The sequence below is a fragment of the Clostridium puniceum genome (genome assembly GCF_002006345.1).
In the GTDB taxonomy this organism is placed as follows: Bacteria; Bacillota; Clostridia; order Clostridiales; family Clostridiaceae; genus Clostridium; species Clostridium puniceum.
Window position 1 is genome coordinate 1 of the sequence record NZ_LZZM01000119.1, and the last position, 57,671, is coordinate 57,671.

42 protein-coding genes, 1 pseudogene and 1 other annotated feature (1 of these 44 running past the window's edge) are annotated in these 57,671 nt (G+C 28.8%); of the genes and pseudogenes, 39 read left to right on the top strand and 4 right to left on the bottom strand.

Annotated features, from left to right (window positions below):
- Nucleotides 1-128: 128 nt before the first annotated feature.
- The 4 genes and pseudogenes from CLPUN_RS08985 to CLPUN_RS09000 all read left to right on the top strand — a co-directional run.
- A pseudogene (locus tag CLPUN_RS08985) lies at nt 129-530 on the top strand (ATP-binding protein); the annotation flags it as partial.
- A 219-nt stretch (nt 531-749) separates the two neighbouring features.
- On the top strand, nt 750-830 hold the full coding sequence (locus CLPUN_RS29580) for a CPCC family cysteine-rich protein (RefSeq protein ID WP_077847010.1): 81 nt from the start codon (nt 750-752) through the stop codon (nt 828-830).
- 199 nt (nt 831-1,029) lie between these two features.
- Nucleotides 1,030-2,808 carry a sensor domain-containing diguanylate cyclase/phosphohydrolase gene (locus tag CLPUN_RS08995; RefSeq protein WP_077846958.1) on the top strand — a complete coding sequence of 593 codons (1,779 nt, stop codon included), beginning with the start codon at nt 1,030-1,032 and terminating at the stop codon, nt 2,806-2,808.
- A 93-nt stretch (nt 2,809-2,901) separates the two neighbouring features.
- Complete coding sequence (locus tag CLPUN_RS09000) at nt 2,902-3,714, top strand: purine-nucleoside phosphorylase (protein WP_077846959.1); 813 nt, start codon at nt 2,902-2,904, stop codon at nt 3,712-3,714.
- 185 nt (nt 3,715-3,899) lie between these two features.
- Here CLPUN_RS09000 and CLPUN_RS09005 read toward each other — a convergent pair whose 3' ends face one another.
- Nucleotides 3,900-4,661 (bottom strand): MerR family transcriptional regulator, encoded by a 762-nt coding sequence (locus CLPUN_RS09005; RefSeq protein WP_077846960.1) that lies wholly within the window; start codon nt 4,659-4,661, stop codon nt 3,900-3,902.
- 186 nt (nt 4,662-4,847) lie between these two features.
- On the opposite strand from CLPUN_RS09005, the gene CLPUN_RS09010 reads away from it, so the two are divergent.
- The 22 genes from CLPUN_RS09010 (at nt 4,848) to deoD (ending at nt 33,896) form a co-directional block, all read left to right on the top strand.
- Complete coding sequence (locus tag CLPUN_RS09010) at nt 4,848-6,560, top strand: methyl-accepting chemotaxis protein (RefSeq protein ID WP_077846961.1); 1,713 nt, start codon at nt 4,848-4,850, stop codon at nt 6,558-6,560.
- A 270-nt stretch (nt 6,561-6,830) separates the two neighbouring features.
- Nucleotides 6,831-8,768 (top strand): molecular chaperone HtpG, encoded by a 1,938-nt coding sequence (gene htpG, locus CLPUN_RS09015; protein WP_077846962.1) that lies wholly within the window; start codon nt 6,831-6,833, stop codon nt 8,766-8,768.
- Between the two features lie 356 nt (nt 8,769-9,124).
- The gene (locus CLPUN_RS09020; RefSeq protein WP_077846963.1) at nt 9,125-11,593 is read left to right on the top strand and encodes a helix-turn-helix transcriptional regulator; all 2,469 of its coding nucleotides are present in this window, start codon (nt 9,125-9,127) and stop codon (nt 11,591-11,593) included.
- A 642-nt stretch (nt 11,594-12,235) separates the two neighbouring features.
- The gene (gene scfA / locus CLPUN_RS09025) at nt 12,236-12,373 is read left to right on the top strand and encodes a six-cysteine ranthipeptide SCIFF (protein WP_009172015.1); all 138 of its coding nucleotides are present in this window, start codon (nt 12,236-12,238) and stop codon (nt 12,371-12,373) included.
- A 127-nt stretch (nt 12,374-12,500) separates the two neighbouring features.
- Entirely contained in the window at nt 12,501-13,862 is a 1,362-nt protein-coding gene (gene scfB, locus CLPUN_RS09030; RefSeq protein WP_077846964.1) for a thioether cross-link-forming SCIFF peptide maturase, read from the top strand.
- A gap of 332 nt (nt 13,863-14,194) precedes the next feature.
- The gene (locus CLPUN_RS09035; RefSeq protein WP_077846965.1) at nt 14,195-15,430 is read left to right on the top strand and encodes a M16 family metallopeptidase; all 1,236 of its coding nucleotides are present in this window, start codon (nt 14,195-14,197) and stop codon (nt 15,428-15,430) included.
- Between the two features lie 98 nt (nt 15,431-15,528).
- The gene (locus CLPUN_RS09040; RefSeq protein ID WP_077846966.1) at nt 15,529-16,551 is read left to right on the top strand and encodes a threonine aldolase family protein; all 1,023 of its coding nucleotides are present in this window, start codon (nt 15,529-15,531) and stop codon (nt 16,549-16,551) included.
- Between the two features lie 246 nt (nt 16,552-16,797).
- The gene (locus CLPUN_RS09045) at nt 16,798-18,249 is read left to right on the top strand and encodes an aminotransferase class I/II-fold pyridoxal phosphate-dependent enzyme (protein ID WP_077846967.1); all 1,452 of its coding nucleotides are present in this window, start codon (nt 16,798-16,800) and stop codon (nt 18,247-18,249) included.
- Between the two features lie 192 nt (nt 18,250-18,441).
- Nucleotides 18,442-18,741: an ATP-dependent Clp protease adaptor ClpS gene (locus CLPUN_RS09050; RefSeq protein WP_077846968.1), complete on the top strand. Its 300-nt coding sequence runs from the start codon at nt 18,442-18,444 to the stop codon at nt 18,739-18,741.
- Nucleotides 18,742-18,744: 3 nt separating this feature from the next.
- Nucleotides 18,745-21,015, top strand: coding sequence for an ATP-dependent Clp protease ATP-binding subunit ClpA (gene clpA, locus CLPUN_RS09055; protein WP_077846969.1), 2,271 nt, complete (start codon nt 18,745-18,747; stop codon nt 21,013-21,015).
- A 303-nt stretch (nt 21,016-21,318) separates the two neighbouring features.
- Nucleotides 21,319-21,474, top strand: coding sequence for a zinc-ribbon domain-containing protein (locus CLPUN_RS09060; RefSeq protein ID WP_077846970.1), 156 nt, complete (start codon nt 21,319-21,321; stop codon nt 21,472-21,474).
- A 477-nt stretch (nt 21,475-21,951) separates the two neighbouring features.
- Nucleotides 21,952-22,247 (top strand) — a binding site (T-box leader).
- A 47-nt stretch (nt 22,248-22,294) separates the two neighbouring features.
- On the top strand, nt 22,295-22,774 hold the full coding sequence (locus CLPUN_RS09065; RefSeq protein WP_077846971.1) for an Lrp/AsnC family transcriptional regulator: 480 nt from the start codon (nt 22,295-22,297) through the stop codon (nt 22,772-22,774).
- On the top strand, nt 22,771-23,943 hold the full coding sequence (locus tag CLPUN_RS09070; protein WP_077846972.1) for an aminotransferase class I/II-fold pyridoxal phosphate-dependent enzyme: 1,173 nt from the start codon (nt 22,771-22,773) through the stop codon (nt 23,941-23,943). Before CLPUN_RS09065 ends, CLPUN_RS09070 begins: the two co-directional genes overlap by 4 nt.
- Before the next feature lie 343 nt (nt 23,944-24,286).
- Nucleotides 24,287-25,306 carry a LacI family DNA-binding transcriptional regulator gene (locus CLPUN_RS09075; RefSeq protein WP_077846973.1) on the top strand — a complete coding sequence of 340 codons (1,020 nt, stop codon included), beginning with the start codon at nt 24,287-24,289 and terminating at the stop codon, nt 25,304-25,306.
- 126 nt (nt 25,307-25,432) lie between these two features.
- Nucleotides 25,433-26,554 (top strand): BMP family lipoprotein, encoded by a 1,122-nt coding sequence (locus tag CLPUN_RS09080; protein ID WP_077846974.1) that lies wholly within the window; start codon nt 25,433-25,435, stop codon nt 26,552-26,554.
- A 177-nt stretch (nt 26,555-26,731) separates the two neighbouring features.
- The gene (locus tag CLPUN_RS09085) at nt 26,732-28,261 is read left to right on the top strand and encodes an ABC transporter ATP-binding protein (protein ID WP_077846975.1); all 1,530 of its coding nucleotides are present in this window, start codon (nt 26,732-26,734) and stop codon (nt 28,259-28,261) included.
- Nucleotides 28,254-29,411 (top strand): ABC transporter permease, encoded by a 1,158-nt coding sequence (locus CLPUN_RS09090; protein WP_077846976.1) that lies wholly within the window; start codon nt 28,254-28,256, stop codon nt 29,409-29,411. The genes CLPUN_RS09085 and CLPUN_RS09090 overlap by 8 nt, the downstream gene beginning before the upstream one ends.
- Nucleotide 29,412: 1 nt before the next feature.
- The gene (locus tag CLPUN_RS09095) at nt 29,413-30,369 is read left to right on the top strand and encodes an ABC transporter permease (RefSeq protein ID WP_077846977.1); all 957 of its coding nucleotides are present in this window, start codon (nt 29,413-29,415) and stop codon (nt 30,367-30,369) included.
- Nucleotides 30,370-30,478: 109 nt separating this feature from the next.
- Nucleotides 30,479-31,129 carry a deoxyribose-phosphate aldolase gene (gene deoC / locus CLPUN_RS09100; RefSeq protein ID WP_077846978.1) on the top strand — a complete coding sequence of 217 codons (651 nt, stop codon included), beginning with the start codon at nt 30,479-30,481 and terminating at the stop codon, nt 31,127-31,129.
- 334 nt (nt 31,130-31,463) lie between these two features.
- A complete protein-coding gene (locus CLPUN_RS09105; protein ID WP_077846979.1) occupies nt 31,464-32,636 on the top strand; it encodes a phosphopentomutase in 1,173 nt (390 codons plus the stop codon).
- Between the two features lie 103 nt (nt 32,637-32,739).
- Complete coding sequence (locus CLPUN_RS09110; RefSeq protein WP_077846980.1) at nt 32,740-33,138, top strand: cytidine deaminase; 399 nt, start codon at nt 32,740-32,742, stop codon at nt 33,136-33,138.
- 50 nt (nt 33,139-33,188) lie between these two features.
- Nucleotides 33,189-33,896: a purine-nucleoside phosphorylase gene (deoD, locus tag CLPUN_RS09115; protein ID WP_077846981.1), complete on the top strand. Its 708-nt coding sequence runs from the start codon at nt 33,189-33,191 to the stop codon at nt 33,894-33,896.
- 269 nt (nt 33,897-34,165) lie between these two features.
- On the opposite strand, the gene CLPUN_RS09120 is transcribed toward deoD, so the two are convergent.
- A complete protein-coding gene (locus CLPUN_RS09120) occupies nt 34,166-35,269 on the bottom strand; it encodes a Gfo/Idh/MocA family protein (protein ID WP_077846982.1) in 1,104 nt (367 codons plus the stop codon).
- 40 nt (nt 35,270-35,309) lie between these two features.
- A complete protein-coding gene (locus tag CLPUN_RS09125) occupies nt 35,310-35,969 on the bottom strand; it encodes a ThuA domain-containing protein (RefSeq protein WP_198944308.1) in 660 nt (219 codons plus the stop codon).
- A gap of 164 nt (nt 35,970-36,133) precedes the next feature.
- Between CLPUN_RS09125 and CLPUN_RS09130 the strand changes: the two genes are divergently transcribed.
- Nucleotides 36,134-36,931 (top strand): AraC family transcriptional regulator, encoded by a 798-nt coding sequence (locus CLPUN_RS09130; protein ID WP_077846983.1) that lies wholly within the window; start codon nt 36,134-36,136, stop codon nt 36,929-36,931.
- Between the two features lie 230 nt (nt 36,932-37,161).
- Here CLPUN_RS09130 and CLPUN_RS09135 read toward each other — a convergent pair whose 3' ends face one another.
- Complete coding sequence (locus tag CLPUN_RS09135; RefSeq protein ID WP_077846984.1) at nt 37,162-37,932, bottom strand: AraC family transcriptional regulator; 771 nt, start codon at nt 37,930-37,932, stop codon at nt 37,162-37,164.
- 128 nt (nt 37,933-38,060) lie between these two features.
- On the opposite strand from CLPUN_RS09135, the gene CLPUN_RS09140 reads away from it, so the two are divergent.
- From CLPUN_RS09140 to CLPUN_RS09195, 12 genes are all read left to right on the top strand, one after another.
- The gene (locus CLPUN_RS09140; protein ID WP_077846985.1) at nt 38,061-40,196 is read left to right on the top strand and encodes a glycoside hydrolase family 3 C-terminal domain-containing protein; all 2,136 of its coding nucleotides are present in this window, start codon (nt 38,061-38,063) and stop codon (nt 40,194-40,196) included.
- Between the two features lie 899 nt (nt 40,197-41,095).
- Entirely contained in the window at nt 41,096-42,163 is a 1,068-nt protein-coding gene (gene uxuA, locus CLPUN_RS09145) for a mannonate dehydratase (RefSeq protein WP_077846986.1), read from the top strand.
- Between the two features lie 103 nt (nt 42,164-42,266).
- Nucleotides 42,267-43,889 (top strand): mannitol dehydrogenase family protein, encoded by a 1,623-nt coding sequence (locus CLPUN_RS09150; RefSeq protein ID WP_341424708.1) that lies wholly within the window; start codon nt 42,267-42,269, stop codon nt 43,887-43,889.
- A 122-nt stretch (nt 43,890-44,011) separates the two neighbouring features.
- Nucleotides 44,012-46,171 (top strand): alpha-glucuronidase family glycosyl hydrolase, encoded by a 2,160-nt coding sequence (locus CLPUN_RS09155; RefSeq protein WP_077846987.1) that lies wholly within the window; start codon nt 44,012-44,014, stop codon nt 46,169-46,171.
- Between the two features lie 162 nt (nt 46,172-46,333).
- Nucleotides 46,334-48,007, top strand: a complete 1,674-nt coding sequence (locus tag CLPUN_RS09160; RefSeq protein ID WP_077846988.1) for a type 2 periplasmic-binding domain-containing protein — start codon at nt 46,334-46,336, stop codon at nt 48,005-48,007.
- 82 nt (nt 48,008-48,089) lie between these two features.
- Nucleotides 48,090-49,055 (top strand): ABC transporter permease, encoded by a 966-nt coding sequence (locus CLPUN_RS09165; RefSeq protein WP_077846989.1) that lies wholly within the window; start codon nt 48,090-48,092, stop codon nt 49,053-49,055.
- A gap of 14 nt (nt 49,056-49,069) precedes the next feature.
- The gene (locus CLPUN_RS09170) at nt 49,070-49,966 is read left to right on the top strand and encodes a carbohydrate ABC transporter permease (RefSeq protein WP_077846990.1); all 897 of its coding nucleotides are present in this window, start codon (nt 49,070-49,072) and stop codon (nt 49,964-49,966) included.
- Nucleotides 49,966-51,090, top strand: coding sequence for a family 8 glycosyl hydrolase (locus CLPUN_RS09175; RefSeq protein WP_077846991.1), 1,125 nt, complete (start codon nt 49,966-49,968; stop codon nt 51,088-51,090). Before CLPUN_RS09170 ends, CLPUN_RS09175 begins: the two co-directional genes overlap by 1 nt.
- A gap of 282 nt (nt 51,091-51,372) precedes the next feature.
- On the top strand, nt 51,373-53,259 hold the full coding sequence (locus CLPUN_RS09180) for a sialate O-acetylesterase (RefSeq protein WP_077846992.1): 1,887 nt from the start codon (nt 51,373-51,375) through the stop codon (nt 53,257-53,259).
- Nucleotides 53,260-53,436: 177 nt separating this feature from the next.
- Nucleotides 53,437-55,245: a histidine kinase gene (locus tag CLPUN_RS09185; RefSeq protein ID WP_077846993.1), complete on the top strand. Its 1,809-nt coding sequence runs from the start codon at nt 53,437-53,439 to the stop codon at nt 55,243-55,245.
- A gap of 17 nt (nt 55,246-55,262) precedes the next feature.
- The gene (locus CLPUN_RS09190; protein ID WP_077846994.1) at nt 55,263-56,855 is read left to right on the top strand and encodes a response regulator transcription factor; all 1,593 of its coding nucleotides are present in this window, start codon (nt 55,263-55,265) and stop codon (nt 56,853-56,855) included.
- Nucleotides 56,856-56,947: 92 nt separating this feature from the next.
- A protein-coding gene (locus CLPUN_RS09195; RefSeq protein WP_077847013.1) for a glycoside hydrolase family 2 crosses the window boundary here: on the top strand, nt 56,948-57,671 show its 5' end (the start). It continues 2,717 nt past the right edge of the window; 724 of the gene's 3,441 nt are visible here — the first part of the coding sequence; the start codon lies at nt 56,948-56,950; its stop codon lies beyond the right edge, outside the window.

Genomic DNA, 57,671 nt, shown 5'->3' on the forward strand with positions numbered 1-57,671 from the left:
AATGTCTAAATAAATAATAATCTAACTGATGGAACGCCGTATGAGGTGAAAGTCTCACGTACGGTGTGAAAGAGGGGAAAAGAGAGGCTTAACGTAAAGACGAAGTCTGCTCTTACCTATTCTTATTTGCGACTTCTATAGGAATCGCGGCTGCAAAGCGCCGTTGCAGTACATATTTCATTAAATGTAATGATTTGTTGCAACAATTAAAGCGAGCAAATCTAGAAAATAGATTAGATGCTAGGCTTAAGCACTTTAGTAAATATAAGCTCCTTATTATTGATGAATTGGGTTATTTACCTATCGATAAAGAAGATTCAAAACTATTTTTCCAATTAATTGATAAGAGATACGAGAAAAAAAGCACAATCTTAACTACCAACATAAATTTTAATTCTTGGGATGATGTTTTTTATGATGCTGTTATCGCTAATGCTATCTTAGATAGAGTTTTACAACATGCTCATGTTGTTACAATTAACGGAAAATCGTATAGACTGAAAGATCATTTTAAGCAAGAAGAAGATTAAAAAACTACATTCTTAAATGATCGAAAAATTACATTTCTAGGTTGACATTTATAGTAAAATAAAGTTAGTTGAAACTACGTCCTTGCGACCAAACTTAGTTGTATAAATGGTTTTATGACCTAAATACAACTTAAAAACAAAAAATCAAGACCTAACATTGGATAATTATGTCCTTTGTTAGTCTTTTCCTTTGTATAAAAATAACAATGAAAAGAAGAAATTTTATTTGCTTGCTCATGTTGTTCATATCAAACAATAAAAAAACGTGGTCATTATGAAATTTGCCCCGTATGTTTTTGAAAAGATGATGGAGGTAATGATCTTAATCGCTATAGTTCTGTAAACCATATGGCTCTTAAAATAAAATAGATTAAATGTAATATGAATTTTGCAGAGTTTATTGTTTTGAACAGAAGATATCTGTCAGTAGACATTTTAAGTATTGGATGGTAAAATTCAATATAAACAGAAGATGAAAATAAACGAGGATTGTTGAATTATGGAAGCATTGAATTTAGAAGAAATACATAAATCATTTCTAAGTAATTTTCCTTACCCAGTTTGGATTGTAGGAATTGATCTAAAAGTAATATTTTTAAATAAAAGTTATGAAGAGAAGTATAATGTAAAATTAAAAGATGCCATGGGTAGATCTATAGAAGAAATTTTTCCAGTAGAAAAGTCTGAAATATTTAATGAAAAACTATATAAGCATTTAAAAGAATCTAATGAATACGTTGCGGAAGCATTAGTTTTTGGTTCCTTTGTTCGATGTAATATATTCCCTGTATCGTGTAATGTGGGAAGTTTTAAAGCTATGGCAGGTGTTGTAATAGATATAAATAATAGAAAATTAAGAGAAGCTGATATGGAAAAACAAAAGAATATATTAAGAACAATAATAGATGCAGTACCAGAATCTATCTTCTATAAAGATAAAGAAAGTAAATTTATAGGATATAATAAAAAGTTTCAAGAGTTTTATAATAAATTAGGAGTAGTCGAAATATTAGGAAAAACAGATTTGGAAATATACACTGATAAAACAGTAGCCAAAAGTTTTATTGAGCAAGATCAAAAAATTATGTATACAAAGGAAGCTACCTATTATGAACAAAGAATAAAAAGTGAAGATGGAAAAGATGTAATAGAGGAAATTGTTAAAATACCTGTATTTGATGAAAAGGATGAGGTATGGGGATTAGTTGGATTAGCGAGAGATATAACAGAAAGAAAAGTTATGGAAGAAAAATTACGATATTTGAGTGAAATAGATATGCTTACAGGTTTATATAATAGATATAGTTTTGAAGAAAAGATTAAGGAATTAAACTATGAAAAATATCTTTCATTAGGAATTATTATGGGGGATGTTAATGGTCTTAAATTGATTAATGATACTTTTGGACATTTAGAAGGGGATAATTTATTAAAAAGCATAGCTAAAATATTAAAAGAAGTATGCTATCCCGAAGGATATGTGTTTAGATGGGGAGGAGATGAATTTATAATTCTTATACCTAATTGCAATGAATCACAATGCGAGCAGATAATTAAAGATATTACCAAAAAATGTGAAGAAGTAGAATATAGATATATGAAATTAAGTATTGCTTTAGGTATAGGGATGAAGCATGAGTTGGATGAAGAGATATATGACTGTATTACCAAAGTGGAAGAAAAATTATATCGTCAAAAATTATTGGAAAAGAAAAGCGTCAAAAGTTCAATTATGGATTCCTTGAAAAAAAGCTTGGAAGAAAAGAACATGGAAACCAATGAACATACTGAAAGAGTCGCTAAATATGCATTAACAATAGGAAAGAAGATGAAATTAAAAATTTCTGAGTTAGATGAATTGAATTTAGCAGCTAAATTGCATGATATAGGGAAAATAGCTATTAATGAAGACATACTTTTAAAGCCAGGAAAATTAACTAAAGAAGAATTTGAAATAATGAAAACACATACAGAAAAAGGATATAGAATTATAAATGCATCAAGCGAGCTAGGAAGTGTTGCCAGATGTGTATTGACACATCATGAAAAATGGGATGGTAGTGGTTATCCTTTAGGCTTAAAGGGAGAAGAAATACCTTTAATGGCAAGAATAATAAACGTAGTAGATTCTTATGATGTTATGACTAATGATAGGATTTATAAGAAGGCTATACGTGCAGAAGATGCAATAAGAGAATTAGAACGATGTTCAGGCACACAATTTGACCCTAAGATAGTCAAAGGTTTTATAGAGTATATTTACGAAAACATGGGATGAAATTTATTTGCTTAAAAAATAGAAAATAGCTTAGAATATAAATAAAACATAAACTATTAAAATAACTAAAGTGAAATTTTGGGAGGAATTATTATGTACGATAAAATAATGGAATCAGTAGATTATATAAAAGGAAAGGTTAGTATAAAGCCTAAAATAGCAATTATACTTGGATCAGGGTTAGGTGATTTAGTTAACTCCGTTAAAAATGCGCAAGACATACCTTATGAGAACATTCCTAATTTCCCAATTTCTACGGTTAAAGGGCATGAAGGTAAATTAGTTTTTGGTAATATTAATGGAGTAGAAGTACTATTAATGCAAGGCAGATTTCATTATTATGAAGGTTATACAATGAAGGAGGTTACATATCCTATATATGTAATGAAACAATTAGGTGTTGAAAAGATTATTGTAACTAATGCATGTGGTGGAATTAATAAAAGCTTTGAACCAGGCACTCTAATGCTTATTAATGATTTTATAAATTTATTTGGAGATAATCCTTTAATTGGTGTAAATGATGAAAGGTTAGGAACGAGATTTCCTGATATGTCAGAACCATATAAGATAGAACTTATTAATAAAGCTAAAAAAATTGCAGATAAATTAGAAATTAAATATGGAGAAGGTGTTTACGCAGGATTTATGGGGCCATATTATGAGACGGCTGCTGAAATTGTAATGATCGGGAAGCATGGAGCTGATGCTGTTGGAATGTCAACTGTACCAGAAACAATAGTAGCCAATTACCTAGGTATGGATGTACTGGGGATAGCATGTATCACTAATATGGCAACAGGTATACAAAAGGTCAAACATTCCCATGAGAGAGTTGTAGAAACCGCTAAAAAAGCATCTGCTGATCTTTGCAGATGGGTAGTAAGAATTATAGAAGAAATATAGTTATGCTTGAATTAAATTTTCGTTTGGGTTTGTTTTGCATGTAATTATGATAGTTGAAGATATAAGGTTAAATTATTATAGCATATGAGAATAGTTTACCATTTCTGTGGTGAGAAAAAGACAAAAATAAATGGAAACAATAGAAGGAGAGAGAATTAAATAATTCTCTCTATTCTTTTATTATATTATTTTGTATCTGTATAAATTAAAACAGCATCTCTTAAAAAAGCAGCAAGTCCAGGTTGTTCTTTATCGTAATATTCAGTAAATCTTTCATCAGCTACATACATTTGGACAAGTCCTGCGTGTGTTTTTTTTGAGTAATTGTTCCAAGAATAGCTAAGCCAAGTGCGGTGTAAATCAGCAGCTTTCTGTGCAAGGTCACTTGCTGGATCTTTGATTAAAAATGCTTCTTTAAGTGTTTCTATCAAATTTTGACCTAATTTTTCAAATTCATCATATTGTCCTTTAGTCATGTTTTTAAATTTTTCATTTGATGCATTAATCATATTATTGCCATATTTTTTGCGTATTTCAGAGCCATATTTTTTTTCATTCTCTTCAATAAGTTTTTCTTTAAATCCTTCGAATTTTTCTTTATCGCTCATTATAATTCTCCCTTCACATTCAGCTATTGTATTATCAACATTAGCTATTAGCATATCCAATTGATTTCGTTTTGCAAGAAGCTTTTCACGATGTTCTTTCAGTGCAGTTGCACTATCAAAGGTTGGTAATGTGAGTATATCTTTTATATCTTCTAATCTTACACCTAATTCCCTATAGAATAATATTTGCTGCAATTTGTTGACTTCTTTAGAACCATAAATTCGATAACCTGATGAATTAATTCTTGCCGGCTTAAGAATTCCTATTTCATCATAATATCTAAGTGTTCTAGTGCTGACACTTGCTAATTTTCCGAGTTTTTGCACTGTATATTCCATGTGCTCACCTCCTCACAATATTACTTTACACCTTTACGCTACGTTAAAGTCAATAGTGTTTTTGAAAAAAATAATTACTATTTTGGAGTATATTATAAATATAAAATAATATGTGCATAAATAGTTATAATATGTTATCATGATAATGATTATTAAATAATAACATATGAAAGCGGTGAAATTTTTATGAAATGGTTCGGTGACTTAAAGATAAAATTTAAGCTAATATTCAGTTTTAGTATTATAGCGTTATTTATAGCTGCAGTTGGGAGTCTTGCTATATTAAATATAAATAAGGTAAGTTCTAATTCAAACATATTGTATGAAGAAGGATTTCAAGAACTAGAAAATCTTCAGCAATTTAATTCCAATACTTTACATACGAGGATTGAAATCTTAAATATTATTAATAATAAAGACGTGACTAAAATCAATGAAATAAAATCAAAAATAGATAATTTTAGAAAAGAAAATGATGAAATTATAAAAAATTATGATAAAGCTAATCTGAGTGATAATGAAAATAAAATTTATTCTGATATAAAGAATATTTTAGCTGAATACAGAGCAGAATCAGATAAAGTTATAGTACTAGCTTCTCAGAATAATTATGATGAAGCTATTAAGTTAAGTAATGAAAGTTCAAAAGTAAGAGAAAAATTAACAAATAATATTGATAAATTGGTACAATGCATTGAAACAAACGCATCAGAGATAAATGCTTCTAACAATAATATAAAATTTAAATTTATTAAATACATGTTAGTGGATATTATTTTAGGATTTGCTATTGCAATAACATTGGGAATTATTGTAGCTACAATTATTTCAGCTAAATTGAAAAAAGTATTAGTGTATGCAAAATTTCTAGAAAATGGAGATTTAACAAGTAGAATAGAAATAAAATCTAAAGATGAAATTGGTGTATTAGCAGATGCATTAAATAATGCAAATGATAATGTGAAAAATTTAATAGGAGAGATAATAAATGGTGCTAATCTGATAAATTCTTCGGGGGAGGAATTATCAGCCACAACACAAGAGGTTTCTTCAAAAATGCAGGAAATAAACGAATTAACTGAACAAATTTCAAAAGGAGCTCAGGATTTAAGTGCTTCAACAGAAGAAGTAAGTGCATCAGCTGAAGAAATTGGAGCAACAACAAGTGAAATTGCAAACAGAGCCATTGATTCAGCAACTTCAGTAAATGAAATAAAGAAACGTTCTTTAGAAATAAAGAAAAAAGCAGCGGAAAATATAGAAGAAGGAAAATTGATTTATGAAGAAAAGAAATCAAATATTTTAAAAGCTATAGAAGATGGAAAAGTAGTTGATGAAGTAAAATTAATGGCTAATGCTATTGGTGACATAGCATCGCAAACAAATCTGCTTGCACTTAATGCAGCAATAGAAGCAGCTAGAGCAGGTGAAAATGGAAAAGGTTTTGCTGTAGTTGCAGATGAGGTGAAAAAACTTGCGGAAGAATCAGCAAAAGCAGTTTCAAGTATTCAAGATATGGTATTACAAGTACAAACTGCCTTTGATAATTTATCTCAAAGTGGAGAAGAGATACTTAATTATATGGCGGATCATGTAAATCCAAGCTATGAATTGCTAATGAATACAGGAATTCAGTATGAAAAGGATGCGGAATTTGTTGATAATACAACACAAGAATTTGCTAATTCCTCTAATCAAATTAGTGAGGTTATTAATCAAATAAATAAAGCTATGCAAAACATATCAACAACAGCGGAAGAGTCAGAATCTGGTTCAGAAGATGTATTAAATAGTATTAATCGAATGACAGTGGCTATTAGTGATATTGCAGAATCTGCACAAAGTCAAGCTGAACTTTCAGAAAAACTTAGTGGAATGGTACAAAAGTTTAAAATATAACGGCAAGTAATTAAAAATAAAATAATATTTAGTTGAAAGAATAATATTTTGTTGTTTAAACTGCTATAGAAAATAGATATGGATTTATATAACAAAAAGTTATATCTACCCCCATATATCTGGAAAAAAGTTTTTAAATATATAGGAACAGAATTACTTTTTTATGAGAAAATAATACAAATTATAATTAATTAACAAGAATGGTTTGACAATAAATGCTATTTGGTCTAAAATGTTTTTTAGAAAAAAAATTGAGGAGTGGTTATAAAAATGATAAAAGAAAACGGTAATATTTCAATTGATACTGAGAACATCTTTCCTATTATTAAGAAATGGCTATACTCTGACAAAGATATATTTATAAGAGAAGTTATAAGTAATGCATGCGATGCAATAACCAAATTCCAAAGATTAGCATCATTTGGAGAAGCTATTGCTGGAGCTGATGAAGAGTATAAGGTTATAGTGTCTGTAAATAAAGAAAATAAAACTCTTAAATTTATAGATAATGGTATAGGAATGACTGAAGAAGAGGTTAAGAAGTATATTACTCAAGTAGCTTTTTCAGGTGCAACAGATTTTGTTGAAAAATATAAAGATAAGATGGATGAAGGTAAAGATATAATAGGTCATTTTGGTCTTGGTTTTTACTCAACATTTATGGTGTCTGATAAGGTTCAAATAGATACATTATCACATAAAGAAGATGCAGAACCAATAAAATGGATTTGTGATGAAGGTGGTACTGAATATGAAATGGCTCTTTCAGAAGAAAGAACTACAAGAGGTACAACAGTAACCTTATATATTAATGATGAAAGTGCAGAATTTTTAGAGGAATATAAAGTTAGAGAAATAATAAAGAAGTATTGTGCATTCTTACCTACAGAAATATATTTAGAAGATGAAAATAAACCAAAAGAGGAACCTAAATATGAAACAAAAAAGAAGGAAGATGGAACTGAATACCAAGAGTTAGTAGAACCAGAAGCACCAAAGCCTTTAAATGATACTAATCCATTATGGGTAAAAGCGCCTAAGGATTGTACCGATGAAGAATATAAAGATTTCTACAGAAAAGTATTTATGGATTTTAATGAACCATTATTTTGGATTCATTTAAATGTTGATTATCCATTTAACTTAAAGGGAATACTTTACTTCCCTAAATTTAAACATGAATTTGAAGCAACAGAAGGACAAGTAAAGCTATATAATAATCAAGTTTTTGTTGCAGATAATATTAAAGAAGTAATTCCAGAATTCTTACTATTATTAAAGGGTACTATAGATTGTCCAGATCTACCTTTAAATGTATCAAGAAGTTTTCTTCAAAATGATAAGGAAGTTTCAAAGATTTCTAATCATATAATCAAGAAGGTGGCAGATAAATTAGTAGATTTATTTAAAAATAGTAGAGAAGAATTTAATAAGTTCTGGCCAGATATACAAATATTTATTAAGTATGGATGTTTAAGAGATGAGAAGTTCTATGAAAAGATTAAGGATATAATAATCTTTAAAAATTTAAAAGAAGAATTAATAACCTTAAAAGATTATCTTGAAGCGAATAAAGAAAAACATGAAAATAAAGTATTCTATGCGAATAATGAAAAACAACAATCTCAATATATTAAAATGTTCAAAGAATATGATTTAGATGCTGTAATTTTAGATTGTAGTTTGGATGATCATTTTATTTCGTTTTTAGAAATGCATGAACCAGGAGTTAAATTTAATAGAATTGACTCCGATATTTCAGAGACATTAGGAAGTAAAACTGATGAAAATGATGAAACTCAAAAAGCACTAAATAAAGAAATAGAAGCTGTATTTAAAGATGCTCTTGGAGAGAAAATTACTAAATTATCAGTTGAAGGTTTAAAAAATGAAGATACTCCAGCTCTTATTTTAGTTTCAGAAGAATCTAGAAGAATGGCTCAAATGAGTAAGATGTATGCAAAATCAGGAATGAACTTCCCAGGTATGTTCGAAGAAGAAAAGACTTTAGTTATAAATAGTAAAAATCCTATAATTAAAAAAGTTATAGAAGTTTCTAAAGATGAATCTAAAAAGGATGAAATTAAATTTATCTGTGAACATATTTTAGACTTGGCTAAAATTGCCAATAAAGAATTAAATGCAAATGAAATGGATGAATTTATAAAGAGAAATAATATGCTTTTAAGCAAGGTAGTTGCACTTTAAAGAAGAATATAAATAAAATGAACAAATCTGTTTAAAAATGATCATAATTAATTTATTAGCAACTAAATTCGATAAATTTAATAATAAAAATTTACAGAAAATAAGGGTTTCAAACGAAAAAAGTTTGAAACCCTATTATTTTAAAAAAATATAATATTATTATAATTAATAATTAACAGTTAGCAATAAAGGATAAAATATCTAATTTGAAATTCAAAATAATCTGAAATTTTACAAAAAATACTCTATTGTATATTATAATTAATATAAGCTAAAGAAAAATTTAAGTATATACGTGTAAATATAATAATATTGAAATACACGGTAAGAAGAATTAGATTAAGGTGGGAATATTTATGATAAATTCGATTCTTAGACCTAAAATAGTTCATAGAAAGCGTATTGAGATAAGATTAAATGGAATCTTTCAAGTGCCAATATTTTTTATTTGTGGACCAATGGGATATGGAAAGACTACTGCAGTAAAAATTTTTTTAGAAAAGAAGAAAGAAATATCAGTTGTTTGGTTTAATGGAGATAATGAAGAAAATGATGATATTTGGATGTGGCACAAATTTGCCAGCTCAATTAAAAAAAGTAATTTAAAGATGAGTGAGAGACTCATCAATTTTGGGATTCCTAAAAGTAGTATGGATAACCATAGAATAATAGAAGCGATTCGCGAAGAAATACATCAGAAAACAGTTTTAGTTATTGACGATTGGGATGATAAAAGAACTGTTTTCATTAAATCTTTATTAAAAGCTATAGCGCTAGAAGGCATAAATGATTTGCATATTGTTATAATAAGTCGTAATAGACCGAAGGAGGAATATATAGAACTTGAAGCAAAGCAAAAATGCATTGTAATGGGACAAGATGATATAGCTTTCACTTTTGATGAAACGGTAGAATTTTTTGAAACCAATGGAGTGATGTTACAAGAAAAAGAAAAGCAAAAAGTATATGAATATACAGGAGGCTGGGCATCAGCTACTTATCTTGCTTTACTTCAATATTATGATGAATATAGCTTTGATAATATTCCAAAGGCAACGGAGCTTATTAAAACAGCTGTCTATGATAAGTTTGATGAAACAACAAAGAAAATTATTTTAAAGCTTTCATTAGTAGAAAGCTTCACATTAGATCAAGCTGTTTACATTACTGAGGATGAAAAATGTAGTTTTGTAATTAAAAAGTTAATTTCAAATAATTGCTTTATTAAGTATGATAGAAAATCAAAGGTGTATACGTTACATTCTATTTTAAAAAGTGCATTAGAAGAGGAACTTATATATTCTAATATAGATTTTAATAAAGTGAATAATACTACAGGTGATTGGTATTCAAAAAACAATGAGGATATACAAGCAATAGAATATTATTATAAGGCAAAAAACTTTCAAAGAATAATGGACTTAATAGAAAGAAATTATACAATAAAGCTTACTAACCTATGGGGAAAAATTATTAATTCAGTATTTAAAGAGCTTAGTATGGAAGAAAAAATAGCAAGACCAATAGCTTATTTAACATATATATTCTTCTATATAATTTATGAAGATTCTAAAATTGGGAAGAATCTTTTGTATGAAGCAAAAATGATATATGAAGAGGATGAAAATCTTAAAGATAAAAAACAAGTATTAGGTGAAATTGCATTTTTAGAAAGTGTTTTAATGATCAATGATGCAAAGAAAATGACTCATTATCATAAAAAAGCATATGAATTATTTGAAGGAGGAACTTCAAATATTGCTAATAATAAGATGCCAGTTAGTTTAGGGTCCCCTCATTTTTTATGCTTATATCATAATAAAGAAGGGAAATTAAAAGAGATAGTGGAGTGTTTTGAGGAAGAAATAGATTATTTTATTCACATATCAAATGGTGGAGCTACAGGAGTGAAATATTTAATAAGTGGAGAATATTTCTTTGAGACAGGTGATCTTAATAAAGGGGAGTTATTTGCATATAAAGCTCTCCACAAGGCAAAAACAAAAAATCAAACGAGTATTATAATTTGCTCACTTTTCCTTTTAATGAGAATTTTTGTGAATAAAAATGATAAATTCGAAGCTAAAAATAAATTTAATAATTTGATTAAAGAATATGAAAACATTGATATTCCAAGTTTTTTAAATGGAGGGGAAATAGCATTAGGATATATTGATGGAATTGTGGGAAATTTAAATGGCATGGATAATTGGACTAAAAATATTAAAAAAAATTCTATGCGGATAATTTCACCAAATGTAAAGATGAGTTATATTATATTTGGATTAGCAATTATACTTAAAGGCAGTTATATTGAATTAGAAGTTCAAGCAGAAACTATGATAGAAGTTTATAGAGTTAATAATAATATTTTTGGAATTATTTATGCATATATATTTGATTCTATTGCCAAGTATAATTTATATGGAATTGAACAAGGGAAAATATCTTTATTAAAAGCAATAAATTTAGCAAAAGAAGACCATATTATAATGTGTTTTGTGGAGTTAGCACCTCATATATTGCATATATTAAAAACATTTGAAAAAGAAGATGAATATGTAAAGATATTAATTCCTAAATGTGAAGAATTTTATAAAATATATATGAAGGATTATATAGAAAATAAACAGATAGAGTTGACACCAAGAGAACTTCAAGTAATGAAATTAGTATATGAAGGATATAAACAAAGTGAGATTTCAACCAAATTACATATTGCATTGATTACTGTAAAGAAACATATTGCTTCTGTGTATTCAAAATTAAATGTGAAAAATAAAACAATAGCAATAAATATATTGAAAGAAAAGGGAATAATTTAAAGTTTATATGTAATTTAGCAGGTTTAGTTCTTAGTATGATTAAGATATGGTATATATATAATGGAAAAATTTTTAAAGCATAGATTATGTATGGCTAGTAAAAAAGTATACTTTAGTATAATATACACATATAACATATATGTATATAATTTATAAGAAGAGAAATTTTGTTAATAGAGGGTTAAAACAAATCAATTATGGTAAAAATGCTTATATTATTATGGTGTTAAGAGATATTAAAATGTGGGTAAATACGTTTAAATAAATTTAAATTGGAACCTCCTAGTTCTAATTAAGATTCTACTATCGTTAACAATAAGGAAAGCATAATATTAATAAGGATTTGATTTGTAAGGGGTTATTAAAAGGGAAGAAATATAATAAATATTTGTTGTGTAGATTAAGTAATATGTATATAGGGGGTACTTTACTGAATTGATATTACAAATAGTTTATTATATTTTTTTGTTTAAAAAAGTAAAAAGTATAGCATGAATTCAAGATATGCCTTCAGGTTTTATTAAAATAAATATATATATAACATATAGAAAATAAGATTTAAAATGGAACTTATATTGTAAAAGTTCCAATGGAGTGATATAATTACTAGAGATATTTTTGTGAATGGAGGAGTTTTTATTTATGAAACATATAAAAACTATAAACAAACCAAATATTAAGAATAGTTTATGTAAGCCAGGATGTAAAGAATGTGCAAATTCATGTCAATCAGCTTGTAAGACATCTTGTACAGTTGCAAACTTAGAATGCGAAAACTAATTTTTAAAGCAGTAACTATATAGTTACTGCTTACTTTAAGCATATGAAAGAAGATAATGAGTCAAATATACTGTAATATTGACTTATTATTTTTTTCTATATGCCTTGAATATAGGAGGAAATTGAAGTGTCTTTAATACATAAATTTAAACAAGGCGAAAACTATTTTGTTTTAGATGTAAACACAGGAGCGGTTCATGTTGTAGATGAAATGGTTTATGATATATTAGGCGATGATAAATTAAAAAATAAGAAAGAAATACTTGATGAATTAAGGGGAAAATATGATTTAGAAGAACTTTCAGAAGCCTATGATGAAATTCAAGAATTAGCAGAAGAAGGCATTCTTTATTCAGAGGATCAATATGAAGAAATAGCTCATAGTTCTATGGATGATAGAGATTACATAAAGGCTATTTGTTTAAATGTAATTCATGGATGTAATTTAAGATGTAAATATTGCTTTGCTGATGAAGGAGAATATCATGGACATGGTGGAGTGATGAGCCTAGAAGTAGCTAAAAAAGCAATTGATTATGTTATTAAGAGAAGCGGTCCAAGAAAAAATATAGAAATTGATTTATTTGGTGGAGAGCCAACTTTAATCATGGATACTATAAAAGAAATAATACAATATGCAAGAGATAATGAAGCTAAGTGGAATAAGAATATAAGATTCACTATGACCACGAATGCAACTCTTTTAACTCCAGAAATGATGGATTTTATGGATAAAGAAATGGGAAATATAATTCTATCATTAGATGGAAGAAAAGAAGTTAATGATAAAGTTAGAATTAAGGCAGATAAGAGCGGTTCTTATGATGATATTATACCGAATATAAAAGAAATGATTAAGCGAAGAACTAAAGGAAAAACTTATTATGTTAGAGGTACATTTACAAGGGAAAATACAGATTTTTATGAAGATGTAATGGCAATGGTAAATGAAGGTTTTAGAGAATTATCAATAGAACCTGTTGTTTTAGAAAGTGGACATGACCTTTCTCTTAGAGAAGACGATATTGATACAATTTTTAGAAATTATGATAAGCTATACGAAGAAATGGCAAAAAGAAAAAGAGAAGGAAATGATGAATTTAAATTCTATCATTTTAATATAGATCTCCAAGGTGGACCATGTGTTTATAAGAGAATTTCAGGGTGTGGAGCTGGTTTTGAATACGTAGCAATAACTCCACAAGGAGATGTATATCCATGCCATCAATTTGTTGGAAAAGAAGAATTCAAATTGGGAAATATTTATGATGACACTTATGATACAGAACTTTCTAAGAAGTTTAAGCAAGCTCATATATATAATAAACCTAAGTGTAGAGATTGTTGGGCAAAATTCTATTGTAGTGGTGGATGCCAAGCAAATAATTTTAACTTTAATGGAGATATGAATATTCCTTATGAAATTGGATGCAAAATGCAAAAGAAGAGAATTGAGTGTGCAATTGCATTAAAGTGCGAAGAAAATTAAATAGACATAAGAATAGTCAATAACACAAAAATAATTTTTAGTTGTTAGTGGCTATTTTTATATTAATTTAAAACTTTCTGAAAAAGGTGCTAGGTTTTGTTAGTAACATTTTTCCAATAAATCTATCAAAGAAATCAATTTCTTATAATTACATAGATTATACGAAAGAATTAAATTTTATTTATTCCATGTCTTTTTGGTTTTTCTCAAATAGGTTATAATATAAATTAAAAGTAAAAATAAATGATAAAACCACTGTATTGATTATTAAAAATAATGATTTTTAGAAAGATAAGCGATTATTAAATTATAATGACCAAGGAGAATAATAATTGAAAGAATACATTTTAGAAAATAATTTAAAGTTAATATACAAGCATACAGAATCTGAGCTTACATCAGTTTGTATATCTGTAAAAGCTGGTGCAGGAGTTGAAAGTGAAAAGTATGGAATAGCTCATGCAACTGAACATATGGTTTATAAAGGAACAAAAAATAGAAGTGAGAAAAAAATAAACGAAGATTTAACTAATATCTTTGGCTTTAATAATGCCATGACTAATTATCCATATGTAATTTATTATGGAACTTTACTTAAAGATGATTTAGAAAAAGGTGTGGAATTATTAAGTGATATAGTCATTAATCCAAGCTTTAAAGAGGACGGGTTTAAGGAAGAAATGGCAGTAATAAAAGAAGAACTTAAAGAATGGGATGAAGAATTAGAGCAATATTGTGAGGACAGACTATTTTTTTATAGTTTTAACAATAGAAGGATCAGATATCCGATTATAGGAACAGAAGAAAGTTTGGATAATATTACGTTAAAGGATATAAAAGAATTTTATTTTAAATATTATTTCCCGGAAAATATTTCGATTGTTGTAATTTCATCAATAGAATTCAGTGATGTTAAGAATATTATAAGTGAATATTTTGGAAGATGGAATTTATTAAATAGCAAAAAAGAATATAAAAATGAAATCAATTTGAAAAATATTAATTATGAGGCTCCAAAGATAGAAATATTTAATAATAAAAAAGATGGAATAAACACATGTAGAGTAGAAATAATATGCCCTATAGATAATTTAAATGAAAAAGAAATGAAAGCTCTTAGAATTTTTAATCAATATTTTGGAGAAGGTGTCAATTCAATTCTTTACGATATTTTAAGAACTAAAAATGGACTTATTTATGATGTGATTACTAAAATTGCTAATGAAAATTATATCAAAGTTTATAAAATTACTTTTAATACAGGAAAAGAAAAGGTAAAGAAATCTATAGATTTGATTAAAGAAAGTATAGAAAACTTAGAATCTTTATTAAAAAATATAGGCCAAGAATCAATAGAGCAATCAATAAAGAACTTTAAATTAAAGAGATTGTTTAGAGAAGAGCAAAGTATAGTTTTAGCAAAAGAATTAGCTACATATGATACCATGTTTGGTGATTATAAAATATATATTAATGAAGCTAATGATTTAGAATTATTAACAAGTGAAGATCTATTTGAAGTAGGTAGCAGAGTATTAGAAAAATTGACAATACAAATAATTGAATAAGAAATGTTAAATCAAGTCAACATTAAAAGCTAAATTATATAGAAAATTTAACTGTTAAATAACAAATGTTACAAGGATATAAGTGGAGGTATTATAAAATGTATAGTTTAAAAAATGATTATAGTGAAGGAGCACACTCAAGAATATTAAATGCTCTAGTAGAAACAAATATGCAACAAACTGATGGCTATAGCACAGATTATTATACAAAACGAGCTATAGATTTATTAAAAAGGAAAATGGAATGTGAAGATGTAGATATTCATTTATTAGTAGGAGGAACACAAGTTAATCTTACTGCAATATCTGGATTTTTAAGGCCTCACCAAGCTGTAATTGGAGCTGATACTTCTCATGTTAATTGTCATGAAACTGGAGCTATTGAATCTACAGGTCATAAGGTAATTACAATGAAGACTGATGATGGAAAGCTTACACCATATTTAATTCAAAAGGTTGTAGATACACATACAGATGAGCATATGGTTCAACCTAAATTGGTATATATATCAAATTCTACAGAGCTTGGAACTTTATATAGAAAATCAGAATTAGAAGAATTACATAATTGCTGTATTAAAAATAATTTGCTTTTATATTTAGATGGTGCACGTTTAGGGTCTGCACTTGCCTCAGAAGAAAGTGACTTAACATTAGCAGATATAGCTAATTTAACAGATGCTTTTTACATTGGTGGAACAAAAAACGGTGCTCTTTTTGGAGAAGCGCTTGTTATTTGTAAAAATTCATTAAAAGAAGATTTTAGATATTTTATTAAGCAAAAAGGTGGTTTACTAGCTAAAGGAAGATTGCTTGGAATTCAATTTGAAGAATTGTTTAAAGATGATTTATATTTTGAAATTGGAAGACATGCAAATAATATGGCTATTCTCTTAAAGAATGCAATAAAGGAAAGAGGATATAAATTTTTAACAGATTCATCTACAAATCAGCAATTTCCTATTTTGCCTAATCTTGTGATTGATAAATTAAGTGAAAAATATTCATTTAAGATTGAAAGAATAATTGATTTAGATAATTCAGCAATTAGATTAGTGACATCTTGGGCAACGGAAGAAAATAAGATTTTGGAATTTATTGAGTATTTAAAAACTATTTAGTTAAATACTTATAACCAATAAATTAAATTTAGCTTCATATCAAATTTTATTGATATGAAGCTTTTATAAAGTTAATCATTAAACAAAATAGAAAAACTGTTTGTCTGAAAAGTTTATCAAATATTCAAGGATATGTATGGAATTTTAAATTTTAAATTAGTATAATAGTAAAAATAGAAAGTTGTTTAGCTTAATAAAATTATATAGCAACTTATAAAATTTAAATTAATATAAAGAGGTTACATGATGAAGGGGAAAATACCACTATTGCAAGAATTGATTAAATATCATGATGAAAAGAATATGCTTCTTTCCATGCCAGGAAACAAAGGTGGGATTGGATTTTTAGGTGATGATATTGGAGAAAAATTTGTTAATAGATTAGGATTTTTGGATATAACAGAAGTTGATCCATTAGATAATTTACATTGCCCAGAAGGGGTTATAAAGGAAGCACAAGATTTATTAGCTAAAACTTATAAAGCTAAAAAAGCATATTTTTTGGTAAATGGAAGCTCGTCCGGAAATTTGGCAGCTATTTTTTCAGCCTTTGATGAAGGTGATGAGGTTCTAGTTGAAAGAAACTGCCATAAATCAGTTTATAATGGATTAATTTTGAGAAAATTAAAGGTCAAATATATAGAACCTATTATTGATAATGAAAATGGAGTGTTCTTGCCTCCTAGTAAAGAAAATATTTATAAGGCACTAAGAGAATGTTTAAATGCAAAGGGAATTATACTAACTTATCCCAATTATTTTGGTATTACATATAATGTTGAAGAGACTATATTAGATTTTAAAGAGAAAGGATTAAAAGTTATTATTGACTGTGCTCATGGAGCTCATTATGGAATAAACAGCAGGCTGCCAAAGGCTGTTTCAAGTTTGGGAGATTATGTTGTTTTAAGTGCTCATAAAACTTTGCCAGCTTTAACTCAAGGAGCCTATCTTTTAGTAAATGAAGAAAATATGCACTTAGAATTTTATTTAAAAGCATTTATGACAACATCACCTTCATATTTAATTATGGCATCATTAGATTATGCTAGATATTATTTAGATAATTATGGTGAGAAGGACTATGAAAAATTAATTGAGTTAGCAGAAACATGGAAGAAAAAAATAAATAAACTTAAAAAAGTACACATACTATGTAAGAATGATTTAAATGAAAAATATAATATTAATAATAAAGGAAAAGAAAAGTTAGAATATAATGTTGATTTAAGCCGATATATATTGATTCTTCCCAAAGGATATAGCGGACATAAGTTTTTAGATTATTTAAGAACTAAAAAAATACAAGCGGAAATGAGTTTTTCAAGAGGTGTAGTATTAATAATGTCTCCGTTTAATGTTGAAAGAGATTTTGAAATTATATATGAAGCGATTTTAAAATTAGAAATGAAAAAAATATGTGCACCAATAGAAGCAAAATATTTTTCTGATATTCCAGAAAAAAAAATGGAGCTTTTTGAAGTTTTAAAAATGAATGGAGAATGGTGTGAAATAGAAGATAGTGAGGGGTGCATTGCCAAAGAAGCAATAATACCATACCCACCAGGAATTCCGTTAGTTTGTCCAGGTGAAATTATTTCTAGAAACTCTATAAATATAATTAGAGATTATGTTATTAATAAAAAAAGTATATTAGGTATTGAAAAGAATAGAGTTCATATTGTAGAAAAAGCATAGTGTTAATTTCATTTTAGAAACTTATAATAAAGTCAAATAAGAAGATAATTTCTAAATAAATATAAATAGGCAAATTTATTCGAAATTCTTTATAATAAATTTTATGTTGTAGGAAGTTGGTATCAACTTGAAAGTTGTGTTAAAATATAGCTATTTAGAAAAGAAAATATAGGAGGGATGAATGAGAATATTATGGAACCAAATATTGTTGTTAAGCAAAAGGATAAAGTTAAGATAAAAAAACCTAAAGACTATAAAGTTGTTATGTATAATGATGATTATACTACAATGGAGTTTGTTATTAATATATTAGTAAGTGTATTTAATAAAAAGCTTATGGAAGCAGAAAAAATAATGTTAGATGTACATGAAAAAGGTAAGGGTGTAGCGGGAATATATAGCCATGATATTGCAATAACCAAGGTTTCAACTGCAATGGGGATGGCAAAGGAAAAAGGTTTTCCGTTTAAGCTCACAGTGGAGGAGGCGTAGAATATGAAGATCACCAATGAAGTTAATTTAATATTACTTAAGGCATATGAAGAAGCAAGGGGAAAAAATAGTGAATATATTACTCCAGAGCATCTGTTATATGCAGCAACCTTTGATGAGAATGTAGAATATGCTATCAAAGAATGTGGTGGTAGTTTAGAAAATTTAAGGTATAACTTAAATACTTATATAAGAACATATATAAATAAAATAGGACCTGGAGAACCACAAGAAAGCATTGAATTTCAACAAGTTATTTTAAATGCTAATGAACAAATTACAAATAGCGGGAAAGACGTTATTGATGTAGATCATATAATTTCTGCAATTTTCAATTTAGAAGATAGTTATGCAAGGTATTATTTGGAGCAGGAAGGTGTTACAAAAAGAGAGTTACTATATTCTTTATGCCATAGTTTAGCAGAAGAAAATAAAAATTCATATGAAAGCACGGAAAATTTTGGAGAAAATACTGAAGAAAGTGTAAGTGAAGAGAATCAAGAACAGATTAAGAAGAAAAAGGAAGATGCTTTTCTTAATAAATTTACAACAAATCTTATTGAGAAAATTAAAGAGGAAAATAGTGATCCACTAATAGGGAGAGAGGATATTTTAGATAGAAGTATTCAAATACTTTGTAGAAGAATAAAAAATAATCCTATACATGTAGGGGAGTCTGGAGTTGGTAAAACTGCTATTACTTTAGGCCTTGCAAGGCTTATAAGTGAGGAGAAGGTACCAGAAAAGCTAAAAGGAAGTTCTATGTTTTCTTTAGATATAGGAGCAGTAATTGCAGGGACTAAGTATCGAGGGGATTTTGAAGAAAGAATTAAAAGAATTTTGGATTTGATTGGAAAAGAGCATAAACCCATAGTGTATATAGATGAAATTCATAATATAGTTGGTGCTGGAGCTTTAAATGGCGGAGCTTTAGATGCATCAAATTTGTTAAAGCCATATCTAACAGAAGGTAAAATTAGATTTATTGGAGCAACTACCTTTGATGAATATAAAAAGTTTTTTGAAAAAGATAAAGCTTTAAGCAGAAGATTTCAAACAATAGATGTTAAAGAGCCATCGATTAAGGATGCAATAGAAATACTTAATGGACTTAAGATTAATTATGAAGAATATCATAATGTAAGTTATACGGATGAAGCAATTAGCGATGCAGTAACTTTAAGTGATAAGTACATTAATGATAAATATTTACCAGATAAAGCTGTAGATATTATTGATGAAGCTGGAGCTTACGCACGTGTGCATAATGAAAATTTGGAAGAAAAAATAGTAATTGATAGAAACATTATTGAAGAAATAGTATCTAAGGTTTGCAGTATTCCAAAGCAAACTGTAGAAAGCAGTGAAATTAATTCTTTAAAATATTTAGAAACTGGCTTAAAGGAAAATATTTTTTCTCAAGATAAAGCGATTGAAGAAGTTGTAAGATGTATAAAGATGTCTAGATCAGGATTAAATGAAGAAGATAAGCCGGTAGCATCTATGCTTTTTGTTGGACCTACTGGAGTTGGGAAAACTGAAATTGCAAGATGTCTTTCTAAGAAACTTGGTGTAGAATTAATAAGATTTGACATGAGTGAATATGCGGAAAAACATGCAGCTGCAAAACTTATAGGATCACCTCCTGGATATGTAGGATATGAAGAAGGTGGACTTTTAACAGATTCAATAAGAAAGACGCCTCATTGTGTATTGCTATTAGATGAAATAGAAAAAGCTCATGAAGATATTTTAAGTGTGTTACTTCAAGTTATGGATTATGCAACGCTTACTGATAATAAAGGTAGAAAAGCTGATTTTAGAAATGTAATAATAATAATGACTTCTAACGCTGGAGCAAGAAATATAGGTAAAAAACTTATAGGCTTTGGAGACAGAGAAGTCAAAGGTGAGGCTATAATGGAAGAAGTAAAGAAATTTTTTACACCTGAATTTAGAAACAGATTAGATAAAATAATAGTATTTAATAGTATGAATGATGTTATGGCAATGAATATTGCTAAGAAGCAGTTAAATGACTTTAAAATTAAATTAGCTAATAAAAATATAGAAATTGAATTTACAGAAGAATGTGCTAAACATCTTGTAAAAATAGGTACATCAGAAGAGTTTGGTGCTAGAGAAATTGCTAGAATAATAGCTTCAAAGATAAAACCATTATTAGTTGACGAAATTTTGTTTGGAAAATTGAGAGATGGTGGAAGTTGTGTTATTAACGTTAAAAATGAAGAATTTAAATTAAAAATTAATTAGTATATGTTTAAAGAGACAAGAATTTATTGAGAGTAAAATAATTCTTGTTTCTTTAATTTATATAGGTTTCAAAATAATTCTTTCGTAAAAATTATATTTGTTATTTAATTTTATATGAATTCTTAATTGCAATACATATAGAACAAATTTAAAATTCTAATGAAGAAGTTCCATAAAAAAGGTTTTAATGAATAAAAGTTTAAATTATGGATAATATATTAGTGATAAAAAGAAATTTCTAAACTAAAAGAGGAGGTGAACTGTTGCAAAGTTATTGATTAACTTTGGCAATGGAACATTATAATGGAAGATAAAAAATTAACATGTAGAGATTGTGGGGACGAATTCATTTTTACTGTAGGAGAGCAAGAATTCTACAAAGAAAAAGGATTTGAAAATGAGCCAATAAGATGTGCTGATTGTAGAAGAGCTAGAAAGCAACAAAATAATAGAAGATAATCAATAAGAAATTAGTTGATTTATCAAATAGGCTGATAATAAAATAGATTGGAAAAATCTTTTGTATCAGCCTATTGTTTTATTAATATTTCAAAATTTAATAGTTAAAATCCAGAGATCAATTATAGAAGAATTTGCGCAAAATTACTTTTAATTGGAAAGGTAAGTTTTTTATATTTATAATCAAAGTATATAAATTTCAAATATAATCGTATAAGCATAAAATTCGAGAGCTTTTACTATAAATTATTAGTGAAATAATAATTAATTTGCTTATAAATAAATAGAATATTAACGAAATGTTGAAATTGAATATGAATAATTAAAAAAATATAAAAATTCTATTGAATTTATTATGCATTTATGAGTATAATATAAAAAAGATTTGAATATAAAATTATTTAATAATCTTTTTTATTTTTCGAATTTAATATTTATTAATGTACATTAAAATAAATTAGATTCTAAATTTATATTTTAAAGATGTTGATAAGGAAGAGTATATAGAAGTGTACTTTTTAGAGAGCTAGAGATTGGTGAAAATCTAGTAAGTAAGTTTTATAGAAGCAGCCTTTGAATTTTATAGCTGAAAAATAAAGATTATAATGTAAAATTTTAAACAATTAGTTGTTTGAAATGGTAATTTTTAATTAGGTTATAACGTAATCCTCACGTTATAGAGGTGGAGTATATAATTATATATTCTAGCTGAGTGAACAATATTTATATTGTTTATTAGGGTGGTACCGCGAAGTAGTTCCTTCGTCCCTTGTTTGGGATGGAGGATTTTTTTATTCAAAAAATAAGGAGGTTATTTTCAATGGAGGAAATACTTGAGATTTTAGAAAAGAATGGTAGGTATACTGATGAACAAATTGCTGTTATGGTAGGAAAGACAGTTGAAGAAGTTAGAGAGGCTATTAGAGATTATGAAGAAAAGAATATTATAGCCGGATATACAACTCTTATAAATTGGGAAAATACAGGTAGTGAGACAGTTACAGCTCTAATAGAAGTTAAGATAACTCCTCAAAGAGGTGAAGGGTTTGATAAGGTTGCAGAGCGTATATATAAATTTTCAGAAGTTAAGGCATGTTATTTAATGTCTGGAGGATTTGATCTAACAGTTATTGTTGAAGGAAAAACTATGAAACAAGTAGCACTTTTTGTATCTGAAAAACTTGCAGTGCAACAATATGTATTAAGTACAAGCACTCATTTTGTGTTAAAAAAATATAAAGATCATGGCACAATATTTAAAGAAAAGAAAGTAAGTGATAGGGAGGCAATATTTATATGATATTAGAAAATATGATTTTAGATTATGTTAAAGATATGCCTCCATCAGGTATAAGAAAATACTTTGATATAATCAATGAAATGGAGGATGTGATTTCACTTGGTGTTGGAGAACCAGATTTCGTTACTCCTTGGAATGTTAGAGAAGCTGGTATTTATTCTTTAGAACAAGGGCATACTCATTATTCTTCAAATGCAGGATTTATTGAACTACGTGTAGAGATAGCAAAATATCTTCATAGAAGATTTAATCTTGATTATAATCCCGAAAATCAAATATTAGTTACAGTTGGAGGAAGTGAAGGGATTGATATAGCACTTAGAGCTTTAGTTGGACCAGGAGATGAAGTTATAGTACCAGAACCAAGCTTTGTTGCATATAAAGGGTGTACAGCTTTTACTGGCGCAACGGCTAAAGTATTAAATCTTAAATCTGAAGATGAATTTAAACTTACGCCAGAAGCTTTAGAAGCTGCTATTACACCAAAAACAAAAGTAGTTATAATACCATTTCCTAATAATCCAACAGGAGCAATAATGACAAGAGATGAGCTGGCTGGAATAGTAGAAGTTCTAAAAGATAAAAATATTATTGCTATTTCAGATGAAATATATTCAGAACTTTGTTATGGAGATAAACATGTTTCAATAGCATCTTTTCCGGAGATGAAGAAAAAAACTTTGGTTATAAATGGATTTTCTAAGTCGTATGCAATGACAGGATGGAGATTAGGATATATTTGTGGTCATCCAGTTTTAATAGATGCTATGAAGAAAATTCACCAATATGCAATTATGAGTTCTCCAACAACGGCTCAATATGCTGCTATTGAAGCTTTAAAGAGTGGTGATAGTAGTGTAGAAGAAATGTGTAGAGAATATAATAGAAGAAGAAGAGTTCTGTTAGATGGATTTAGAAAAATGGGATTAGAGTGTTTTGAACCACATGGAGCATTTTATATATTTCCAAGTATTAAATCTACAGGAATAACTTCTGATGAGTTTTGCGAACAATTACTTTTAAGTGAAAAAGTTTTAGTTGTTCCAGGAAATGCCTTTGGCGAATGTGGAGAAGGTTTTGTAAGAGTTTGTTATGCGTCTTCTATGGAGGATATTATTGAAGCATTAAAGAGAATGAAAAAGTTTATTAATAAATTAAAGAGTAAATAATATTATAAAAAATAGAGTAACCTAAACTAAAGATGGATGCTCTATTTTTGAGTTAATTTTTCTTTAAAATATCCGTATAAAAATTTATTTTGTTAAGTTTTAGTCTAATATTTTGGGAAAATGTAGTTATATTAGGCATAATGGAGAAAAAGTAATCAATTACAATAAAAAATAGAATTGAGTAAGAATATTGACATCATATTTCTAATATATTATTATAAATATAAATATGGTATCGCTTCCATATTGCAAGAAATTTTTCAAAACAAAATTAGAAATAAATAGCAATAAGTTAGAGAAAACGTAATGATCAAATAAAAAAATACAATGGGGTGAATTTACAATGTCAGTAACTATAAGTGATATTGCAAAACAAGCAAACGTATCATCAGCAACGGTATCAAGAGTACTTAATAGTTCAGGATATGTAAAAGAAGAAACGAAAAAAAGAATATTAGATGCGATAAAAGAAACCAATTATGTTCCAAGTGCAATTGCTAGAAGTCTATCAAAAAGTGAAACGAACACTATAGGAGTAATTGTTCCAGATATAACAAATGCTTATTTTGGAGAAATTATAAAAGGAATAAGTGACATTGCTGAAAAAAATAATTTGAATATAATTTTATTTAATACAGATAATTATTTAGAGAAGGAAATACGTGCTCTTAAATTATTAAAAGAGCAAAGAATTAAAGGAATTATAATGACACCTGGTTTTGGCGAAGAAAAATTTAATGAATCTTATATAAAAACAATAAATAATTTAAATATCCCAATAATTTTAGTTTCTGCAGATGTTAAATTTACTAAATTAAATGGGGTTTTTGTTGATAATATAAAGGGTGGCTTTGACGCAACAAACTTATTAATTAAAGAAGGTCATACAAAAATAGGAATTATGACTGGATTATTAAGCTCAGAACCAGTGGCAGATAGATTAGAAGGATATAAAAAAGCTTTAAAAGAAAATGATATTCCTTTTAAAAATAAATACGTTTATTATGGAGATTTTAAATTAGAAAAAGCATATGAATTGACTAAAAATTTATTTGAAGAAAAAGATCATCCTACTGCATTAATAGTTTGCAGCAATATGATGACTATGGGAGTAATAAAAGCGTTAAAAGATGAAAATAGAGAGATTCCTAAAGATTTAGCAATTATAGGCTTTGACAAAATTGATTTTTTAGATATAGTTGGACTTAATATTACATATGTGGAAGATTCACCAATAGAATTAGGAAAAGCATCTATGAATATGCTTTGCGATATTATCAGCAATATTGAAGATGAAAATGCAAGAAGGTTGATAATCGCACCACAAATAATAGTTAAAGGTTCAGAAAAAGCTCATAAGTAATGCTCTACGGGAATACTAACTTTTGATTTAAATAAAATTAAAGAAACTACTACTTTATAAATTTGAATCATGAAAAAATATTTCGTGATTTTAAATATTAAAAATATATTTATAGGAGGAGAAATAATGAAAAAGAGATTATTATCATTATTAGCAGTTTCAGCAATAACAGTAACTTTATTTGCTGGTTGTGGAAGTTCATCAAGTACAGGGGATAAAGCTGCAGGGGATAAAACTACTAAAGAAGAAAAATTAAAAGTAGGTATGGTAACTGATTCGGGAACAATTGATGATAAGTCATTTAACCAAGGTACTTGGGAAGGTTTAGAGAAGACGAAAACAGATTTTGGAACAGAAACAAAATATGTAAAACCAAGTGGTGAAACAGAAGCAGATTACTTAAAGAACATAGGTGATCTTTATGATTCAGGATACAAGCTTATAGCTACTCCAGGATTTAAATTTGAAACAGCTATTTTTAAAGCACAAGATCAATATAAGGATGCAAAGTTTGTTTTAATTGATGGTACTCCAAATGATGGAGCAACACCAAAAGCAAACTATAAAGTAGGGGAAAATGCTGTATCTATTTTATTTGCTGAACATCAATCAGGATTTATAGCAGGTGTTGCAGCAGCAGTACAACTTAAAGAAGGAGAACTTGGATTTATTGGTGGTATGGAAATTCCAGCAGTTCAAAAGTTTAACTGGGGATTCCAACAAGGTGTAGCTTATGCTAACAAAAATCTAGGCACTAAAATGTCATTGAAAGCGGAAAATGTAGTATATCAAGGAACATTTAACGATACAGCAGCAGGACAACAACTTGCAGCATCAATGTATGACAGAGGTGTTAAAGCTATCTTCTGTGCAGCTGGTGGAGTTGGTAATGGAGTTATAACTGAAGCTAAAGCAAGAGCAGCAACAGGTAAAGGTGTTTGGATGATTGGTGTTGATAGAGATCAATATCAAGATGGTGTAGGCGCAGATGGTAAGTCAATAGTTCTTACTTCAGCTATTAAAAAAGTTGAAGCAGCAAGTTATGACATGGTTAAACAATTAAAAGAAAATAAATTCCCAGGTGGTCAAACATTAACATTTGATATTACTAAGGATGCAGTTGGTATACCAACAAAGAATCCAAACTTAACTGATGATACAATGAAAACAGTTAATGATGTAGTTGCAAAACTTAAAGATGGTTCAGTTAAAGTAAATGATACAAATGATGGATCATTAATTAAATAATAATTAAATAAATTCCTAAAACAATGTAGTTAGGATTCTATAAGATAATGGTGAAGGATGCGTTTCTACAGGTTTTACATTCTTAATGAATTTGAAACTTATAGAAATTTCATCCTTCATATGCTTAAATTCAAAGTATATTGTATAAATTGTAATTTAAATAAGGAGGAGTCTATAATGGAATATGTAGTTGAAATGCTAAATATTCGTAAAGAATTCCCAGGAATAGTAGCGAATGATAATATTACTGTTAGATTAAAAAAAGGTGAAATTCACGCGTTGCTTGGTGAAAATGGAGCTGGTAAATCTACATTAATGTCAGTACTTTTTGGAATGTATCAGCCTGAAGTGGGAATTATAAAGGTAAGAGGAAAAGAAGTAAAAATATCAAATCCTAATGTTGCAAATGATTTAGGAATAGGAATGGTTCACCAACATTTTAAACTAGTTGAAAATTTCACAGTAACTGAAAACATTATTTTAGGCTGTGAACCTAGAAAAGGTTTAGTAGTTGATGTTAAAAGTGCAGCTAAAAAAATAGAGGAATTATCTAATAAATATGAATTGAAAGTTGATCCATATGCAAAAATAGAAGATATAACAGTAGGAATGCAGCAAAGAGTAGAAATTTTAAAGATGCTTTATAGAGATGCAGAAGTGTTAATTTTAGATGAGCCTACAGCAGTTCTTACACCACAAGAAATTCAAGAACTTATGAAGATTATGAAAAATCTTATCAAAGAAGGAAAATCAATTATAATAATAACTCATAAACTTAAAGAAATAAAAGCTGTTGCAGATTTTTGTACTGTTATCAGACGTGGAAAATATATAGGAAGCGTTGATGTAAAAACTACTTCAGAAGAAAAAATGGCAGAAATGATGGTTGGAAGACCAGTAAGCTTTAAGGTAAATAAAAAAGAAAAAGAGCCTAGAGATGTAGTTTTAAAATTAGAGGATCTTTCTGTTATGAATAACAAGAAGGTTTTAAGGGTTAAAAACTTTTCTTTAGAGGTTAAAGCGGGAGAAATTCTTGGGCTTGCTGGAGTTGAAGGTAATGGACAGTCAGAGTTAATTGAGGCTATTACTGGAATGAGACAAGTAAAGTCAGGAAAAGTATATTTTAAAAATGAGGATATAACGAATATGTCTATACGTAAGCGTATAAATAGCGGAATAGCTCATATTCCAGAAGATCGTCAAAAAAGAGGGCTTGTATTAGACTATACACTTGAAAATAATATGGTTTTAGAAATTTATGATAGAGAACCATTTTCAAAGCATGGCTTATTAAATAAGGATGCTATACACAATTATGCTGAAAAAATAATAAAAGAATTTGATGTAAGATCAGGTGAAGGTGGGAAGTCACCTGCAAGAACTATGTCAGGTGGTAATCAGCAAAAGGCTATAATTGGTCGTGAAGTTGAATTAAATCCTGAACTTCTAATTGCAGTTCAACCAACAAGAGGTCTTGATGTTGGATCAATAGAATATATACATAAGAGACTTGTTGAACAAAGAGATGAAGGAAAGGCTGTATTACTTGTATCACTAGAACTTAGTGAAGTTATGAATTTATCTGATAGAATTGCAATAATCAATAATGGAGAATTAATTGGAATAGTAAATGCTTCAGAAACAAATGAAAATGAAATCGGCCTTATGATGGCTGGAGTTCAAAAAGGAGGAGCGAAGCATGAGTAAAAAAGAAGCTTTAAATTCTATACTTGCAGTTATCCTTGGATTAATTGCAGGGGCGATTTTAATGTTTGCCATAGGCAGCAATGCTGTAGAAGGATATTCGTATCTTTTCAAAGGTGCACTAATAAATGTGAAAAGATTTGGAGATACATTAGCCACCGCAACACCTTTGATACTTACAGGACTTTCAGTAGGTTTTGCATTTAAAACAGGGCTTTTCAATATTGGTACGCCAGGCCAAATGCTTTTTGGAGGTTTTTGCGCTACAGTATTAGGATTAACATATGGAGATGCCATGTCAAGACCTGTATTGTTATTAGTTATGGTAGTAGCAGGATGTTTATCGGGTGCTCTTTGGGCTTTTGTACCAGGATTATTAAAGGCTAAATTTAATGTAAATGAAGTAGTATCATCAATTATGATGAATTGGATTTCTTACTGGATTGTTTATTATGCAGTTCCAGCATATTTTAAAGGTTCAAGTGAAACAGAATCTAAAAGTATTTCAGCATCAGCATCATTAAAAACAAAATGGATGACAGATTTATTTAATGGGTCTTATATTAACTTAGGAATACTTATAGCTATTGTAGCAGTTATTGTTATTTGGTTTATTTTAAATAAGACTGTTTTAGGATATGAATTAAAAGCAGTTGGATTTAATAAAAGTGCTGCAGAATATGCTGGTATGTCAGTAAATAGAAATGTGATTTTTTCAATGATGATTGCGGGAGGTCTTTCAGGGCTTGCAGGTGTAGCACAATACGTAGGTAATGCATCTAACATACAAATTGGTGTAATGCCATCTCAAGGTTTTGATGGAATAGCAGTATCATTACTTGGTGCTAATAATCCAGTTGGAATATTAATATCTGCTTTATTTTTTGGTGTATTATATTCAGGAAAAGGATTTATGAATGCTAATACAAGTATTCCACCAGAAATAGCAGATACAATAATAGCAACTATAATATATTTTGCAGCAATAAGTGCAGCAGTACCAATGATAGTAAATGCTATAAAACATAAAAAATCCATGGCAAAGGCTAAAAAAGCTCAAAATTCAGGTACTGATGCTGTGCATGAAGTAAATTCGAACAATGTTGAAAAATCAAATGATAGTATAGATATCAACAACAAGGAGGAGAAATAATATGTGGGAAATAGTAGTTCAAATTTTTCCATATGCTGTAGCATATACAATTCCTCTACTTATGACTGCATTAGGAGCATTATACTGTGAACGTAGCGGTGTAATTAATATCGGTCTTGATGGATTTATGATAGTTGGTTCTTTTGCAGGTGCTTTAACAATAACTAAGCTACAAGAAAGCATGGGAGCTGGAAGTAGTTTGGCTATTTGGATAGGATTACTAGTGGCTATAATAGTTGGTATGCTATTTTCTCTATTACATGCATTTGCAAGTATTAATTTAAATGCAGACCAAACAATAAGTGGTACAGCAATTAATATGATGGCTGGAGCATTAACTGTATTTTTAGCAAGAACTATTACAGGAAGTGGACGTATAAGAATTACAAATGGATTTTATCAAATGGATATCCCAGTACTTTCACAAATTCCTATACTCGGAGATTTATTATTTAAAAAAACTTATATAACTACATGGGTTTCATTAGCAATATTGGTGTTAAGTTCATTTTTAATATATAAAACAAGATTTGGATTGAGATTAAGATCTTGTGGTGAACATCCTCAAGCAGCAGATGCAGCTGGTATTAATGTTTATCGTATGCGTTATATCGGTGTTTTATTATCAGGAGGATTATCTTCTTTTGCGGGAGCAGTAATTCTTGTAACATTTTCAGGTGAGTTTAATGGAAGCGTTGCAGGTCTTGGATTCTTAGCATTAGCAGGATTGATTTTTGGACAATGGAAACCACTTGGAATTCTTGCAGCTACAGCATTCTTTGGATTTGCAACAACTGTCGCAAATGTATCACAAGTTATTCCAGAACTTGGTTCAATTCCATTAGTAGTATTAAAGGTATTTCCTTATGTAGCTACTTTACTTGCTCTTGTGTTATTCTCTAAATCATCTAGAGCACCGAAGGCAGAAGGGGAACCTTTTGATTCTGGAAAAAGATAGTTAACGTAGTAATGCATCAATAACTGATATAATTAAGTTTGTATAAAGAATAGTTAATGCATATTAATATTTTACTTAATGTGCATGACTTTATGAGGAGGAAAAGAAAATGAATATAGCTAAATATATAGATCATACAATATTAAAACCTGAGGCAACAGCAGAAGATGTGAAAAAACTTTGCAGAGAAGCTAGAGAATATAATTTTGCTTCTGTTTGTGTAAATGCATGTTATGCAAAATTAGTTAGTACTGAACTTGTAGGGACGGATGTAAAAACTTGTGTAGTAGTAGGTTTTCCGCTTGGAGCTATGACTAAAGAAGCTAAGGCATTTGAAACAACTCAAGCTATTGAAAATGGTGCGACTGAAATAGATATGGTTATAAATGTAGGCGCGTTGAAGGAAAAAAATTATGTACTACTTAAAGAAGATATTGAAGCAGTAGTTAATGCAGCTACAGGAAAAGCAATAGTTAAGGTTATTATTGAAACATGTCTATTGACAGATGAAGAGAAAGCTAAAGCATGTGAAATAGCTAAAGAAGCTAAAGCAGATTTTGTTAAGACTTCAACAGGATTTTCTACTAGTGGAGCTACAAAAGAAGATATTGCTCTTATGAGAAAAACTGTAGGAGAAAATATAGGAGTAAAGGCATCTGGTGGAGTTAGAGACTTTAAGACAGCTATGGATATGATAAATGCTGGAGCAAGCAGAATAGGTGCTAGCGCAAGTATTTCTATTGTTAGTGAAAGCAATTAATTTTTAGAATTGACAAATAGCAATTAATGAAAAAGCTCTGTTTGAGATTTGTCATTAATTATTGAGTGTCAAAATAGGAAAAGCTAGAAAGAATATAATCGAAAGTTATCGTATAACCAGTGAAAATAAGGAAGCGGTTTCATTAATTTATGGAATAATTAGATAGTTAATAATTAACAGTTAGTAAACAGAGCTCAAAGAGAAAGCTCATGTTTCAAAATATAAAATTTGGATATTTACTTTTCCTTGGTAATTTGAATTATATATTTTAAAGAAACGCTTTGTGTTTTATCTTTAATTGTCAATTTTAACTGAAAGAAAGGTGGTTTTGTAAATGATAAATAGAATTATATGGGTAGTTTTAGATAGTGTTGGTATGGGAGAAATGCCAGATGCTGAAAAGTTTGGAGATGTTGGTGCAAATACAATAGGAAATATTTCTAAAGCAGTAGGTGGATTAAATTTACCTAATATGATTAAACTAGGCCTTGGAAATATTGAAAATATTAAAGGTGTAGAAATGTGCGATTCACCAATAGGATGTTATGCAAGATTTGAAGAAGAATCTAATGGTAAGGATACAACAACTGGTCATTGGGAAATGGGGGGAGTTGTTTCAAAAGTAGCTTTTCCAACTTATCCAAATGGATTCCCAAAGGATGTAATAGAAAAATTTGAAAAGTTAACTGGAAGAAAAGTTATAGGAAATAAACCAGCATCAGGGACTGCTATATTAGATGAATTGGGTGAAGAACAAATGAAAACTGGAAATGCCATAGTTTATACTTCAGCAGACAGTGTATTTCAAATTGCAGCGCATGAAAAAATAATTCCTTTAGAAGAATTATATAAAATGTGCGAAATAGCAAGAGAAATGTTAACTGGAGAACATGGTGTTGCAAGAGTAATAGCTAGACCTTATGTTGGAGAACCAGGAAATTTCGCTAGAACACCAAATAGAAGAGATTTTTCACTAATACCACCATATGATACAGTTCTAAATAAGATAAAAAATGCTGGATTAGATGTTATTGGTGTAGGTAAAATAGAAGATATTTTCTGCGGAGAAGGAATAACAGAAGCAATTCATACTAAAGATAATATGGATGGAGTAGATAAGACTTTAGAATATATGAAAAAAGATAATAAAGGATTAATATTTACTAATCTTGTTGATTTCGATATGAAATGGGGACATCGTAATGACTTTAAATCTTATGCAAAAGGCTTAGAAGAATTTGATTTAAGACTTAAGGAAATTTTAGATGAAATGAAAGAGAATGATGTTTTATTTATAACAGCAGATCATGGCTGTGATCCAACAATGCCAGGAACAGATCATAGCAGAGAACATGTACCATTTTTAGCGTATGGAAGAAAATTGAAAGAAAATGTTAATTTAGGAACAAGAAAATCTTTTGCAGATATGGGGCAGACTATAGCAGATATATTAAAGGTAGAAAAAATAAAAAATGGAGAAAGTTTCTTCAAGGAAATAAAAAGATAAAAAATTACAAGAAATATATTAATGATCATATGCAGTAATATAAAAAATATTATAACTGTAAACTTTCAATTTTTGACTATTAACTGAGTAAAGAGGTGTATTTATGGATTACAAAAAACTTATAAAGGTAGCTTTAAATTATAGAAATAGAGCATATTCACCTTATTCTGATTTTAAAGTAGGAGCAGCTGTGCTTTTTGAAAGTGGAGAAATTTATGGTGGATGTAATATTGAAAATGCATCATTTGGAGCTACAAATTGTGCAGAAAGAACTGGAATATTTAAGGGAATATCAGAAGGTGAAAGCAAAATAAAGGCTGTAGCTGTAGTTGGGAGTCTTGAAGAATTAACATACCCTTGTGGAATTTGTCGTCAAGTAATTGCAGAATTTGGCGATAAAGATGTAAAAATAATAATAGCGAAAAGTGAAAATGATTATATAGTAAAAGACATGAATGATATTTTACCAGGAGCATTTACCAAATCAGACCTGGGTAAATAAATTATAGTTAACAAGTAACTATTAACTGAATAAAATTTGGAGGTAACAAAATGAGTATTCATATTAATGCAACAGAAGGTGCTATCGCAGAAAGTGTACTATTACCAGGAGATCCTTTAAGAGCTAAGTTTATTGCAGAAACATTTTTAGAAGATGCAGTTTGCTATAATGAAGTTAGAGGAATGTATGGATTTACAGGAACATATAAAGGAAAGAGAGTTTCAGTTCAAGGAACTGGAATGGGTATCCCATCAATATCAATATATACTAATGAGTTAATTCAAAGCTATGGAGTTAAAAATCTTATAAGAGTTGGAACTTGTGGTGGATATAGCGAAAAGGTTAAGGTAAGAGATCTTATAATAGCAATGTCAGCTTCAACAGATTCAAATCTTAACTTAGTAAGATTCCAAGGCAGAACATTTGCACCAACAGCAAGTTTTGAATTACTAAAGCCAGCATATGATATAGCTGTTAATAAAGGTTTTGATCCTAAGGTAGGAAGCATATACAGTTCTGATGTATTTTATGGTGATGATAATGAAGATTGGAAGAAGTGGGCTAAATTTGGCTGCTTAGGAGTGGAAATGGAAGCTGCTGCATTATATACAATTGCGGCTAAATTTGGAGCTAATGCATTAGCATTACTTACTGTAAGTGATCATTTTGTAACAGGAGAAGTTACAAGTGCAGAAGAAAGACAATTAACATTTACAAATATGATGGAAGTTGCACTTGATACAATAGCAGAGTTATAAAGTGCAATTAATAAATAATAAGTAAAATTAATTAGTGAACAAATCAAATATGAAACTAGTAAAATTAAGAGTTAAGGAATAATCAACATGAGGTGGTATTATGTTGTACTTAATTAGAGTTATAAGATTTTTTGATTTGGAAAACTGTACTCAAATAAAATAGTTAAAATTACAATATAGATATCTCAAAATATCCTCAAAGTTATCTGAATTTCTTCTCTATAGAAAAATTCGTAGTAATTTTGAGGATATTCTTATAAAGAAATTAATTATATAACATAGCCTTTGCTTAATCCCATTGCTAATGGTTTTGATTGCTGGCAGCTAGTTGATAATTCTATATATTTCTTTGTGTTGTAACTTATATGGAAGGAATGCATAATTTCTAGAACATGATTTGCAAGTTCTCCACTTGCTCTAGGTTTATCGCCAGTTTTAATACATCTTGCCATATCAGCAACGCCAATTCCCCTGCTGTTTTCAGCATAAATATGAGTTAGCGGAATTTCTTTGAATTCATCTCCGTGAGCAGTTTTTAGAAGCACAGGTCCACCAAATGCATTTGGATCTGGAACTATGAGTGTTCCAATTGATCCATATATTTCTATTCGAGGAAGCTTGCTAGCCCATACATCAAAACTTGTTATTATAGTTGCAATGGCGCCATTTTGAAATTCAATTGTGCCTGCAACATGAGTTGGTATTTTTACATCTATAACCTCTCCAAATTTTTTAGAGCTTGTAATGGTTCTTTGAGGAAATGATATTTTTGTCATTCCACAAACTGTTTTTGCTTCACCCAATAGAGATACCAAAGCCGTGAGATAATAAGGTCCCATATCAAACATAGGACCACCACCAATGTCATAGTAAAATTCAGGATCAGGGTGCCAGCCTTCATGTCCATGACAAACCATGAATGCCGTTGCTGCAACAGGTTTACCTATAAACCCATCTTCTATTAATTTTCGACAGGTTTGAAGTCCTGCACCTAAAAAAGTATCTGGTGCACATCCAACCATTAGATTTTTCTCTTTAGCTAAGGCTAAAAGCTCGTTACCTTGCTCCATTGTAAGTGACAGTGGCTTTTCAACATAAACATGCTTACCCGCTAGAAGAGTCTGTTTACAAACATCAAAGTGTATTTTTGGTATAGTTAAATTCAATACTATTTGTATATCTTCACATTGAAGTAATTCTTCAGTAGAAAAAATATTGGGAATATTGTATTTTTCAGCAGCTTCTTTAGCTCTATCTTCTATTAAATCTGCACATGCATGTACTTCAATGTTTACAAAGGTTTTTGTTAAATTCTCAAAATATATTCCGCTGATATTTCCACAACCAATTACTCCTACTTTTACCTTATTCATAAAATTCGCCGTCCTCTCATCTGATTAATATATACATAAGTTATTTTGCAGCCCACAAAAATCCTCTTCGCATAAGCTCTTTTGCTTCTTTGATATTGAATATAGCTGCATTGTGACCTAATGAATTGTAAAATACCTTACCTTTTCCCCAGCTTTTTGTATATACTACAGGTATTAAAACGTTACCATTACTACTATGAGGACCATCGAAAATAGGAAAGGTTGTTGTTGCTAGAACATTCACAGCAGGATCTACATGTATATAATATTGTTCCGACTTAACCTTAAAGTCTGATATATCAGAAATAATAGTACTTGAACTTGATTTTACTATATTTACCTCGTATTCAATATCATTATTGCCAGGGTGAGCGACCCACTGTGAACCCGTCATAAATTGCCAATCTACTGAGTTTCTAAAGGAATCACACATTCCTCCATGGCAGCCAGCAATACCTACGCCTGATTCTATTGCTTTTAGTACAGGCTTTATCTGTTCATTAGTAATTTCACCCATTGTCCAAACTGGTACTATAAGATTTAAGCTCAGAAGACTCTCTTCATCTTTAAAGCTATCTAGGTTATCTGAAACTTCAACTTCAAAACCTTCAGCTTTTAAAATATTTGAAAAAACCTCTGAAACCTGCTTAGGTTGATGTCCATCCCAACCACCGTATACTATAAGTGCTTTTTTCATCATATAAATCCTCTCCTTATTAATATAAATATTTTTGTATCATACTTCAATTGATATTCTACATTTTAATTTGCAAAAAATCTCGCAGTATATTAACAGAATATAGACATATATTGCTATAGATGTTATATTTAGTGTTATTAATATATCAGTTATGGAGGACGACTATGTTATATCCTTTTTATGAAGCAAAAAGATCCAATGAAACAAATTCTATCCAAATATTTATAGTAGATAATTTTTCTTTTCCCCCTCACCTTCATTCCTATGTAGAGCTTATTTATGTTATAGAGGGGCTGTTTACTGTATCAATAAATGAAAATACAAAAAAATTGCAAGAAGGAGATATTGCAGTAAGTTTCTCAAATGACATTCATAGCTTTAATACTGATTTATCCTCTAAAACTATGCTAATAATTTTTTCTCCTGAAATTATTAGTGGCTATTTGGGCAAAAAGATTAACAAAACTCTTGAAAATCCTTTTATTGAAAAAAGTAGCATTGATGAAACTACTATTTCACTTATACACATACTTTTTGATGAGTTTCTTAAATCTAATAATGAATATATTGTTAAAGGGCTTTTATACTCAATTTTGGGCAAACTAGATTGTAATTTTAAATTTAAAGATAATATACAATCATACAACAACACCATTCAAAATCTGCTGAAATACATTGAAAGTCATTATTCAAAAAATATAACATTAGAGAGTATATCTAGAGATTTAGGTTATAGTAAGTTTCATATTTCAAGACTATTTACAAAAAAATTAGGTTATCAATTTAATGAGTATGTAAACAGATTGCGTATTAATATGGCTGAAAGACTTCTGATAGAAACAGATATGTCAATATTAAACATTTCTATAGAGTGTGGATTTGAGAGTCATCGTAACTTTAACAGAGTTTTTAAAGAATTTACTGGACTTACTCCTAGCAGCTTCAAAAAACAAAACATTTAATATGAATTAATATAAAATTTGTCTTAAAGTATTAATTAAAAATGTTGGGACAGACCTTTTATGTATAATAAATTTTTATTTTTTCAATATGAGTTATATATGGTTTCTAATTAAATTATATTTATGATACGGATTAAGGTTAAAACTATAACTTTTTCGAAAAAATGATAGGAAAGTTCAGTCAACATAGAATTTATCGAAATAAACAATTTGTGAAGACATATTTAAAATTAAGAATTTCTATATGCTTTAGGTGTATTCTTAGTAATTTTAAGGAAATTTCTGTTAAAAGAACGTATACTTGAGTAACCACAAATATAAGCAATATCAGTAATAGTATTTTGAGTATTTTTTAATAAATATAAGGCATAGTTAATTCTATTTTCATTTATAAAATCAACAAAAGAAATACCTAAAATGTTATTTAGATATTTAGAAAGATAAGTATAACTGTAACCAAATTGAGTAGAAATGGTTTTGAGAGTAATATCTTTTGTAAAATTTTCTTGACTATAGTTAAGGATTTTATGTAGCAATTCATAATCAGGTTTTATACCATCAATTAGCTTTGTATTTTCCATAATTTCTGAACATAAAAGATATAAACAAGCTTTCATTTCAAGGATGTTCCAGTTATCTTTAAAAATTTTGTCTAGAATTAAAGTCTTTGCAGCATCAGATAAATCAAAGACAGGATTTTCTAAGGTTTTACTATCAATCATGTTATGAAAGGTTTTTACATATTCAGGTGGAAATACACAAATATCTGCATCTGAATAGTCTTTTGTAGTAATTGAATGAACTTCATAAGGCAATATTAATATAGAAGAGTCCTTTTCCATATGAAAGGTTCTGTTATTAACAACCATTTCAATAGCACCATTAGTAATATACACGAATTCAAAGCTTCTATGCAAATGTTTAGGATAATTAAGATTATTGGGATGATAATAAGAAAAAAAATTGTTTTCACCAAAATGATAAGATTCATATTTTAACATGAGACACCTCCCAAAGGATAAATTTTGTCTATAATTATATAAGTAATTTCTTGTTAAGTCAATTGAAAATTAGATATTATTGAAGAAGAGAAAGCATGAAAATCAATTAAACAAAGGAGAGGTATTTTATGGAGAATAATCAACAAATCACTCACGAATATGCATTAGAAAAGGCAAAAGAATTAGTTGCAAAGATGACACTACAAGAAAAAGCAGAACAATTAACTTATAAGGCCCCAGCTATTAAACATTTAAATATACCAAGATATAATTGGTGGAATGAAGGTCTTCATGGTGTAGCAAGAGCAGGTACGGCAACTGTTTTCCCTCAAGCTATTGGGCTCGCAGCTATGTTTGATGATGAGTTTTTAGGTGAAATTGCAAAAATTATAGCAACTGAAGGTCGTGCAAAGTACAATCAAAGTTCTAAGAAGGAAGACAGAGATATTTATAAAGGCTTAACTTATTGGTCGCCTAATGTAAACATTTTTCGAGATCCAAGATGGGGACGTGGTCATGAAACTTATGGGGAAGATCCATATTTAACTTCAAGACTAGGAGTTGCTTTTGTTAAGGGATTACAAGGTGATGGAAAATATCTAAAAATAGCAGCTTGTGCTAAGCATTTTGCTGTACATAGCGGTCCAGAAGGCTTAAGACATGAATTTAATGCAGTTGTAAGTAAAAGAGATTTATATGAAACTTATTTACCAGCCTTTGAAGCTTGCGTAAAAGAAGCTGATGTAGAAGCTGTAATGGGAGCTTATAATCGTACAAACGATGAGCCTTGCTGTGGAAGTGAACTTTTATTAAAGGATATTTTAAGAGGAAAATGGCAATTTAAAGGACATGTTGTATCTGATTGTTGGGCTATTGCAGATTTCCATTTGTATCATGGAGTTACAAGTACAGCTACTGAATCAGCAGCTCTTGCAATAAAAAATGGCTGTGATTTAAATTGTGGAAATATATATCTTCAAATGTTATTAGCTTATAAGGAAGAGTTAGTAACAGAAGAAGATATAACTAGAGCAGCAGAAAGATTAATGGCAACTAGAATTAGATTAGGAATGTTTGATGAAGAATGTGAATATAACCAAATACCTTATGAAGTAAATGACTGCAAAGAACATAATGAAGTTTCTTTAAAGGCTTCAAGAAAATCTATAGTAATGTTAAGAAATAATGGATTACTACCATTAGACAAATCAAAAATAAAATCTATAGGAATAATTGGACCAAATTCAGATAGTGAATTAATGTTAAAAGGAAATTACTTTGGAACAGCTTCCCGATATATTACTATACTAGAGGGGATACATGAAGTTGTGGGTGAAGAAGTAAGAATATTCTATTCAGAAGGGTGTCACTTATATAAAGATAGCATTTCAGATTTAGCATTGCACAATGTTAATGATAGATTAGGCGAGGCAATTGTTGTAGCAGAGCATAGTGACGTTGTAGTTATGTGTTTAGGTTTAGATTCTTCAATTGAAGGTGAGCAGGGAGATGCAGGCAACAGTGATGGTGCTGGAGATAAATTAAATTTGAATTTACCAGGTAAGCAACAAGAATTACTTGAAAAAGTAATCGCAACTGGAAAACCTGTTATAGTGGTTCTTGGAGCAGGAAGTGCATTAACGCTGCAAGGACAAGAAGAAAAATGTGCTGCAATCTTAAATGTTTGGTATCCAGGTAGCCATGGAGGCAGAGCAGTTGCTGATTTAATATTTGGAAAATGTTCACCAAGTGGAAAGTTGCCAGTAACATTCTATAAAACTACTGAAGAATTACCAGAATTCACTGATTACTCTATGAAGGGAAGAACTTATCGTTACATGAAAGGTGAAAGTTTATATCCATTTGGTTATGGTTTAACTTATTCGAATGTAGAAATATCAGATTTATCAGTATTAGATATTAATAAAGAGTTTGGAGATGTGGAAGTAAGCATCAAGATTTCTAATATTGGAAATTTTGATATAGAAGAAGTATTACAATGTTATATAAAGGATCTTGAATCAAAATATGCAATAGACAATTATAGTTTATCAGCTTTCAAGAGAGTTGCTTTAAATAAGGGTGAAAGCAAAATTGTAAAGATGACAATAAACAAGAAAGCTTTTGAAGTCGTAAATGATGAAGGCGAGAGAATACTTGATAGCAAAAAATTTAAGCTGTTTGTTGGTATATCACAACCTGATAGCAGAAGTGTACAACTTACAGGTATAACTCCATTAAAAGCAGATATTGAATTACCATAAATATTTCTTCGTTATGTAAACTATAAAACTTATATTATTAAATTATGGTTTGAATACTACAATTTAATTTACAAATATATATTAAATGAAGATAAGATAGAATTATATGAAAAATTTTACAAAACCAAAAAACCTTTAGTAAATCACATTTATACTGTAGATCCTTCTGCTCACGAATTGGAAGGTAAAATTTATATCTACCCTTTTCACGATCTAGATCAAGTTATGATTTCAAATGAAAATGACGATTAACGGATTTTTCATGGATAAAAAAGTGCAAAACTCAATTAAAAATTTATCAAGTTCAACTCAAAACTTATTAAGAACATAAAGAAAATCTAGGTTTTTCTTTATGTTCTTAATTATCTATTAGCAACTGTAAATTAAATAAACATCTATAATTATTTATATAAAAACTATAATTATAGATGTTTCAATTTTATCAATTAAGTTTATAATATGTGTGAGAAATTAATATGATGAGTATATATTTTGCTAAGATATATTATGTGGTGATTAGCAGGATTTTATGAAAAATTAGAAAAGTATAATTATACTAATAAACATACTAATTATAGATATAGTTACATTATTAATTAGTGAACTTAGAAAAACAATCTAGAATCAATTAATCAGTGTGAAACTAGTCATAGACAAGGATACGATAATATTAAAAATCAAGTTGATAGTGCAATAGAATCATTAAATAAAATATATAAAGTGCAAGGTGATGGAATATTAACAGGAAAAGCTAGAAATATTGTTAAAACTTTAAAGTGAACTGAAAACGGATACTTGGGGATCTATAATGTAAATACTCAATTAACCTTTAAGTTAGGTTAATATTCGCAAGTTATTGATTAAAAATAAATAAATACAGAATGGAAAGAGGAAATATTATGGAAATGACTTTAAGATGGTTTGGAAAAGAAGCAGATACAGTAACATTAAAGCAAATAAGGCAAATTCCAGGAGTTACAGGTGTGGTTACTACTTTATATGATACAATGCCAGGAGAAGTTTGGCCACTAGAAAGAATTAAAGCGATGAAGAAAGAAATAGAAGTGGCAGGTCTTAAGTTGTCCGGAATAGAAAGTGTTAATATTCATGATTCAATTAAGATAGGGACACCAGATAGAGAGAAATATATTACCAGATATATTACAACTTTAGAGAGATTAGGTCAAGAAGGAATAGATGTTGTGTGTTATAATTTTATGCCAGTATTTGATTGGACAAGATCTGATCTTGCTAAAGTAAGGCCTGATGGATCAACAGTTTTATCTTATGATCAAGAGCTGATTGATAAAATAAATCTTGAAAAATTATTAGCTTCTATGGACTCAAAATCTAATGGATTTATGTTACCAGGGTGGGAACCAGAGCGTATGGTTAGAATTAAAGAATTATTTGAAATGTATAAAGATGTAGATGATGAAAAATTATTTTCTAATTTAAAGTATTTCTTAGAAGCAATAATGCCAACTTGTGAAAAATATAGTATAAAGATGGCAATACATCCTGATGATCCTGCATGGCCGGTATTTGGACTTCCGCGAATTATGACAAGTAAAGAAAATTTATTAAAATTAGTAACTATGGTAGATAGTCCTTGTAATGGAGTTACATTATGTACAGGGTCTTTAGGCTCTAACATGAATAACAATATTCCTGACATTATCAGATCATTAAAAGGAAAAATTCATTTTGCACACGTACGCAATATTAAACACTACAGTCCTGGTAAATTTGATGAAGCAGCGCATTTATCTTCAGATGGTTCACTAGATATGTATGAAATAATGAAATCTCTATATGAAATTGGATTTGACGGAATCACAAGACCAGATCATGGAAGAGCAATTTGGGGAGAAATTGCAATGCCAGGGTATGGACTTTATGATAGAGCTCTTGGAGTTGCTTACTTAAATGGAATTTGGGAAAGTTTACAGAAATCTAATAAATAATAACTGCTATAAAATTGCTAATTAAAAAATATATAAGTTTTGAAAATGAAAATAAGTTGGTAAATTAAAATAATTAATTTAAAGGTTAAAAATAGGTGAAAGAATGTTGCAATTAAATAATAATGGGATTTTACAGAAAGAAGAATGGGAAAAAGAAAATTTTATATTACCAAAGTTTGAGAGACAAACAGTAGTAAAATCTACAAAAGAAAAACCTACATGGATTCATTTTGGAGCAGGTAATATATTTAGATCATTTCCAGCTGCTTTGCAGCAAACTCTTTTAAATGAAGGAAAAATAGATAAAGGAATTATAGTGGCAGAAGGTTATGACTATGAAATTGTTGAAAAAATAAATAGACGCCATGATGATTTGAGTTTGATGGTAATTTTAAAGACTAATGGTACAATTGAAAAAACTATAATTGGAAGTATTGTAGAATCTGTTACAGTAGATAGTGACAATAAAAGAGATTTTGAAAGACTAAAAGAAATTTTTAGAAGTCCTTCTTTACAAATGGTAAGTTTCACTATTACAGAAAAGGGATATAGTCTTATAGATAAAAATGGAGAATTTATTCCAGTAGTTATAGAAGATTTTAATGATGGACCAAGTAAACCTAAAAGTTATATGGGAAAATTAGCAGCTTTATGCTATGAGAGATATATAAGTGGTAAAAACCCAATTGCATTAGTAAGTATGGATAATTGCTCTCATAATGGAGTAAAGTTATATGATGCAGTTAGTACCTTTGCAAAACAATGGGTAGATAATGAAAATGTAGACATTGGTTTTGTAAATTATATTAATGATAAAAATAGCGTTTCATTTCCTTGGAGCATGATTGATAAAATTACACCAAGGCCAGATGATAGTGTAAAGAACATGCTTATAAAAAGTGGTTTTTCAGATGCAGAACCTATAATAACTGGTAAAAATACTTATGTTGCATCATTTACCAATGCAGAAGAAGCAGAATATCTAGTAATTGAAGATGCATTTCCTAATGGCAGACCACAGCTTGAAGAAGCAGGCGTTAAATTCACAGATAGACTTACAGTAGATCGTGTGGAAAAAATGAAAGTATGTACATGTCTTAATCCATTACATACAGCATTAGCGATATTTGGTTGTCTTTTATCATATACTGAAATTTATAGGGAAATGGAAGATTTAGAATTAAAAGCTTTAGTAGAAAAAGTTGGATACGTAGAAGGGCTTCCAGCAGTTGTAGATCCTAAAATTATAAATCCAAAAGACTTTATAGATGAAGTTTTAAATAAGAGAATACGAAATCCATTCATGCCAGATACACCACAAAGAATTGCTACAGATACATCACAAAAAATGTCTATTCGTTTTGGTGAAACAATTAAAGCATACAGGGACCATGAAGAGTTAAAAGTTGGAGAGTTAAAATTTATTCCATTAGTTATAGCTGGCTGGTGTAGATATTTGTTAGGCGTAGATGATGACTGCAATAAATTTGAAATTAGTTCTGATCCAATGTTAGATACGTTAAAGGAACAGCTTAAAGGAATAGAGGTTGGTAAAAAAAGACCTTTCCATGAACAATTAGCACCAATACTTTCTAATGAAAAAATCTTTGGAGTTGATCTATATAAAGTTTCTTTAGGAGATAAAGTAGAACAATATTTTGAAGAACTAGTAGATGCAAAAGGAGCAGTTAGGGCAACCTTAAAGAAGCATTTACATCATAGTTAATCTGCACTTACAGAGTATTAAAGAATTAACAATGTATATTAAGAAAATAAGGTAAGTACGACTTATTTTAAGTTTAAGTACTTACCCTTTTAAATAATAAAGTTAAAAGGAGATAAATTCAAATGGTGAATAAAAAAAGTAATATGTATCAAAATTGGCTAAGTCATAGAGAAATTAAGAAAAGCTGTTATAAGGAATATATTAATAATATTTTAGTTTTAAATCATAGTGAAATCATAGAATCAGCAGTAAGTGAACTTAAAAATGCATTTGTACAAATACAAGATGAAAACGAAATCCAAAATATTTGCGAAGATGAAAAAGAAATTGAAGGAAATAAGTTCATTAAGTTATATATAGAACAAAATAATAAATTAATAAATGAAGGATATAAAATAGAATATATAAAAACAGACGATAAAAGAGAATGTATTAGAATTTGTGCTAAGGATGATAATGGAATACTTTATGGAGTATTTACGTTGCTTCGTTTACTTGGGCAAAATTACGATTTTAAAAGTAAAGAAATAATAGATAATCCTAAGAAAAACATTAGAATAGTAAATCACTGGGATAATATTGATGGTACTGTAGAACGTGGTTTTGCAGGAAGTTCAGTACTATTTGAAAGTTGTAGAAATAAAAAAATTATGAAAGAAGTAATGAATGCAATAGGAGGTATTGCAGCAGCTAATGAAGTGTTAAGAAAAGCATTTAATGACAAGTATAAAGTAGCAGATGATTTAGAGAGAATCAATGATTATGCAAGAATGCTTTCTTCAGTAGGCATTAATGGAATAATTATTAACAATACAAATGTGCATAAAGCAGAAACTTATCTTATTGATGATAAAATAAGCATTGTAAAAATAATTAGTGAAATAATGCAAAGATGGGGAGTAAAAACTTATCTTAGCATAAATTTTGCATCACCAATTACACTTGGAGACTTACAAACTGCAGATCCATTAGATAATGAAGTAATTGAATGGTGGAGGAAAAAAGCTGAGTATGTATACAGTGTACTTCCAAACTTAGGTGGATTTATGGTTAAAGCAGATTCAGAAGGAAGACCAGGACCATTTACTTATGGACGTAATCACGCAGACGGAGCTAATATGCTTGCCAGTGCACTTTCGAAATATGGAGGAGTATTAATATGGAGATGTTTTGTATATAACTGTAGGCAAGATTGGAGAGATTATACAATAGATAGAGCTAAAGCTGCTTATGATTGTTTTTCACCTCTAGATGGACATTTTTTAGATAATGTATACTTGCAAATAAAAAATGGACCAATGGATTTTCAAGTTAGAGAGCCAATAACACCATTATTTGGAGCAATGAATAATACTAATAAGTTAATGGAATTTCAAATAACTCAAGAATATACAGGTCAACAAAAACATGTGTGTTTTTTAATTCCTTGGTGGAAAGAAATTTTAAATCAGCCAACCTATGGAGAGGACATTAAAAAAGAAATTATTGAAAATTTTAATCTTAATTTAGTAAATGAAAATAATATAACAAACTCAAGCTGTATGGCTAAAAGAATTAATGGAATTGCAGCAATAGTGAATATTGGTAATGACGAAAATTGGACTGGTCATTTTTTAGCTCAAGCTAATATTTATGGATATGGTCGCCTTGCATGGAATTCAGATATTAGTATTAAACAAATTGTAGAAGAATGGATTAAACTTACTTTTGGAGATAATCCATTAGTGATGAATAATATAAGTGAAATTTTAATGACTTCATGGGAAACTTATGAAAAGTATACATCACCATTAGGGATAGGCTGGATGGTAGCACCAGGACATCATTATGAACCAGATGTAGATGGTTATGAATTTTCTCCTTGGGGAACATATCATAGAGCGGATTGTAATGGAATTGGTATTGATAGAACTTTTGAAAGTGGGACAGGCTATACAGAACAATATAATGAACCACTTAAAAGTTTATATAATAATTTAGAAACTTGTCCTGATGAATTATTACTATTTTTTCATCATGTTTCTTATAACCATGTATTGAAATCAGGGAAAACTGTAATTCAGCATATTTACGATACTCATTTTGAGGGCTATGAATTAGTAAAAGAATTTATTTATAAATGGGAAGCATTAAAAGGGTTAGTAGATCAAGACATATATGAACAAACTCTTGAACGTCTAAAAATACAATTAGATAGTGCTGAAAATTGGAAGGATCAAATAAATACTTATTTTTATAGAATATCGGGAATTGAAGATGAGAAAGGAAGAAAAATATACTGATTTTTATAATCTATAATTTTTAATGTTTTTTATATAATTTGTTAGGTTGTTGGTAAAAGTTATCGGTGATAAACTTTATCTTGTAGCAAAAAACGTTTACAAGTAAAAACATAACATAATATTAAAAAAAAGTAAATGAATATAAAGTAGGGGGAATAGTAAATGAGAAAATCTAAATTAATCTTAAGCATACTCCTAACTGGAGTCATGGGAATGAGTCTTCTCGTTGGTTGTGGAAACCAAGCTAAAGAGGCAAGTTCATCTTCAGATAGTGATGGAATTAAAGAATTCACAGCATTTTATGCGACTCCAGGAAAAGAAATTCCAGACAATAATAGGTTGAAAAATGCAATAGCTAAAAAAATAGGAGCTAAAATAAATGAACAATGGCTAACAGGGCAAACAGCTAAAGAAAGAATAGGAGTAATGGTTGCTGGAGGAGAGTATGCAGATTTTATAGATGGCGGAGATGGAACACAAGCATTAATAGATGCAGGTGCACTTATTCCATTAGAAGATAAATTGGATAAGTATCCTAATCTAAAAAAATTTGTGTCAGAAAGTGATAGAAAAAGAATAACGAAAGATGATGGACATATTTACTATATACCTCAATTTTCAACTGTTCAAGGAAAGGAAATGGATACAATTCACAATGGGGAAGCATTCTGGATTCAAAAAGCAGTTTTAGAATGGGCTAATTACCCTAAAATTAAAACTGTAGATGAATATTTCGATTTAATTGAAAAATATAAGCAAGCAAATCCAACAATTAATGGACAACCAACTGTAGGTTTTGAAATTTTAAGTGACGATTGGAGATATTTCTGTTTAGAAAATCCACCTCAATTTCTAGCAGGATATCCTAATGATGGTAAAGCTATTATAGATAAAAATACATTAGTAGCTAAGAACTACAACACAATTCCAGAAGCTCAAAGATATTATAAAAAGTTAAATGAAGAATATAACAAAGGAATTATCGATCCAGAAACATTTACATCATCTTATGATCAATATATATCAAAGATTTCAACAGGAAGAGTACTTGGTTTGGTAGATCAACATTGGCAATTTAATAATGGGGAACTTTCATTAAAGCAACAAAACTTAGATGAAAGAACTTATGTACCATTACCTTTAACACTTGACCCTAATGTTAAACCACAATATAGAAGCAAATTAGAATATAATGGTGGAGGAGGTCTTGGAATTTCAGCCAGCTGTAAAGATGTAGATGGTGCTTTAAAATTAATAAATGATTTATTAGATCCAGAGGTAATTACAATGAGATCCTGGGGAGAAAAAGATGTTGACTATAAAGTAAATGATAAAGGTGTATTTTACAGAACTGATGAACAAAGAGCAAATAACAGAAACCAAGATTGGGTTAATGCTAATATGTGTTCTTACTCATGGTTTCCTAATTATAGAGGAATGCAAGCAGATGGAATCAATGCTATGGTGCCAAATGAACAACCAGATGAATTCTATGCAGAATTAAGACCTGCTGATAAGAAAATTCTTGATGCATATGGTTATAAGACCTTTACAGAATTTATGAACACACCACCTGAAAAGAATGAACCTTGGTTCCCGATTTATTCCTTTACAAATTCATTAACCTCAGACAGTCCAGCTGGAATCGCAATGCAAAAAATGGATGAAATAAAAAAACAATGGCTTCCAAAGGTTATTATGACAAAAACAGCTGATTTTGATTCTTCATGGAATCAATATCAAACAACTCTAACAACTCAAGTAGATATTAAAGCATATGAAGATGAACTTACTAAGGAAGTAAAGAAAAGAGTAGAAAAATACGGTGAAAACTAGATAGTAAATGAGAAGAGGGTATTTTTTTAGGTACCCTATTCTTGAAAATTTTCCAATAAAATAAGAAAAAAGGAGAATGGATATGGAAGTAGGAGTAAGTGATACAAAATTGGATGCAGAATTAAAACAAAAAAAGAAAAAGATTACATTAGAGACAATGAAAAAGCAAAGAACGTTAATTATTATGTCTATTCCATTTGTTATATATGTATTTATATTTTGTTATGCACCTCTTGTTGGTTGGGTAATGGCTTTTCAAAAATATAAACCAGCTAAAGGTTTATTTGACCAAGTATGGTGTGGATTGGATCAATTTAAGTTTTTATTTTCTGATGCAACTTTTTTACAAGTATTAAGAAATACTTTAGCTATGAGTATAATTAATTTAACATTAAGTTTTATCTGCTCTATTGGATTTGCATTACTACTTAATGAGGTGAGAAGGCTTTTAGCTAAGAAATTTGTACAAACAATATCATATTTACCCCATTTTTTATCATGGATAATTGTAACTGGACTTGTAGCAGAAGTTTTTTCACCAGAAACAGGTATTATCAACCAAATTTTGGTGGCTTTGCATATAATAAATCAACCAATAAATTTCTTTGCAGACGCTAAATATTTTTGGGGTATTGTAGGTATAACTAATGTTTGGAAAGAAGTGGGGTGGGGAAGTATTATTTATCTTTCTGCTATTACTGCCATCAATCCTGATTTATATGAGGCAGCTGAAATTGATGGAGCAGGACGTTTTAAGAAAATGTTACATGTTACATTACCTGGAATTAAGTCAACAATATTTATATTACTTATCATGAATATTGGAAATATTGTAAATGCAGGCTTTGAAGTTCAATATTTACTAGGAAACGGTCTTGTTCAATCTGTTTCTCAAACAATAGACATCTTTGTGTTGAAATATGGTATCAGTTTAAGTAACTATTCATTAGCTACAGCAGCAGGTATATTCAAAAGTGTAATTAGTGTGACATTAATATTCATAGCAAATAATTTTGCCAAAAAAGTTGGAGAAGAAAGGTTATTCTAAAGGGGGATTTATTGATGGCAGGTATTAGAAAAAGAAGTAAGCATGATATTATATGGGATACTATTATAGGAATATTTATGGTGATATTTGTAATTATTACACTGTACCCTATATGGAATACATTAGCTGTTTCATTTAACGATGGTATTGATTCTGTAAGGGGTGGGATTCACCTATGGCCAAGAATGTTCACTCTTAAAAATTATGAAACAGTATTTAATAATCAAAATTTAAAACAGGCAGCATTTATATCAGTTTCAAGAACTGTAATAGCTACATTATTACAAGTATTTTTAACAGCAATGCTTGCATATGTTTTAAGTAGAAAAGAATTTATATTTAAAAAGCACCTTTCATTTATGTATGTATTAACTATGTATGTTGGAGGAGGGATGATTCCAACGTATGTATTAATAAAAAACTTACACTTACTTAATAATTTTATGGTATATATTATACCTGGTTTAGTTAGTGCTTTTAATATGATTGTTATAAGAACTTTTATGAATGGATTACCAGATAGTTTATCAGAATCTGCTAAAATAGATGGTGCAGGAGATTTTAGAATATTTATTCAAATCATATTACCTTTATGTAAACCGGTTCTTGCAACGGTTGCATTATTTATAGCAGTAGGACAATGGAACTCTTGGTTCGATTCAATGTTATATTGTTCATCTGACCCCTCTTTAACAACACTTCAATATGAACTTATGAAATTGTTATCAGCCACAACTCAACAAGGTACATCAGGTACAGTAGATATGATGAAAAATGCAGGGAATATTGTAACACCTAAATCAGTTCGTGCAGCAGTCACAATTGTAACAGCATTGCCAATTGTATGTCTTTATCCATTCTTACAAAGATATTTTGTATCAGGTCTTACTATTGGAGGCGTAAAAGAATAATGAGTGCTTATAAAACAGATATTTATAACAATGTTTTTAAGGAATATGGATATTCAGAAGAAGAAATTGAAAATAAATTAGAATATATCTATAAAACAATTTTTTTTGGAAATGAAGATGAAAGATTATATAATCCAGTTGGTGATGACATGGCATGCTTTATTGATACTGGAAACAACGATGTAAGAACAGAAGGTATGTCATATGCTATGATGATGTGTGTTCAAAGAAATATGAAGGAAGAATTTGATAAACTTTGGAAGTGGGCAAAAACATATATGTACATGGAAGATGGATGGAATAAAGGTTATTTTGCTTGGTCAGTAAAACCTAATGGAGAAAAAAATTCAAATGGGCCAGCATCAGATGGCGAAGAATATTTTGCATTAGCATTATTCTTTGCAGCTAACAGATGGAGAAATGGAGAAGGAATTTTTAATTACTCAAAAGAAGCTAGAAAGCTTCTTTACGAATGCGTTCATAAGGGGGAAAAAGAACAGGGAGATCCTATGTGGGATCCGAAAAATAAATTAATAAAATTTGTTCCAGGTCTTAAATTCACAGATCCATCATATCATCTGCCACATTTTTATGAATTGTTTTCTATTTGGAGTATGGAGGAAGATCATGAATTTTGGAAAGAAGCAGCGCACTGTAGTAGAGAATTTCTAAAAAAAGCCTGCGATCCTGTTACAGGTTTGGCAGCAGAATACTCACATTATGATGGAAGTCCATATGTTAAAGACAAGCATGAAAGATATTATAGTGATTCTTATAGAGTACCAGCTAATTTAGGTTTGTCTTATGAATGGTTTGAAAATTCAAAGTGGGAATGTGAATGTTCAGATAAGATTCAAACTTTCTTTTGTGAAGCTGTTAAAGGTAAAGCAGATTTAGTATATGAAATAGATGGAACTATTATTGAAGAAAAGGCTCTACATCCAGTAGCTATTATAGCAACTAATGCAATGGCTTCCTTAGCAAGTAAGGGTAAGTATAGAAAAAAGTGTGTAGATTTATTTTGGAATACACCTTTAAGAACAGGTGAAAGAAGATATTATGATAATTGTTTATATGTGTTCGCATTTTTAGCGTTAAGCGGAAATTATAAAATTTGGAAGTAAGTTTGGGTAAAATTAATAAAATAAAAAACAATTTTATTGAGAATTTATCTTAGTCCATTAATATGTGCAGTAGAAGAAGAATCCTATTTAGTTAATTCTACATTTGTATATTTTTTTGGAGTTCCTATATTTCATAGCAGGAATTTAAGTTAATTTTGAGTAAATAGGTAATGTTCTAAAGGCTTGAGTATAACCTAATAGTTAAATAATATTAGAGACTTAAAAAATTAATAAAGAAAATCAAACTGATTTGTTTTTCTTTTAGAAAAGGAAATGATAAATATGGGATATGAAGATAACATATCATTATCATGTTTGCTAAGCGATGGGATGGTGCTTCAGAGAGGAAATCAAACAAAGATTTCTGGAAAAGCTAATAAGTCAGAGCAATTAAAAATTGAATTTTTAGGGCAAACATATGAATCAACTGCTGATGGAAATGGAAAGTGGGAAGTAAATTTTCATATTTTAGAAGCCGGTGGTCCTTATGAAATGGTTATTACAGACAATCATAATAATAAGCGTAGAATTAAAGATATATTGATAGGTGATGTTTGGGTTTGTAGTGGACAATCTAATATGGAACTACCTGTAAATAGAGTTATAGATTTATATGAAGAAGAAATATATGGTTATTTAAATCCTAATATTCGTCAGTTTTTTACTGAGCAAAATTATAATTTTGAAAATCCACAAGAGGATTTATCTGGTGGTAGCGGATGGAAGTCAGTTACTCCAGAAAGTGCGTTAGAATTTAGTGCTGTTGGATATTTTTTTGCAAAAGAATTATATGACAAATACAAAGTGCCGATAGGACTTATTGCAACTGCTGTAGGAGGTACTCCAGTAGAAGCTTGGATAAGTGAAAAGTCATTACAAAAGTTTCCTAGATTTAAAGATATAATTAATAATTGTAAAGATGCTTTCTATATTAATAAAGTAATGAAAGAAGATGAAAAAAGAATTAATGCTTGGTATCAAAAAATTGATGCAACTGATGAGGGTTATAAAAATGAAAATAATAGATGGTATGAAGAAGAATATGATGATGTTAAATGGAATGGCTTTTTTATACCACAAGAGTGGAAAAATACTCAGTTAGATAAATTAAATGGTGCAGTATGGTTTAGAAAAGAAATATATGTACCTGCATCTATGGTAAATTGCAAGGCAAAATTATTTTTAGGTGCTATAATCGATAGTGATACAGCATATATAAATGGAGAATTTGTAGGAAAAACCGAGTATAGATATCCACCTCGAAAATATGATTTACCTAAAGGAATATTAAAAGAAGGAAAAAATATAATAGCATTACGTGTCATTAGTAATACCAGCATAGGTGAATTCATTAAAGATAAGCCATATAAGTTAATTGCAAATAATCAAGAAATAGATTTGACTGGGGAATGGAAATTCCAAATAGGCTGTAAAATGGAATTATTAGAAGGACAAACATTTTTTCAATATAAACCAACGGGTTTGTATAATGGAGTAATTTCACCATTAAAGAAATATGCAATTAAAGGTGTTATTTGGTATCAAGGAGAATCAAATACTGATTATCCTAATGATTATGAAGAATTATTTACAATATTAATAAAAGAATGGAGAGAGGAATGGAACATAGGGGAATTTCCATTTTTATATGTTCAGCTTGCAAATTATATGAAACCTTCAGAGGTATGTGGTGAAAGCAATTGGGCAAAATTAAGAGATTTACAAAGAAGAGTATTGAAAGTTAAAAATACAGCTATGGCAGTTGCTATTGATTTAGGAGAATATAATGACTTACATCCAATGAATAAAAAAGATGTAGGAAAAAGACTTGCTTTGACAGCTGAAAAATTTGCGTATGGAGAAGAGGTTATCTATAGTGGTCCATTATATCAGAGTATGAAGAAGAATGGAAAAGAAATTCAATTGTATTTCTCGAATATAGGTAGTGGATTGGTTGCAAAAGGTGAAAAACTTAAACATTTTGCTATATGTGGGAAAGATAAAAAATATGTGCCGGCAGAGGCTTTTATAGAAGGCGAATTTGTAAAAGTTTATAATAAAAATATCCAAAATCCAATAGGGGTAAGGTATTGTTTTGCAGATAATCCAGCTGAAGTGACCTTATATAATAAGGAAGGATTGCCAGCTTCGCCATTTTGCACAGATTAGGAAATATGTATGAATAAATTCAGTCAAAAGGGAATCAAATGAGGAATTTGTGATTATAGTATTAATTTAGTTAAAAAACAATAGCAAATTTTTGATATATAATTTATTGATTAACCATATAGGTTAATGTATTATAGAAATTAGAATTAACAATAAATTGGGAAAAGAGGTATTACTATGAAAAAAATAGATGTGTTAAATAATTATAGCATTAGATCAAAGCTTTTAATGATATATCTTTTTTGTGTTTTAATCCCAATGATTGTTACTAATTCTATTGTTTATTTAACTATAAAAAGCAATGCAGTAAAAGAGCAAAGAATAAATATGGATCATACTATAGATAGAGTCAAATATGATTTGGGAGCTGTATTAGATGATTGTGTGTTGGTATCAAATCATTTACATAGTGATATAATTTTAAATGATTTTATTACCGAAAGATACAATAATCTTCTAGAATATTATGAAAGATATAATTATTTATTGCAAAATAATGTGATTAATTATTACTATAATTCACAACATGTATATCAAGTTACTGTATACACCGATAATAATACTATAAGCGATAGTAGCAACTTTAGAAAATTAACATCAGAAATTAGAGAAAGTGAATGGTATAGACAGTTCCAGAGTAATAGAAAAGCGATGACCATATCTGTATATTATGATAAGGAAAAAGAGAACTCGCCATCAACGAATACTGCTAGAACAATTAGCATTACACGAAAACTGGACAACTTTGGAGATAAAAATGAAAATATTTTAAAAATAGATCTTGATTATAATGTAATTCGTAAAAATATTTTAAAAGAAAAAATGGTAGACAATTTATATGTATGTAATAAAAATTATATTTTATTTTCAAATAATGTATCTGATATTAAATTAAAAGAATTTGATACTATAAATAATATAGAAGAAAAGGGTATTAAATTAAACGATTTCTTTAGATTTAAGGTTGCAAATGAAGAATGGAATATTGTTATTACAGCAGATGAAGTCAATCCTTTATCAAAAATTGTGGAGAAAAAAGAGATATTATTTGGATTAATAATCTTTAATTTATTATTACCAACTATAATTATTGTAGGAGTATCATATTCCATTGGAGATAGAGTACGATTGCTTAGTTTATATTTAGGAAAAGTAGAAAATGAGGAATTTCATACTATTGACTGCAACAATGGAATGGATGAAATAGGAAATTTAATTCGAAGCTATAATTTAATGGTTTTAAGAATTAAAGAATTAATAGAAGTAGTATTTAAGAGGGATACAGAAAAGCAAAGACTTGAATTAGCTAAAAAACAAGCTGAATTGAAATCACTCCAAAGCCAAGTAAATCCTCATTTTATGTTTAATACTCTTGAAAGTATCCGTATGAGGAGTTTAATAAAAGGGGAAGCTGAAACAGCAGGAATAATTGAAAATTTATCAATTCTATTAAGAACTACAATAAATTGGGGAGAAGATTATATTACTATTGAAGATGAAATGCTTTTTGTAGAAAATTATCTTAAAATTCAAAAATATCGTTTTGGTGATAAATTATCTTCTAGTTTTTATATTATGGAAGACTGCAAAAACATAAGGATTCCAAAGTTATCTATATTAAGTTTTGTTGAAAATGCATGTGTTCATGGTATTGAAGCAGTATCGCATAATGCAAGTATCAATGTTGCTGTATTTAAAGATGAAAATAGTCTATTTATAGAAATTTTCGATACAGGAATTGGAATAGAGGAGAATAAATTAAATCGAATTAGAACTATGTTACAAGATGTAAAAATAGATATGCTTAATAGCAGTAAAAGTACAGGTGTACTTAATACTTATATGCGTTTGCAAACTTATTGTAATAATAATATGAAATTTGAAATTAATAGTAAGCTAAAAGAGGGGACAGAAGTCACTATACAAATTTATATTGATGAATCAAAGCAAGCTAGTAAGGGAGTTAATGTAGGCAATTATTATTAAGACTGGAGGAATTATTAATGATTAAAATCTTAATAGTAGATGATGAACCTTTTATAAGACAAGGATTAAAGATTTTGATTAATTGGGAGCAATATGGTTATGAAATTGTTGGAGAAGCTGCAAATGGCTTTGAAGCAATAAAAGAATTAGAAAAGAAAGATATTGATTTAATAATTGCAGATATAAAAATGCCTGAAATGAATGGTATTGAGTTAATTGAATATGTACATGATAATATATTGTGTGAAGTTAAATTTATTGTATTAAGTGGTTATTATGAGTTTGAGTATGCTAAAAAAGCAATAAAATATAATGTAAAAGATTATATTTTAAAACCAATTCAAAAAGATGAATTAATTAAAGTATTAATTGCTTTTAAGGAAGAGTATATAAAGCAAGAAAAACAACAAACAATACAAAAAATAAAAGATAAGGTAGTATATGATAGATATTTAAATGAAATTATAAATGATAAATGTAATAATTCTAATTTAGAGTATGTAAAAAAATATCAAGAATTTTCTGCTGAATTAAGATATATAATTATTGAAATTAATTACAACAAGGATGAATATATTAATGTTTCTGAAGCTGAAAAAAGAGAAGGGCAACAGATCTTTTATCAGAATATAATTGGATGGTTAGGTGAAAATTACTATAATGTAATCGTTGATATTACTAGTTATAAAGATTGCTATGACATTGGATTTATTTATGATAAGAGATTGGTGTTAGAACAAGATATTAGTGAAAAAGACTATATTTTAAATTTAGAAAAAAGTATGAAACAAATTCAAAAATATGATTTTTATATTTATATAGGACAAAAAGTCAGCATTATTGAAGATTTGGCATTATCATACAAATCTGCAACTGTAGCTAAATTGTTTTCAGATTTTTCTAATGAAAATAATATAACATACTATGATGAAATGACAACTAAAAAGGAACTTGGCTGTAATATAGAAAAACAATATATGGATAATTTAATTCATGAAATTGAAGAAAATAATGAAGACGAAATTAAAAAATGTGTTAATAAAATTTACTGTAGCTTTAAAGAGTATAGAATAGATTTAGAAATTATAAAGATTAACATTAATTATTTATTGTGTAATTTGATTAATGTTGCAAAGGAATTAGATTCTGGAGTTAATCAAGGTGAAGTGATGCAATATATTAGCTCGGTTTCGTTTGAACAAATAATAAGCAGGGGAAGTTTAAAACATTTAGAACGATTTTCTTTAGAATTTTCTAAGTATTTAAATCAATTAAGGCAAAATTCATTTCAAGGAATTTTAAATCAAATTGATAAGGAAATTTCAGAAAATTATATGGAAAAGTTAAGCCTAAAATATTTAAGTGAAAAATATTATATTAATAGTGCGTATTTAGGACAAATATTCAAAAAACAATATAATGTAGCCTTTAAAGATTATTTAAACGCATACAGAATTGAGAAAGCTTCAGAGTTACTTAAACGTAGTGACGAGAAAATTTATAAAATTGCAGAAACAGTTGGATATAACAATCCTGATTATTTTATAAATAAGTTTGTTCAACTAAAAGGAAAAACACCACTACAATATAGAAAACAATTTTTCTGTTAAGTAAATTTATAAAATCTAAAGATTGCATAAATGTAGTAAGTAATTGAACATTTATTTTAATAAAATAAAGAGAGAAGTGATTGCAGAAAGTTATGAATAAGAAAATACTTTTTAATGATGGATGGGAATTTGCTAAAAGTAACTTAGAAGAGATAAATAATGAACCTTTAAGTTTTGAAAAAATTGATGTACCACATGATTGGCTTATATATAATACATTAAATCTTTATGAAAATAGTATTGGATGGTATCGTAAGAGATTTATAGTAAATAAAGAGGAAAAGCAGTTTCTATTATACTTCGATGGAGTTTATATGAATTCTACTTTGTATGTAAATGGACAAATGGTAGGAGAGTGGAAATATGGATATTCATCTTTTGAACATGATATAACAGATGCAGTAGTTGAAGGGGAAAACGAAATTCTCATAAAAGTTATATATGAAAGTCCTAATAGTAGATGGTATTCTGGTGCTGGTATATATAGAAATGTATGGCTAAAAACAAGAGATAAGAATCATATTTTAACAGATGGAATTTATGTAACAATGAAAGAAGCAGGTGATGGTTGGGAAGTAGAAATTGATACAAATTTGAATATTTATAAAGATGCAAAAATTTCACACACTATTATGTATAAAAATGAAATTATTGTTACAATTTCAGAAGATATTTTTGAAGGCAGTAAAATAAACTTGAATAATCTGCAAAGGTTATTTGTAAAAAATCCTATGCTATGGAGTACGGAAACTCCGAACCTTTATAAACTAATAACTGAATTATATATAGTTAGCATAGATGGAGAGTTAAATAAAA

Bases quoted from the DNA above. Each gene is read 5' to 3' on its own strand.
- CLPUN_RS08995 (WP_077846958.1), top strand. From the start codon at position 1,030: ATGGAAGCATTGAATTTAGAAGAAATACATAAATCATTTCTAAGTAAT.
- CLPUN_RS09000 (WP_077846959.1), top strand. From the start codon at position 2,902: ATGTACGATAAAATAATGGAATCAGTAGATTATATAAAAGGAAAGGTT.
- CLPUN_RS09005 (WP_077846960.1), bottom strand. From the start codon at position 4,661: ATGGAATATACAGTGCAAAAACTCGGAAAATTAGCAAGTGTCAGCACT.
- CLPUN_RS09010 (WP_077846961.1), top strand. From the start codon at position 4,848: ATGAAATGGTTCGGTGACTTAAAGATAAAATTTAAGCTAATATTCAGT.
- htpG (WP_077846962.1), top strand. From the start codon at position 6,831: ATGATAAAAGAAAACGGTAATATTTCAATTGATACTGAGAACATCTTT.
- CLPUN_RS09020 (WP_077846963.1), top strand. From the start codon at position 9,125: ATGATAAATTCGATTCTTAGACCTAAAATAGTTCATAGAAAGCGTATT.
- scfA (WP_009172015.1), top strand. From the start codon at position 12,236: ATGAAACATATAAAAACTATAAACAAACCAAATATTAAGAATAGTTTA.
- CLPUN_RS09040 (WP_077846966.1), top strand. From the start codon at position 15,529: ATGTATAGTTTAAAAAATGATTATAGTGAAGGAGCACACTCAAGAATA.
- CLPUN_RS09045 (WP_077846967.1), top strand. From the start codon at position 16,798: ATGAAGGGGAAAATACCACTATTGCAAGAATTGATTAAATATCATGAT.
- CLPUN_RS09050 (WP_077846968.1), top strand. From the start codon at position 18,442: ATGGAACCAAATATTGTTGTTAAGCAAAAGGATAAAGTTAAGATAAAA.
- clpA (WP_077846969.1), top strand. From the start codon at position 18,745: ATGAAGATCACCAATGAAGTTAATTTAATATTACTTAAGGCATATGAA.
- CLPUN_RS09060 (WP_077846970.1), top strand. From the start codon at position 21,319: ATGGAAGATAAAAAATTAACATGTAGAGATTGTGGGGACGAATTCATT.
- CLPUN_RS09065 (WP_077846971.1), top strand. From the start codon at position 22,295: ATGGAGGAAATACTTGAGATTTTAGAAAAGAATGGTAGGTATACTGAT.
- CLPUN_RS09070 (WP_077846972.1), top strand. From the start codon at position 22,771: ATGATATTAGAAAATATGATTTTAGATTATGTTAAAGATATGCCTCCA.
- CLPUN_RS09075 (WP_077846973.1), top strand. From the start codon at position 24,287: ATGTCAGTAACTATAAGTGATATTGCAAAACAAGCAAACGTATCATCA.
- CLPUN_RS09080 (WP_077846974.1), top strand. From the start codon at position 25,433: ATGAAAAAGAGATTATTATCATTATTAGCAGTTTCAGCAATAACAGTA.
- CLPUN_RS09085 (WP_077846975.1), top strand. From the start codon at position 26,732: ATGGAATATGTAGTTGAAATGCTAAATATTCGTAAAGAATTCCCAGGA.
- CLPUN_RS09090 (WP_077846976.1), top strand. From the start codon at position 28,254: ATGAGTAAAAAAGAAGCTTTAAATTCTATACTTGCAGTTATCCTTGGA.
- CLPUN_RS09095 (WP_077846977.1), top strand. From the start codon at position 29,413: ATGTGGGAAATAGTAGTTCAAATTTTTCCATATGCTGTAGCATATACA.
- deoC (WP_077846978.1), top strand. From the start codon at position 30,479: ATGAATATAGCTAAATATATAGATCATACAATATTAAAACCTGAGGCA.
- CLPUN_RS09105 (WP_077846979.1), top strand. From the start codon at position 31,464: ATGATAAATAGAATTATATGGGTAGTTTTAGATAGTGTTGGTATGGGA.
- CLPUN_RS09110 (WP_077846980.1), top strand. From the start codon at position 32,740: ATGGATTACAAAAAACTTATAAAGGTAGCTTTAAATTATAGAAATAGA.
- deoD (WP_077846981.1), top strand. From the start codon at position 33,189: ATGAGTATTCATATTAATGCAACAGAAGGTGCTATCGCAGAAAGTGTA.
- CLPUN_RS09120 (WP_077846982.1), bottom strand. From the start codon at position 35,269: ATGAATAAGGTAAAAGTAGGAGTAATTGGTTGTGGAAATATCAGCGGA.
- CLPUN_RS09125 (WP_198944308.1), bottom strand. From the start codon at position 35,969: ATGATGAAAAAAGCACTTATAGTATACGGTGGTTGGGATGGACATCAA.
- CLPUN_RS09130 (WP_077846983.1), top strand. From the start codon at position 36,134: ATGTTATATCCTTTTTATGAAGCAAAAAGATCCAATGAAACAAATTCT.
- CLPUN_RS09135 (WP_077846984.1), bottom strand. From the start codon at position 37,932: ATGTTAAAATATGAATCTTATCATTTTGGTGAAAACAATTTTTTTTCT.
- CLPUN_RS09140 (WP_077846985.1), top strand. From the start codon at position 38,061: ATGGAGAATAATCAACAAATCACTCACGAATATGCATTAGAAAAGGCA.
- uxuA (WP_077846986.1), top strand. From the start codon at position 41,096: ATGGAAATGACTTTAAGATGGTTTGGAAAAGAAGCAGATACAGTAACA.
- CLPUN_RS09150 (WP_341424708.1), top strand. From the start codon at position 42,267: ATGTTGCAATTAAATAATAATGGGATTTTACAGAAAGAAGAATGGGAA.
- CLPUN_RS09155 (WP_077846987.1), top strand. From the start codon at position 44,012: ATGGTGAATAAAAAAAGTAATATGTATCAAAATTGGCTAAGTCATAGA.
- CLPUN_RS09160 (WP_077846988.1), top strand. From the start codon at position 46,334: ATGAGAAAATCTAAATTAATCTTAAGCATACTCCTAACTGGAGTCATG.
- CLPUN_RS09165 (WP_077846989.1), top strand. From the start codon at position 48,090: ATGGAAGTAGGAGTAAGTGATACAAAATTGGATGCAGAATTAAAACAA.
- CLPUN_RS09170 (WP_077846990.1), top strand. From the start codon at position 49,070: ATGGCAGGTATTAGAAAAAGAAGTAAGCATGATATTATATGGGATACT.
- CLPUN_RS09175 (WP_077846991.1), top strand. From the start codon at position 49,966: ATGAGTGCTTATAAAACAGATATTTATAACAATGTTTTTAAGGAATAT.
- CLPUN_RS09180 (WP_077846992.1), top strand. From the start codon at position 51,373: ATGGGATATGAAGATAACATATCATTATCATGTTTGCTAAGCGATGGG.
- CLPUN_RS09185 (WP_077846993.1), top strand. From the start codon at position 53,437: ATGAAAAAAATAGATGTGTTAAATAATTATAGCATTAGATCAAAGCTT.
- CLPUN_RS09190 (WP_077846994.1), top strand. From the start codon at position 55,263: ATGATTAAAATCTTAATAGTAGATGATGAACCTTTTATAAGACAAGGA.